We start from the raw sequence: 48,035 nt of genomic DNA, 5'->3' as shown, positions 1-48,035 counted from the left end.
CACCCGCGCCGTGCGCGACCCGGTGTTGTCGCGCCACGCTCAAGGGTTGCGCGCTGCCATTAAAGCACGCTCCCCGACATGGTTCGTCCATCGATCGATGAACGAACGCGTCTATAACCGGATCATGGAGGCCGGCGCCAGGGCGCTGGAGCGGGAACGCCATGCCGAACTCGCAGCGCAGCTCGGGCGGCTCCCGGAACGGGATGAACGTGGGCTGTCGGTCGCCGATATCGCGCGTGGGTATGCGCTGGAGGCTCCGACTGCGGGGATCGAGCAAGTTCGGCTGATGAATCGCGATCTGCGGGAGCTCGCCCATACTCAGGCGGTCGCGGAGCGAGACATCGCCGCGGAGGACCGCAAGGCGCTAGGACTGAGGTTCCAGGCCGCGAGCGATCTGGAGAAGGAGCACAACACCCAGCTCAGCAAGCTGGATCATGAACGGCACACGGCTATCGACCAGATCACCCACACGCTTACCCAACGAGAGCGGGAGCTGATTGATAAGGGGGCCGAGCAGGCAGCCCGAGAGCTACAGCAGCAGATCGACACAGGCCGAATCAATCTGGAAACCGGGCGCGAGCACTTTCAAGGACTGGCGTACTCCCTTGGGAAGAACCAGGAGTTGGAACGCCGAACGGAGCGGGAAGCCGCTGCCCGCTCCCCTGAGCCAGCCGAGAAGCTGGCCGAGCAGTTGCGTGAGAAGGAAGCTATCCGCCAGGAGAAAGACGGCCCGGTTATGCGGCAGATCGGGGCTATCGGCGCAGTTGTCGAGCACGAGACCGGGCGCAGGCAACGTGCAGAACTCAACCAGCTCGCCCTCGACGTCAATCGGGAACGGTTCATCGCCCAGGGCCTCGATCCGAACGAGGCGCGCCTGCGAGCGGCAACGATACCGACCCCGGTGCTGCGCGACAGCGACCGCGGTCGTGACCCGAAAGAACTCGCCCGTGAACTGCCCGAACGAGAGCGCGAAGAACATGCTGCACACCGGCGGGCAATGAACGACCGCATCGCATCGCTGGTCGAGAAAGGAGTCCCTGCCGACGCGGCACAGGCAGTCGTATATGCCCAACTGTCGTCGCCGGGAAGCGATCTCCGGTCCAACCGCGAACGCGAAGTGGACCGGGTCCAAAAGGAGTTGATGGCTCGTGGGATACCGCCGGAGATCGCCCGCGCTGCCGCCGAGGGACGGATAGAGGAGCCACCACACGTGACACGGGCGCGCGCCGATGAAGCCCGCGGTCGTGAGCGTGGCCGGGACCTCGGGGGCCGAGAGCGTTAGAGGTTCAATGCCGAAGTCGCCCCCACCGATCCCGATGTCAGGACCAGCGAGGGCGTCGAATGCGGGGCACTTAGGTGTGGACCACGGGCGCGGGTCAGGTGACCGGGACCAGGCGCACAGTCCCCCCTGATACCAGGGAGATGTCGTTGTTGACATTGGAATCCGCCTCGAGCGTGACGATATCGCCGACGCTGTAAGCGCGTGAGGCGACCGACAGCGGATACGCCTGTGTCGCACTCGCGGCGACGCTGGGTGTAGAGCCTGTCGCCAGGGTCGTCGAGGTGTTCACCTGCAGCCGCAGCGTCACCTGCCGAGCACTGAATGTATTCCCATTGGTCACGGTCAGGGCCGTTGCGATCGTGTAGTTCCCTGCTGTCGTCACCAGGATTCCGTTCCCCGACAGGGTAGTTCCGGACTCCGCTGTCCAGCTCGGCACGACAGCATACGTGCTCTGGATGGCGTAATTGCCGTTCTTCGCCATCCCGAGCTGAGTGATGTGGATCGCGGTCACTGCCGGAAGAGGCGCCGCGGTAGACACCACAGCGACTGGCGCGGCCACAGACGAGGACCCGGTAACCACGGGTAGCCGAGCCAGGCTGGTTGCTGTCACCGTCGGCGCAGCGAATGTACTGCTGCCGGAGACAGCAGGAAGGTTCATCGTGGCACTGGATTGCATGGCCGGTGGAGCGACAGCTACACCCACAACTGGCAGCGGAACCGTCACAGTGACAGTCGCAGGAGTGGGAGACACCGAGGAGTCCGCCGAAACAGCGGGCGTCGGCATCCCGAAGCCGACCCCGCTCGGTGGGGGCACTGTCGCGATCGCATATCCAGGCGTCACCATCGCCAGATCCGCGGCAGCCGATGGCGCAACGAACGATGACGTAGCCGACAACGCAGGCACTGGCATCGATAGCGACACCCCCGCGGCGGACGGTGCTACCGCGATACCCACAATCGGAGGCGGCATCATCACCGCCACCAAGATCGCCGGCGGGGACACGACCTCGGCATCCACGTATGTCGGGGCAAGCATCTGCAATGACAGCATCGCCTTCGGAGCGGCCGCGACCTTGGGGATATCAGGGGCGCGCATCGACAACGTAGTGGTCGCGCGCGGCACCTGCACTGAGACGTGGGTCTGCACAGCCGGCGCCCGCATCTGCAGCGTCAACACCGCGGTAGGCGCACCAAACCCCGGGACGACCAGTGGTGCGTGCATAGACACCGTCACTGCCGCGGCGGTGACACCGACGACACCCAGAGATGCGTCGGACCACACCATCCGCTCGCCGAGGTACACGCGCGCACCTCGGCGCCCGTCCGGCAGGTAGACGCGTTGCATACCGCGGCCGCGGGCGAATATCCCCACCCTGATCTCCGGTTACGCCGCTGTCGCGGTGATGATCCCGGCCGCGTCCCAAACGATGCTGAAGGTGCCCGCGGTCGTGGAAATGTTCTGATCGAAATCGACATAGCCGATCAGCGGCCGGGTGGCGTCGGTCGCTGGGGTGGAGTCGTAGATCACCGCATACCGGGCGGTGATGGTGCTGTTCGGCCAGGACACGTCAGCAGCGTCAAGGGTGAGAGTGTTGGTGCCAGCGTTATAGGTGGCGGTGCAGGAAGTCAGCGTCGCCCCGCCCGCGGTATACCCGGTGCCGGTCACCTCATTGGTGATTGAGGACTTGTACTGATGCGTGTCCTGATCTGGGGTATACGAGCTGGTGCACAGCATCACCTTGATTGTGTCGGTGTCCCAGTCGATTTCCTTGTTGAAGAACGACTTCTGGGCGAGTCCATACAGTTTCGCGCTGGCGGCCATGGCCTGCTCCTATCTGTGGGCATGAGAAAGGCCCCCGCGTTGCGAGGGCCTCGGATCGGTGGGAGTGGGGTTTATTCGGGGACGATGTAGACGGTTTCGGGGTCCGGGGTGGGCATCGCGAGGTAGTCGTCGAGTTCCGCTACCGCGATGCGCCTTACTCCCCCGCCATTGCGGACCGCGGTGGCTTCCTCGGCGGGAGGGACCGGCAGACCGGCCTCGACGAGTGGCCACAACCGGATCGGGGTGGGGCTGTCGGGGATCTCGATGTGGTAGGTGTGCTGGCCGATACGAACTGTCGCCGGCCCGGGGTCTAGGTCAGGCGTGGTCAGGACTCCGTCGATCGCGGTGACGACGAGGGGGTGCACGGTGATAAGGCGGGTGCCGTCGTCGCTCTCCCGGATTGCGGGTGCCGAGAAGTAGAACCCTGTGCCGTTGTCGGCGCCAGCGATGTTCTCGATGGGCTCACTGATTACCGTCATCGGTTACCTCCCTAGGGTGGAGCTGTGCGGCCAGGCATCGCTGGGGCGATATCAGCCGAGACCTGTGAAGATCGTGACGTCATTCCACGACGCCGAGTACGTCGAGCTGGCGCGCGAAACCCGAAGGCCCGCGTAGGTGTTCGCGGTGTACGTGTCGCTGACCGCATAGAGTCGGGGCGTCCCGTTGACTTCGATCCAGATGAGTGACCCGTAGCTGGAGAACGCGATCTTGTCTCCTGCGGAGACCGTCACCCCGGTCGTCAGGGTTCGGTAGTAGGTGAAGGTCGGCGGGTTTCCCGACAAGGAGTCCGAGAAGTAGCCGATGCCTAGTTGCCCTGCTATGACGTTCGCGATCAGCCCTGAAGTGCCGGCAGCGTTGGAACACAGGACCAGCCCCGAGGATGCGGTGTTGTTCGGTCCGACCGCGCCCCCCACTGTTGCTTCGATCCGGACGCGACCGGTACTGATGCCGGTGTTCCGGAGGAGGCCGCGTGATCCATCGGTGGTGCCGGTATTCGCCCATGAGCCGCCGACGAGCCCGGCGTTGGTGCCGATCTGTGTCCATCCGTTATCGACCGGGCCGTCTTCGCGATTGAAGTTGTCGGTGAGCTGTGGGACCCATACGTTCTTGTTGGGCACCGAGGAGGGCTTGTCGTAGTGCTGGATCCAGCGCATCCAGCAGTCGCACAGCGCCGCATTGAGGAAGCGCACACATCGGCGATCAGGGCCCGGCTTGAAGGTCGGGTTGGTCAGCATCTGGCTTCCCATGTACTGGCCGTCCACCCAGAGCCGCAGGAACTCGTCGTTCTCGCACCAAATCCTGACGGTTGTGTACTTTCCGAAGTACGGAGCAGGTGGGGTGAACTGACCCTCGTGATCGTTGAACCCGATGATGGTCGGGTATCCGTTGATTCCGATCGTGTCCCCGCTGCTGGTGTGGCGGAGCTGGATACCCAGCAGGTTCTGAAAAAGCGCGCCGACCCGGGCCCAGGAGTCGGTGATGAAGCATGTGAAGCTCTGGGCCGCCAGACCTTCTACCGGCCACCAGACCTCCCATTCCAGGCCCCAGTGCGGCGTGAAAGGTTGAAATTCGTACGAGGGGCCGCCGCCGTTGTTCGTGAAGTAGTTCGCCGGGAGGTGGAACTCGCCCAAGGCGTTATAGTCTCCGCGGGTACCGTCCCCCAGCCACACCCACGGCCGTCGCATCGGGCCCACGCCATAGGTGTCGAAGCTGTCATACCAGCCCGCCCAAGCCAGGGGGAGGTTCCTGCGGATCAGGAAACTCACGGCGTCGAGTCGCCCCCGTCGGGTGCGTCCAGCTCGGACTGGTCGATCGCTCCGGTGATGTGGCCGCCGTTGGCGTTCAGGAACTTGCGCATCCCCTGGAAGATCCGCTTGTTGCCGTACAGGCCAGCGAAGTCCTCGGCAGCCACGAGTGGTCGCAGCTCCTCGGTGTGCGTATCGAACCGGTCGATCGCCGCGGTGAGTATTCCGGCAGCCGACGCGGCTGGAGCCATGTCGAAGTATCCGTCCAGGCTTTCGACCTGGAGCGCAGCGCGCCACAGCGCTTCCCGGTAGGGCTGGATCGACCAAGACGATTCGTAGTTCGTCGCCTCGGCGACGGCATGGAATACCTTCACGATGCCTCTCAGGGTTCGGGGAAGTAGACGCCGGAGACGTTGATCTGGAGCACGGTCGGCGCGACGGAACCGACAACGTTGGTCACGTCGTAGAAGAACCGCTCCTTGTCGAACACCGGAATGTCGAGCGCCGGGGCGTTATAGCGGGTTACGTTCGCACCCAACACCTGCGTATGGATGACGTCCGCGATAGTTCCCGCGGCGTTCCACCGCTTGATGTCGATCGTGCAGCCGGCCGGCTGGCTAATGCAGGCGAAATGGGCGTCGGTCAGCCGGGCTTCCAGTCCGTCCGGGACGTTCAGCACCGGGCCCAGCAATAGCTCGTTCACACCCAGCACCACAGCGGCGCTCGCTACCACGCACTCGACCGACCAGTAGTGGGCGTTCTCGTAGGCGATGTCGGCTTTCTCGCCGGCGGCCGCGGCGGCGTTGGCTGCAGCCTGTGCGGTGGTGACCGCTTCGTCCGCAGACCCCTGCGCATTGGCCGCAAGGTAGGCGGCGTCCGCGATCGGAGTGCGCAGCTGGGACCCGACCGCGCCCTGCACCCCGGTGAAGCTGCCTTTCGCTCCGCCGGTGGCGATAGCCAGGATCGACGTCTCGTTGAGATTCGACCCGTAGTCAGATCCGACGACGAAGGCATCACCCGGGGCTTCGGGTAGATGCGGAGTGGTCATGTCACCGACCACACTTCGGGTCAGCGAGCGGGTTGTCGGCCCGCCGCTGATCTGCCTCCACCGACCATGCCTGATAGTCGAGGATCGCCTGCCGAATTCGCTCACCACCCCCCGGCCGTGGGTTCGCCGAGGCATCAGCGATCACGGAGATCATGTCGTCGAGGTGACGCTGATTCTCAGCGGTGATGGCGCTGCGGGCGATCAGCGTGGTACGGAACTCGGTGTTGCATTCCTGCTGTTGAGTCGACTGGATCGCAGCGAATGCTGTGCTCGCCAGCGTCACCAGCGCCACCACGAGCAGCGAGTACGCCTGTTGGCGGTCGGTGCGCGGCAGTGCAGGCACGGTGATGCTCTTTCCGCCCCGCTTGTATTCGCGCCAGCTCAGTGACAGTCCGGCCAGAAATCCCGCTGCGATGCACGCCGCACCGAATGCCAGTTGCAGGAGAACGTTACTCATTGTTATCACCCTGTTCCCGGTCCCGATTGCGGGATGCTTGGAACCGCGCGGCGCCCAAAAGGCCGATGATGGCGCCCATAATCCCGTTTACACCGGTGTTCCCCTGATAGGTGGTTATCACCAGGGGTGCGACGATATTTCCGGCCCAGACGACCGTCACGACCCACACCAGCGCGGTCAGTGTCCGCGTCGACACCCCGTAATCTTGGCTGGACATCTACACCCTCCTCATCCACCAAACCCCGACTTCCAGCCGGAGATCCGGCAACGAGCAGCGCCTCACTCCTCCACACGAGGCTGGGCCACAGGCGTCACCTTCGACCGGACGCCAGCAGCGATCGGCACGCCCAGTACGACAGTGAGCACCGCGGCGGTGAAGTCCGCAGAGTCGGCGGTCATCGCCCCACTCGTCACCAAGTAGGCGAAGACGGCGGTCACGATGGCGCCGACCGCAGCGGCCACAGGCTCGTTCTTCAGCAGGTTCTTCAGCCTTGTCACTGCGATCCCTCCTCTTTGCCGAGCAGTTGGTCGAGCTTGGTTTCAAGCCGTTCCAGGCGAGCGTTCTGCTCGGCCTGCGAGTCGACCAGGGTCAGCGGCTCTCCTTTGTCGTTGGTGCCGAGCTGCTTCCAGCCGCGCACCACCTGCTCCCACATCTCGTTGACCTTCTGGTCGATGTAGTAGATGGCCGTGCCGTAGCTGACCTCGGTTTTCTTGAAGTTGGTGAACAGATCTCCCCACACGGTGCCCTCACCTCTTACTGATGCCGGGTCGCCGATGGCCTTCTGCACATCGGCTCGGAAGTCATTCATGTTCATGCCGCCCGGATCCCACTTCCCCTGCGCGGCGCCGGCCCATTCCTTGTGGCCGATGACGTTCCCCGCCCCCTTGCCAAGCTTTCGCAAGATCGCGGCGCAGCAGCGCACATAGGCGTCGTATTGGGCGGGCGACCACCCCTCGGTGCCGTTGTTTGCTGCCTCGATGCCAATCGTTCGGAAGTTCGCGTTATTCATCGGGAGCCCCGGGTATGCGCCCAGCCCTGCGTGCCATGCGACACCGACTGCTACGACGGTGACCGTTCCATTGCGGGCGAGATGAATCTGCGACAGCGGACCGGGCAGGTGGGAGAACCCGTAGGCGATCTCCGACGGCGGAGTGTTCGACCCGCCGGTGTGGTGGGCAACGATGCCCCAGATGTCGCCGAAGTCGCCGTGGCCGCGCTCTTTCCAGTCGGGCATTTCGACGACGTTGAGCCCTTCGGCCCGCAGCACATCAGCGAGCCAGGTCGGATCTCCAGACCAGCCCATATTCCGCTCCTCTATTCGTCGTTGAGATAGCCGGACCGCACCCGCTCCGCGAAGAACACGAGCAGTGGATCCTCCTGCAATCGGGCGATCCAGAAATGCGCCTCATCAGCGCGGACCTTGTCCCCGCCCCACGCGATCGAGCCCTCGAACAGCTGCACGCCCCGCCGGATCTCCGCTATCTGCTCGGCTGGGATGGTCCGCTTCCACCTCGGGTGACGGTCGCGGTTGATCTCCAGCTTCGACACCGACGGATGCGCCAGCTGGCCGACCGGTTCGACGTGGCGGCCGTACCAGCCCAACCATGCGGTGAGCACGGTGTCGACGTCGTCGAGGTAACTCATCAGGACCAGCGCTTCAGAATGCCGTTGCGGGCCTGGCCGTGGCGCTCGGTGTACAGGACCCTCCGCTTCTCAACCTCGTCGGTCTCGGCGAGTTCGCGCAGGTAGGCGTTGGTTTCGGTGACCGTATGCGTGGAGGGGTCGAACCGCGGCGGGCCGTCGATCGTGTCGACCACCTTCGCAACCGGCTGCTCCGGCTCGGGTTCGTTGATTCGATACCGGAGAAACCGCAGCCGCTCAACCACTGCCTGCCGTTCCCGCTTCGTCATCGTCGCCGGATCCTGGATGACAACCGGTTCCGGGTCTTCCTCGTCGAGCGGAACCCAGCCACCCATACCGTTGAGCGGATGCTGTTCCCCGCGATACGGCGCTCGCAGTTTCTTCGTCGCCAGAGCAGGATCGATCGGTGGGCACCCGGCCTCGGTGAGGTGTTTGGAGATCGCTCGAGCGATAGCCTCCGGCCACACGATCCGCTGCCGGCTGTTCGAATCACCACCCCAACCGATCGGGATGAACTGCAGCACAGGAAGGAACCGCTCCTCGGGGTTCTCGGGGTCGATGTCTTCCAGCCGCCAGATCTTCCCCACTCGTCCTCCTAGGCGACGCCCAGGTCACGGGCGATAGATGAGATTTCCTGCAGCATTTCCAGGGCTTCCTGCACTGGGTCTTCCGGTTCGCGGTGGCCGACCGTGATCGTCCAGGCGGGAGTGGTCTCCCGATCCCAGGCCAGGACTAGTTCGGTGATGCGCTCGACATAGACCCGACCGGGCTTGCCCCAGTCCTTGACTGTGGTGCCGATGCGGGTGCCGAGCCAGGCATTGCCGTAGCCGTTCTGCCCGATGAGCAGGCCCTCGACCCCGTCAGCGACAGTGACCGAGTGGGTGGTTTGCTCCCGGGTCCGCCACATGCCCGTGCGGAGGGCGATGAGGGCGGAAAGGGTATAGGCCCTATCCGATCCCTCGCACCAGGTTTCGAAGTAGTGCTGCCAGCCCAAACGCTGAGCTCGACCTATGTCTTGCCACTTCATGAACGCCAAGAACACGTCGGTGTACAGAGGTTTCAGCAGGGCGTCTGCCATGCCGCCGACCGGCGGGATGAACAAGGCCGCGGCGATCAGGTCACCGACCATGTTGATCGTCGCGGAGATGAGCTCGTTGACACCTGGCATCGAGTGGCCGCCGGTCGCGAACTCCGTGTCGGTGGCTGGCTTCCAGTGGAAGCTGTTGGACTGGATGCCGGTTCGGTCGCCGTCGCGGAGGATGATGCCCGGTGCCCGGGGGATGGTGCCCTTCCAACCGGGGATCGAGTACTCAGCCGGGAAGGTGGGGTCGTCGATGACGTCGATACCCTCGGCCATGCCGTCCGACCCGATCGAGGTGAACGCTCGCACCAGGCCGGTGAACAGGTTGCCACCGAACGAGGTTTCGGTGTCCCAGCCGCTGTTGTCGACAAGGTCCCACACGATCGTTCCCGGGCGGAGGTTCGCTCCCGGCCACGGCGGAGGATCGCCTTCGAGGAACCTCCGGGGTTCCCACGTCAACTGTGCGTCGGCGGTGATCCGCTTCTGCACGTCGAAGAAGTACTTCCAGCGAGAGTGCACGATCGCGAACTGGGAGTTGTCGTCCGTGATGGACAGTGGCGCGACAACGTGTCCCCAATTCGACTGATCCAGATCGAACCAGCCCTCGGGGTCTACCGGATCATCGGGGAGAGTCCATAGCCCGTCGAGGCCCTGCAGGCGCAGCAGGTTCACGAACAGCGTGGTCTTCAGTGCCCACTTCGCTGGCCCGAACAGGATCCACAGCCGCGGGAACTGGATCTCCGGCGGCAGGAACGGATTGCTGTAGGTCAGGATGTGCTTGAGGTGTTCGAAGTCGGACTTGAACGTCGCCTTGACGATCCGTTGTCCGTCTTCGCCCTTGTACTGCTCGAGGTCGTCGAGCATCCCCGACCAGCGGGCGCCGTCCTTGTCGACAGTGATGATGACGTTGTCGGTGTTGCGGTCGTCGTGGTTGGTCAGCCACTTCGACAGGTAGTAGCGGGCCGGGAGTTCGATGGTGCCGATGCCGGTCTCGTTCTCCGGCAGGGTGAACTTCGCGGAGATCTCGTTGTGGACCTCGCCGATGAACACGCCATCCGCGTCGAAGATCCGTGTGAGTGGTGGTTTGATCCGGCGGTCTTGGTCCTTGCGGAGCCGCTCGGCGATCTCGCCGAATACCTGATCGAAGTCGATCGTTTCGACGGATGTCACCGGCTACTCCAATCCCCAGGGCCGCGGCCAAGGCCGTGGACAGATGACCCGAATTCCGGTACCGATAGGCGCACCCGTCACAGTGACGGGAACCTGGATAGGTGGAGTCTCACCGGGGATCGAATAGACAAGGCGCTTGCCGCCCATCCGCTGCGGATACTCGGTATCCAGGGATGAGTTGAACTGGCCGCCGAACGCCATCTTGTCGGTGTCGATCTTCAGGTTCTCGCCAAGAAGCAGCGGGGCCAACTCCACTTTGCGGAGCGCGTCCTCCTCCGCCCGCTCGTACTCGTCGCTCCCCCATGAGTAGTCCGGGAGCGTGACGACCATGCCCGCAGCACTGGCCTGAATCTCCCACTTCGGGAAGATCTCGAAATCCATGGGCAGCGGATTGGAGACGGTCACATACCCGGTCTCCGAACCGCCGCCGGTGGTGTCGGTGGTGGTGACGAACGTGGAGATGAGGGGGGCGCCGATCCACCGCGGGAACGCGCCCACCAGTGGCAGCAACGCCAGCCCGTACTGCTCACTGTTGGGGTCGTTGACCGCCTTGATCTTCACGTTGCCGGCCAGCCGAATCGGCAGATGCCGCCGGGAGTCGGAGGTGGTCACCCACAGCTTCGCGTCGCGGAAGGCGGACAGCGACTTCCGCAGATCGGAATCGGTGTACCGCCATGGCTGCCCCTTCTCGCCCTTGATGTGCAGAGCGAGGATGAAGTCGTACTTCTCCTCCCGCACCCCGCCGAAGGTCGCGCCAATCTGGAACGCAGTGCTGTTGTAGATCGCCGACATCGGCGTCTCGTACATACTGTCGAAGTCGGTGCCGTCGTCCTCGGACGCCAAGGCCAGGCCGTGATCCCACTGACCCTCTCCGGCGAACGTCCACCACCGGCTGTTGCAACCCTCGAGCTCGATGAGAGTGTCGTCAGGTGGGTCGATCATCGGCGCACCGTCCCGCGGGAGCGGTCACGCTGGCTGATCTGCATCATCTTCCATTCACGCCGGAACTCCCCCTGGGTCATGCCGGTGTGCAGGTTCTCAATCACCATCCGGTTGTCGATGTTCTGCGTCGGCGACGGCCGCGACGCTGCAGCGGCCCGCATCTCCGCACCGGTGAGCACCCACTCCGTCTCGCCGGAGGTATTGATCGCGGCCGTGTTGTTCAGCAAGGGCCCACCCTGGTCGCGGATCACCGCAGGAATCATGAGCGTCTTCATCAACTGCTCCATCCAGTTCGCGGTTCCCGGCACCACCGGCCCCTGCTTCGCAAGCTCATCCGCGCTGGCGTTCGCGGGAGATGGTTTCGAGGCGTCCTCGCGGCGCTTCTTCTCCAGCTCCGCAGCGATCCCGATACCGGCGCCGATCACTCCCTGCACATCCCCACCCAGACCGACCACGTTGAGCGCATCGGAGAGCTGACCGGTGACGAAGGATTTCGCCGCCTCGCCGAACAGGTCGACGACTCCGCCGCTGCCGGTACCCAGTGAGCCAGTCGAGGATTCGCATTGCTTCTTCTGCTCGGCAGCCAGCGCGTTCATCGCCGCATACACCTCGCGGTCCGCGGCTTTACGCTCCGCGTCCGTCGAATTGGGGTCCGCATAGACGTCATCGCGATCGAACTTCGCGTTCTCGATCGAGTCCTGCAGATCGGCCAGGCGAATCTCGTCGTCGGTCATCGACCCCGTCAGCTCAGGCGCTTCAGAGGCAGGGCCACCGGTGGCATTCGCTTCTGCCTTCTCCTGCTCCATCTTCTGGACGCGCAGCTCCGCCTGTCGGACGCGGATCTCAGCCTCGCGTTTGTCGTCCGGGGTCTTCTTCGGGTCGGCAAAGTCCCGGTCGCGGGCCTCTTGAGCCTGCCGCACGGATATGCGAGCCGATTCGAGCTCGAGGTCATTGCTCTCGTCCCAGGTCTTCTCCGATTCCCGGCTCCGCTGCTGGCGACCACCCGCGTCAGGGGGGTTGAACGAACTCGCTGGCAGGTAGAACTTCAGTGGGAGCTGGCCACCGGCCGCCGACTGCGCACCCGATCCGACCCGGACACCGTTTGCGCCGGACTCCAACGCGACACCGGCCAGCGCGCCGGCCATGTGCGAGTACTGGCCGCCTCCACCGCGATACACGCCGATTGACAGGCCGCGGCCGGTCGGATCCAGGCCCGGAAGGAACCCCAGCGAAGAGAAATCCGATTCCGTAGTGAACCAGCGAGTGAACGGATCCAGGCCCTTCAGCAAGGCGTACGCAGCGGAGATGAACCCGGAGCAGTCCCACGACGGGTTACCGACACCGCCGTACTGGTAAGCCTTACCGGACTGTCCACGCAGGAAGTCCATCGCCCGGGTGGTGGCGATACCGCCGTCGGCCATCGGCGTCAGGCTCATCCCGAACATTCCCGCTACCCGGCCGAGGATCTCCGTGGACCGGCTGCGCTTGGAAGGTGCCAAGGGTATGAAGGCTTCGCCGAGAGTTTCCGGTTCGGCCCACTGATACAGCCGCGACTGCGGGGACTGGATCGTGGCCTGACTCGGCAGGGGACCATCCACACCACCATCAGCGCGCGGGGCAGCATTCGGCAGCACCATCGGCGCCCGCCACTCACCGGAAGCCGTGGCCTCCTGGTACTCGACGTTGACCTTCTGCGTCTTGTCCGGAAGGTTGGTGTTGACCAACCTCTGCAGCTCGGCCAGGACAGCTGCAAGGTTCGGGGCCGAGACCTTGACGATTCCCGGCTTGCCGTTTACCTGCTCGATCAGCCCACCGGCCTCGGTCAGCTTGGCTTTGGCTTCCTCGGTCAGCGCCTCCACGGGAATCTCGACGCCGTTGGCGTTCACCCGCAGCAGTCCCTGAATCACGGTGAGCTGCTGCTCGACGCTGTCCGCGCCGCGGAGTTGGGCGAGGATCTCGATGTCCTTGGGCAGGTAGCCGAGCTGGGCGGCCATGTTCGCGACCTGGTCCACGGTCAACCCGGTGGCGCGGGCGAGGTCGGCGAACGACGCCTGGTTCTGGGCGAGGACCGGGCCCATCTCCACGCCGGCCTCGGCCGCGGTAATGGTGGCGTCACGGATCTTCAGCAGCTCGTCGTAGAGCCGGCCACCGTTCTCGGTGGTTGTGTTGACCTGGCCGTTCTGCTGGACGAGTGCATCGCCCCAGCCCTTGGTCGCATCCCACACTTCGGTGGTGGCCTCGGTAGTGGCACGGACCTGCTCGTTGTACTGAGCCAGCGCATCCTGGGCCGCGATCGGCTTCCCGGACAGCACGTCCAGGGCGGTCTTCATCGCATCGATACGGTCGGCCGCCGAGGAGGACTCGTCCGACAGAACCTTCACGGCCTGGCCGAGAGTCGCGAACCCGGGGGTCGTGTTCTTCGCGGTCTCCTGAGCTTTGACGATCTCGTCGCGCATCGACTGCAGCTCTGACAGTGCGAACCGGCCGTCCTGACCCAACCCCTGCAACTTCGCGGAGAGGTCGTTGAACTTCGAGGTGTCACCGAGAGTCGCGGCAAGCTGCTCGTCCGACATCTTTAGGTCGTCAATGATCTTCTTGGCGCCCTCCCACCGGTCGGCGTACCACTCCTTGTCCCGAGCGGTATCCATCCATGGCGGGGTGAAATTGCGTTCCAAGAACCCGGGCCGGAAGTTTGCCGCGTCGTCGAGCGACTTCTTCATGATCCCGATCTGGCGGGTCACGTTCTGGATCGCCTGATCGTTGAATGCGCCGTCACTGACGGAGAAGATCTCGGAGAGTTCGCTACGAACCTGTCCGATCTCGCGGAGAGCGTTCCGCACGGCTTTCGCGTGCTCCTCGCCCTTCTTCATCTCCGACCACAGCTGGAACAGCGCGGCACCGGCGGCGACCACGGCGACGACCCAGGGGCCGCCGAGCATGCTCACCAAACCGCCAGCAGCCGCTCGCGCACCGGTCGCAGCGGCAGCGATCGTGCCCTGAGTGAGGGCGAGAGTGTTGGCGCCAGCCGCGGCATTGAGGAAGCTGGTCTGCATCCGGTTCACCACCGGAGCCGATGTGCCCAACTGGTTGATCGCGGACCCGAATCGGCCGAGCGTTGTGGCGCCTATACCGGCGACTTGGACCACTCGGTTGCTGGCAGTAGCGACCGCGACGGACGCGGCGCCGAACCGCTGCATGCCGCCGACCGCCGAGGTCAGCCACGCTCCGGCGACGGTGGTTCGGAAGACAACGAACGCGGCTGCGGCTGCCAATACCGGGGCTGGCAGATCGGCAATTGTCCCGATTACAGGGCCGATCGCTTGGCTCACAGAGATCGCGGCGTCTGCCGTGTTGTGTAGTCCTTCGACGATCACCGGTGTCGCGGAGGTGATCTGGTTCGCAGCTCCTTTCGCGAATCCCTCCAGTGGGCCCTTGATGAGGTCGTACACCTCGAGCGCGAGGTTCTCGGCGGCGTTGGTAGCCATCTGCATGGCCCCGGGCAGGCCCTGCATCTTCGCTGCGGCTACCTCGGCTGCTGAGCCCTGGCGGCTCATCGCGCGATGCATATTGTCGAACCCGAGTGCGCCTTTGTCCGCGGCGATCGCAGCCAGCCGCATCGCGTCCGACCCGAACAGTGTGGCGGTGGCAGCCTGATACATCTCCGGGGTCATCCGCCCGGCCGCCACGTCCAATTGTTCGATCAGCGACCGCAGCCCGATGAACTGGCCTTGCGAGTCGTAGACGGTGAGCCCGAGTTCCCGGATCGCTTCCTGCGCCGGCTTGCCTTGGTCGGTGAGCGCGAGCAGCGCGGACTTCAGCAGGGTGCCTGCATCGGATCCACGGATACCGCTGTTCGCGAGCATTCCGACGGCTGCCGCGGTGTCCTCGACGGTCAGCCCGAACTGATGGGCGACCGCACCGCCGGACTGCAGGGCGTAGGCGACCTCGGTGATCTCGGCTGCCGATGCGTTGGAGGTGTTCGCCAGCACATCTGCGACCCGTCCGGCTTCGCTCGCCTGCAACCCGAATGCCTGCAAGGCCGACGATTGGATCCGCGCAGCCTCCGCGGCATCTACCTGGGCGGCGGCCGCCAGCTGCAGCGAGCCTTTCGCGGCGTCCATCGATTGACGCACCGAAAACCCGCCCTTGGCGAGCTCGGTCATAGCCGCGGCCGCGTCGTTGGCGGAAGTGCCCGGGAGAGTGATGTCGTTGCCGAGCTGCTTCGCGCGCTCGGATACCGCCTGCATTTCGGTCGCGGTTGCCGAGGCCACGGCCTTCATCGTGTTCAGCGAGGTGGTGAACTCGTTGCCGATCTCGATGACTTTGCTGAACGCCATCGCCCCACCGAGGGCGAGGCCCATGCTGGCACCGATTGCGCCCGCCGCGGCGATGGCCGGGGCCAGGCCACGACGCATTTGCGGCACGAAATCCCGCACATCCGGGGAGACGAGAATGTCGATGCGGCCGCCGGCCATGGATCACCTCCCCGCTTCTGCACGTGACCTGTTGAGCAGGTCGAGCTTGGATTTCGGCTGTGGCTTCTCCGGGATTTGGTAGGGCTTCTGCGCTTCCCGGTAGCGCTCGACCATCTCCGCAGTGACTTCCGGTGGCCGGAGGGCGACCGGCGCGATGATCGGCATGGGCGGGGGCTTGATGCCGTGCCTTTCCCGCTCGGCCCGCTCCCGCTTCACCTCGGGGTCTTCCGGGTCTGTGATGCCGGAGATGTATCCGAAGTTGTTCAGGAATTCGAGGCGGTCCAGAATCCTGGCCAGGTTCTCGGAGTCCATGGCCTGTTGTGCCGTCCGGGCGTCGGCGTCCTCGATGAGCGCGGCGACGTCCGGGTACGGCATCGTCCGGAGCGCGAGCCGGAGGTTTACTCCGTGGTGGTGCTGGACTCTTCCGAAGGCTGCGCCCCAGCGGGATTCGTCATGTATCCCAACAAGGGCGCGGTAGCTTCCCCCTCGTAGATCTCACTCACCTTCACGATCTTGTTGATCGCCTTGGAAGCAAGCTCTGGCAGCAGGGGCGAGATCTCGGCCCATATCCCCGCGCCGTTGGTGGTGATGAGGTCGAACACGGCCTCGAACTCGTTGGCGTTGAGCAAAGCATGGAACCGGGTGACCTCGTCACCAGTGAATCCGCGCCGCACATCGGCATCGACCTTGCCGACCCGAATCGGCACCGGAGGCTTCTCTTCGGTGCTGAACTCGGCGAAGATGTCGATCGGCTCCGGAGCGGCCGCGGTGGAGAGCTTCGGCCGTCGGGCAGCCGCGGACGCGGTACGCCGCGCGGCTGCCTTCTGGGGAGTGGTCGCTGCCATCAGCCGATCGTCACCGTTCCGGACGGGGTCAGGCTGGCGCCGCTACCGGTCAGGGTTCCCGCAGCGCTGATGGTCACGCTGTAGGGGCCGCCGGCCGATCCACTGACAGTGGCGTTTCCGCTGCCGATCGAGGACAGGGCCACGAGCGCCGACTGCACGGCGGAAGGCGCAGCGTTGTAGGCGATGCCCGAGGTGGTCTGGCCACCGAACGTCAGCGTGAACGTGCCACCCGACGGGGTGCCGCCGATGGTGACGGTGGCCTCGGTCTGCAGCGGGTTGAATGAGGTGAGCGGCGTGAACGGCTCCAGGGCCAGCAGCTCGAGCTCGAACCCGTCCAGATCCTCACCGCCGAAGGTGCGCGGCGGTGGCGTGGTCAGCGTGACCCGAGACGAATGGAAAGCCTGGCTCGCGGTCTCATCCCGCAGGCACAACAGCAAGGCGAACTCTTCGTCGTCGCCCGGGTTCCACCGGTGAACGCCAGGAGAGAGCACGGAAATCGATCCACCCTGCAGTGCAGTGAGGACGGTGGCGACCGAGTAGTCGACCGGCCGCAGCTTCACGCGCTCTTCGGTGGGGGACTTGATCACCTTGTACGGAGCGAGCCGGCGGTTCCATACCCGCTTCGGTGTGACATCGCGGGTGGGGGTCACCTCAAATCCGGCTTCGATGCCGCCGTAGGCATCCCAGGTCACACCACCGGTGACCGGGTTGATGGCGAACGGGTCGGTGGGGATGCCGGTGCCGGCCGGGGCGCGGTATCCGTCGCCATCCAGCCACACATAGGCCTTTTCGGGTGCAGCGTGATCGCTCACGATTCCTCCAAACGGGTTTCGCTCACTGCGGTGAGCGTGAGAATTGAGTCAGGTGCGCGAGGCGCGGAATTTCAGCTCGACACGGACAACCGCCCGGAACAAGGGCATGTCAGGGCCGCGTTCCTTGTCGATGAAGTTGATCGGGCCGTCGATCCACGTCGCATTCCATGCCGCTCCGCGGAATGCCTGCGGTTTGGCGCGGCCCAGTAGTTGCCCGGCCCATCCGGCGATATCCCAGACCAGCTCCTCGGGATCTTTCGAGCCGCCGAGGATCTCGATCTTCGGCGCCCACGCGTCGACCTGGACCAGCGGTCGCCGCAGGAACGGGTCGACACCGACATTGCCCGGCGCCCGCAAGGTCACGAACGCACCGGTGATGGGGTCGGGCAGGTCCCGGGTCGTGATCGCCTCGACCGGGACCAAATCGGTGAATCGGGATTGCGCCGTCAGGAACGCCCGAACAGCGCCAGGTGCGAACGGGATCGGTGCCGTCACCGCGGCCGCCAACCGCGGTACCGGCCTCGACGACGCGCGGCATCGGTCAAAGCTGCATGCGCCGGAGCCTTGGAGGTGCCGTACTCCTTGTAGATGGCGTCCTCGTCTTCATCGACGACACGCACCACCGTCCGGCGGAACTCGGTGCCGATACCGTCGCGGTAGGCACCGGTCAGAACCGCAGCGTTACCGCGTGCTTCCGCCGCGATCTCCCGGGCTATCTGCTGACGGCGCGGAGTGGACATGCCGGCAGCGAACCGCTCGACAAGGCTTCCAACGATCGTCAGCCGCGCGCTCACTTGCGCTTGGCCTCTTCGACGTCCGGAGTGACGACTACAGCCTTGGCCAGGGCCGGCTTCTCGGACTTCTCGGCCGGCTTGTTCTCCAAGTGCTGCTTGTACGCCTTGGACTTGTCGTCACCGAAGTAAGTGACGCCTTCCTCGTCTTTCCAGGACACGATCATGGGTCATCCTTCTTTCATGTCGGATGCGTGCCGCACGATGGCGGCGATATAGGCAGGGCGCCGGGAGCCGATGGCAGGCCGGCGAACCCGGGGGGTTCCCTGCACGGTGACGGTGTCGCCGACTTTCACCAGATCCGACACCTCGGCGGGGCCGTCGAATCGCCAGACGTCACGGCGGTCGGTGCCACCGGGGAGGCCGGGCTCCAAGAGCAGAGTCAATCGCTGACTCACGCGCCCGTCGTCGAACTCCTCGATCTGCGGGTCGGTGATGATCCGCTGTTGCAGCAAGCCCCGCCAGATAATCGGGTCCGGTTCGCTCGGCATGCGGTTTCCGGTCGATGGGTCGATCAGCGGCTCACCGGGACGGAGAAGCGTCCACTGCTCTGGCAGCCTCATAAGAGACCAGTCCGGATCGTGAAGGCGTCACCGGTGGAGTCGTTGTCGATGAGGTCGGCGACGTCATCGTCGGTGACATACACCAGACGGCCGCTGCCGCCACCCGTCTCGTACTCGGTGGACCACTCGGGGTATTCGACGCGTCGCACGCCGACACCACGCTCCAGCCCGGCCAAAGCACGAAGCACGATCTCCGCACCGACACCCTTGACCAATACAGGATCGAGGGCGCCGGCGGAGATCCGCTCGTCCAGCTTGGACACCCTGTTCCGGAGCTTCGCCGACGCGATCGCGATGAACCGGTTCACCTGGGTGAGTTGCGGTTCCTCGTATGTCCTGCCAGAGATCTCCTGAACGTCGGCGACCGTGAACAGCGGGTCAGGCGTTGCCATCGCCCGCCGCCAGGACCGCCAGAATGTCGGCCTTCTTCGTCGCTTCGCCGAGCTCCACGCCGTACTGGTCGGCGTAGGCACGCAACTGCGCCACCGTCCACGACTCCGACGGCTCACCGTCGAGGTCGACTTCGGGCTCCGGTTCGGCAGCCCAAGCGGCCGGGTTCGTGATGAGTTTCGCGAACCGTTCCGGAACCAGGTCATCCGGGCCGAACACATGCGAATTGCCCTCTGCGTCGTGGACATGCACGAACGCGGCGAGCTTCCGGCCGGCCATCAGGACAGCACCGTCGCGACCATGGTCGCGTTCGCGTTGAGTAGGGTCGGCAGGGCGATTCCGCTCCCCTTGGTCCATCGCTGGAGGGCGTCCGGGGTGATGTAGGAACCGACCACGATGCCGGGGGCCTCGTTGGCGTCGATACCGTACAGCGGCTCCAGGGCTTCTGCGGTGGTTCCCCACTGGGTCTCGCCCAGTTTGGCGGCGCCGACGTACAGGATCTTGTTGTCCGGGAACAGCCTGGATGCGGCGCCCGAGAAATCCTCGACCTGAGCATCGAACACTTCGAACGGCGGATGGCCGAAGGCTGTGAACAATGCGTTCACAGCATCCTTGGTGACAATGCCCGGGACGGTTCCGACGGGAACGGCGGCCGCGCGGATCTTGTCGTTGCGCATCAGCGCCGACATCACCCGCTGCGAGGTGATCGCCCGAACCGGGTTGCCCGACTGGGTCGCCCGGAATGTGGTGAACCAGGATTCCTGATCGACGATCGGGTCCGCAGCACCGGAACCAGTGACGCTCCACAGGGTTCCAGCGGTGACGGAGTGGCCGGAGAGCCGCTGGAAATCGGCCTCCAGTTCGAGGCCGTTCTCCGCCAGGGTGACCTTGCCGGTCATCAGGGCCTGAGCCTTGGCCATGACGATCCGGGTGCGGATCGCCTGTGCGAGTTCGACGGCATCGTTGAGGATGACGTCGCGGATCGCGGCGTCGGCCTTGCGGAGCCGCAGGCGGTCGTACTCGCCGAGGAGTCGCTTCTCCGACAGCGGAGGCAGATCGCCGGAGATCCGCGCGACACCCTTCCGGCCGGAGATCGGAGCCTCGGTGTCCCACGCCCGGAACTGCGCCGCGCGACGCAGGCCGCCCTGGGTGATGTTCGCCCGGAACTCGACGTCGTCGATCATGACATCGGGCAGCAGGCTGTCGACCAGGGTCAGGTCGTTGATGGGATTGTCCGCCAGCGCCTCCCGGACGTAGCCGGTCAGCTCGGGCGGAGTGATGTAATCCGAATTGACTACGAGTGCCATGGGTTACGCCTCCTCTCAGACGTAGCGGATGAACTTGGCCGTGGCCTGGCCAGCGGCATTCACGGAGTGCGGCAGCTTCGCGATCTTGACCGCTCCGTGCCACAGCAGGGCGCCGGAGACCTTCGTCGCGCCGGTCTTGATCTTCAGCGCGGTGAAAGAGTGTCCGGCGATGACCGCGGCGGATTCGTCGCCGTTGGTCCAGAGCCCGTACTTACCGCCACTGAGCTTCTTCAGCGCGAAACCCGAAGGCAGATAGCCGTTCGGGTAGTGGGTACCGGCGGTGAACGTGGTCAGATCGATGGTGATCGACTGGCACCGATCGGTGCCCTCACCACTCGCCAACCAATCCTGGTTGTCGACACCGAAGGTTTCGGTAGTCAGCGAGATGTCCATGTCTCCCCTCCTCTACTGGGGGTTTGTCATTTATGCGCGGGTTTGCGCGAGGCGTACAGGGCCTTGCCTGCGGCCAAGGATCCACCCGCATCTGCCTGTCCTCCGCCTTGCCGGGGGTCGGGCTTCGGGGTGGATGGGGCCGCGGGTGCGGCCGGAGCGGCACTGCCGACGAGTTGCTTCAGTTCCTCGGCGTCCGCGATCAGCTCGTCCAGGGTGGATCCACTTAGGCGACTGGCCAGAGACAGCGGGAGACCGGATTTCTCGGCGGCCTCGTACCGGATCGCCTTCGCGGCGTCCTTTTCGAGGTCCGCGATCCGGTCCGCGGTTTTCTGGGATTCTGTCTTCTGGGCATCCTCGAACGCTTTGACCTGTGCAGCCAGCGCGTTCCGTTCCTTGGTGAGCTCTCTGTTCGTGGCGCGCTCAGCGTCCAGCGCCTTCTTTCCACCTTCGCCGAGCGCCTCGTCGCTGGAGGACGCCGGAGCGTTGTCCATGACTACGGCGGAGTTCGTCGCGGTCGGATCGGCGGCGGGAGGGTCGCCCTCCTGCGAAGCGCCGCGCACCGGCCAGATCGGTGCACCGTTACGGCGCAGTCCGATCGCAGGACCGAAGACGGGGTGGATCGGCAACTGCACGTGCATGTGTTCCTCCATCGCGGGGGATAGACCCGATCCGGCCTCGCGCCGGCGGGAAGTCAGAGGATGTAGCCGTTGAGCCGCAGCATCCGCAGGATCTCGTCGCGGTCGTCGCTGAGCTCGTAGATGGCCTCGGGCATAAGCCGGGGCGTGGTTCGTGGGTCGCGGCCGCGGGCCCGGATACGGCGGCCGGCGAAACCGCGGCGGGTGACGCCTTCGGTGGTGGTCAGCAGTTCGCGGCCGTAGACGTTGCGGCGCCGCACCACACCACCGGCCACGTCCATGCCTCGGCGGGCGTTCACTACCTGCCCCATGTCCGCGCCTTCACGGATCGCCCAGGCGTCGACCGTCGTGAAGGTGCGGTTCTGCTGCTCCTCGGTCAGGCTGTTGAAGTACCCGCGAGGGTCAGTGGTCAGATCACCGGCCCGGTCCTCCCGGGCCGGGATATGGCGGCAGTCGCAGTTCGGATGCCGAGCGAACCCAGCCTTGCGGTAGTAACGACCGGCCAGCAGAACGCAGCGGGCACATGCGGGCTGGCTGACCATCCGCACATAACCGACGTTGCGACGAGCAGTGATGCCCAACCCGGTTGCCGCCCGCGAGGCGTCGGCCAGTTGGGTGTGGACCATCATCAGCGCCTGAGCACCCGCAGACGCCCACGCTTCGGATGGTGCCGCCCCCTCGGCAACCGCGTGCTTCGCAGTGAGCACCGTGCCGTACAGCAGGCCGTCCATCGACCGTCCATCCGAGGCCACGCCGATCAGCCCCTCCGGGGCGATCTGCACCTCCGCTGCGACCGGCGTGCCGAGCTCCTCCAGCACCGCGGCGACATAGTCGTCGGCGCGGGCCACCATGCGAGTCTGCGCGAGCTCGATCAACCCGATCAGCAGCGCGATGTTCCGGTCGAACCAGGCATCGAACTCAAGGGGTGTCCCTCGATTCCACAACTGTCGGACTTCGGACAGGGTCAGCAACGTCATGCGCTGCTGCTCGGCGTAGTGGTCAGCCGACGTTTGCGGCAGCATCACCGTTCAGGCTCTGCTCGGGCTGATTCCGTGTGTCGATCAGGTTCGCAGCCAACCTATCCAAAGCGGGATCCTGGGCTTCGTCAGCGAAGTACGCACGCTCCCGGGCCTTGCGTGACTCATTCCAGCCCATCTCATTCCAGGAACCCTCACGGGACAGCACCGCGGTACCGCCGTTCAGCTTCTGAATGGCGTCGGCTTCTTCGGCACGCGTCGGGGTAGCGGGATTGCGCCACTCCACCGCGAACGGCTCTCCCGCTTCGGGCCATTCGCCGGTGCGGAACCGCTCATAGAGAGCCAGCGTCCAACCGAGCCCGACACCGAGGTGTGCGTTCTTCTCCTCGGCGTTGGAGACGATGCGGGATTCATCAGCCCGGATCGCGCCCTCCGCAGCGGGATTGGCAGTGTTGGCGCCGAAGTACCGGAACGGAAGACCGGTGACGCTAGAGGCCAGCTCGGCATACAGCTTGACCGTGCCGTGGACACCCGATAGATCCGCGCCCGGCAACTGGCCGATCTGCACATCCTTGGGAGATTTCGCCGTAGCCCACATGGCATCCAGGAATGACTGCCATGCAGGGAGCGGATTTCCTTCCGCATCGACGAAATCACTCTTCGCTACACCGATCGCGAACCGCTTCTGAATGGCCACCGTCTCGACGCCGTACTGCAAGTTCGTCAATGCACGGGCGCACGAATCGGTCAGGGGGATGATGTCGGCCATCTCCGTCGTCCCATGCCACTTACCCAGGCGACGGCGATTCAGGAACAGCACCACCGGCACCCGGTCGAGGCCGTGATTATCGATCCCGGTGTCATCGCCAACGATGTCGATGTCCCATCCGTTGCTCGACTGCACCAACTGGATGGTCTTGTTCGGCAACAGCAGGGTCGCCACCTGGGTGCCGTCCTGCTCTTGGTACTTCCGCATCGCGGCGTCCATCCGCCGACGGCGCTGGTTCACCAGGCATGACATCTGCCGCGGCGACTCCACAGTGATCAGCGGGTGCTCTGTGTCGTCCCCGTTGGATCCCACCACAGCGAACATCCGGCCGAAGATCATGTTCTCCTTGGCCAGGATCGGGATCTCTGCATCCAGGTTGTTGGCGGTGAACGCCTCCTGAAGATCAGGGTCGGCCTTCCCCTGCCCCGGACGGTAGATGCCCTTCACCTTCTGCCTGCGCGCCACCTCGTCCAAGTACATGCGCGGCCAGTTCGCCACCAGCTCGAAGATCCGGAACTCCTCCGGCACCGCCAAGCCCATGTGCCTGAGCCGCTGCGCGCCCTCATAATAGGCGTTGTGCAGCCGATCCTTGTGTGAGAGGTTGCCCAGTTGGCCGGTCAATTTGTTGACCATGTCTCGCTCGTCGTCGGTGAGCTTCGTGCGTAGTGCGACCACGCTCACCTCCTCAGCTGAAGCAGAACATCCGCCCGTCCACGTCCTCCCAGCCCGCGGCGCGCGCGTCAGCGGCGGCCTCGTGGGCGAGGATGGACGCCATCGCGGCGTCGATCTTCTGATGGTCGTTGGGTTTCCCGAGGACGTAAGAGTCGCCGGGCTTGGGTACCTTGCGGCAGTTGTCCATGTGCGCCTGGGTGATCGGGCAACCGTCATGGGTGATGCGGGATTTCAGGTCGTTCTCGAACCGGCGGATCGACTCGTACATCTGGCGGGGTCGGTTGGTCGCCCACTCGAAGACGTGCTCGTCGCCGTGTTCCAGCGCCCACTCGCCGATCTCTGTGCGCCAGTCGTGCGGGTCGGCGTACAGCCGGGCCACCTCGTATGTCGCGAAGATGTGGTCTACGGCCGCGCGCACCTCGCCGCGGGGAATCTGGCCACCCCACAGCGCAGGATTCCAGATCGTGGGCCTATCGTCCGGCCCGTACCGTGGCGTGAACTGGAACCCGTCCCGCGTTTCGCACCGCAGGGCGGTGTGGTCGTTGTTGTCCGACCCGTCGAAGCCCGCGCAGATCGGCGTACCCGCCGGCGGGTTAGGCAGCCACAGTGTCGGCATGCCGACCCTCCCACAACCCCATCGGCAACCAAGTGCCGGCTCGAGCGACAAGTCTGTTACCGAAGAACCGTTCCGCCTGAGCGGGGTCGAGCTCGTTCAGCTCCACCGCTTCCGCCTCGATCGAGTCCAGGTTGACCCACGGCGAGCCGTCGTAGACGTAACGCAGGATCTTGCGGCGGTCGCGCTTGTTGCCCCACGACAATCCAGCCGGCGGAATCCGGTAGAACTTGAAGATGTCCGGCGCCTGCGACTGGTATGTGCGTTGCGCGGTCGAGTTCTCCGACGGATCCCACGCGTTCGTGGTTTCCATCGTCCGGCCGCTCATGCCTGCGGCGCCGCGGCGCTGAGTCTCAGCGATCCCGACCATCTTGTTCGCCTGCGTGTACAGGCCGGACTCGTCCTGCAGCACCCAGGACACCGGGTTGCCGACTCGACCACGGGCGCTCGAGGTCACCGCGTCGATGCGGTCGAAGTCCTCCCCGCCCACCGACCCGAGAATCCGGATGAAGCCCTCGCGCACCGCCATCAGATCCGACAGTGGCCCGAGTTTGATCATCGCGGTCAGTGGACGGTAGACGTTGCCGACCTGCTCCTCGTTGTTCGCGGTCAGCTGGATCACCGGTGACGGATGGCGCATCGCCATCGGCTCACCCGGAAGGTACTCGTACTCCCAGCCGCAGCCGCAACCCCAGTCCGAACACGCCCAGCCGTCGCTCTTGCCGGCCCAGCCGAGGAACTGGCTCGGGCCGACCGCCTCGATGCACGTCTCGGACGCCGACCAGGGCCCTTTCCCGGTCTTCTGCGGGGCGACTACCTGCGCGCGACGGTAGACGAACGCCTGATTCAGTAGGGGTTCATCGTCGGACACCCACTCGATTCCCGGGCGAACACGGTAGTAGTTTGCCGAGCACCAGAACTGCCAGTCGCTCCACACAAACTCCGCACCACGGCGGAACCCGTCCGGAATCCGGCAGTGCTGACGAACCCACGCCTCACCGATATCCCCGAGCGTAGGGAAGTCGACGACGAAACCGTCAGTCGGCGCCACCGGAAACCGCCCTCATGCGCCGCACCGGCGCCGCGGTCGGCTCCTTGGTCTTCTTCTCGGTCCGGGCCTTCGCCATCTCGTCCTCGGCGATCTCCCAGCCGTTCTCGCGCAGTCCGGCCGGCGTCATGCCGATCTGGTCGGCGAACCGGTGCAGCGAGCCACGATCCGAGGCCATCGCCTCATCGGACTCGCAAATCACTGACGTCCGCACCCAGTGGGCGATCGCCTGCCAGCGCCAGGTTTCCTTGGCCCACGCTGCAGCCTGCGGTGTCCGCCAAGCCCATTCCCACAGCTCGGTCTCCCGGTCGCGCACCAGGTCTGTCGACTCCTCGTCGAACACCTGATGTCGGGACGCCTTCTCGCCTTCCCAGCGATAGATCCTGCGCGGCATCAGCGGAAACTCCGGCGCTTCGCCCTCGTAGCCTTGAGCCGGTAACGAAACCCAGGTCAGACCACGACGATCAGACCGACCGGACTTCGGATCCACCTGAGGGCCGGAACGATTCCGTGCACCACCACGCGGCATTCGAATCACCTCCTGACGGCATCGCGCCGCCCTGGACGGAAACCCCGGAAGGCATCGCGCCGACCAGGGACAATCACCCCTCGCAAAGGGGACTCCGAGACCGTTTGAACCCTTCGCACGGTTTTGCGCCCTCTGTCGGGGCGGAGGCGGTCGGGGGGTCAGGGGCATCCCCCCTGGGGTAGGGGCGGTCAGGCGCCTTGGCGGGCGCCCTTGGCCCCGTTGCATGCCCGGCACATCACCTGGAGGGGTCCGTCGGGGGCTCCCCCAGCTGCGATGGCTTGGCTGTGGTCTGCGGTGAGGTCGGAGGCTGTGTGTGGTGGGCACTGCCAGCCGGGGCACCAGTCACCGTGGGTGGCTCGGTGAGCTCTCACGGCTGCTGCTCTGCGTTGTCGCTCGGCATGGGTGCGTGTGGCCTTGGTGGGTGTGGTGGCTCGCCTGCACCGCTCGTGCTCTGCCCTGTGCTCATCGCATCGGGACTCAGGCTGGGCGTTGGGGCAACCAGGTTCGGAGCAGATACGGAGCTTGGTTCGGGCCATCAGACCTGACGCCACTCAGCCTGATGCTGCTCGTACATCCGCTCCACCGCATCGTCGGGGCGGGCGATCTCGTGGACGTCCTCGGCATCAGCCTCGTAGCACGCGCCGTCAGGCCGGCGGATGCGGTAGCGGCCGGTGGCGTTCCACTGCCCCTGCTTGGCATGGAACCAGGCAGACAGCGAGACGATGGCCGCCACGTCAGCTTCGTCCCACACGAGGTAGCGGAGACTGTCGTCGTACAGCCCTTCGCGACCCGGACAGAGATCAACTGGGTACTCGGCGCCGTGCTCGTCCATCTCCAGCTCACGGTCGAACATCTCGACCGTGCCGGATGCTTCAGGGCTGCCGATGCCTGTGCAGTTGAAATCGCTGATGTAGTCGATGTCGCGGAGGAAGATGTCGGTCGGCCCCTGCGGCCAGGCCCGGCCTTCGACGTACTCGGCGTACAGGGTGCCGGGTGGCATCTTGCGGAGCTCGGCCTTGGAAACGATCTTCATGCGGTCGTCCTAAACCAGCAGCGGGAGGACGAGGACGGCGATCTTCGCGAGGGTGAGCAGAAGGTCGAGACTCACGGATCCCACGTTGTTCTCCTGTCGGTCAGAGGTGTGTGCCGGCGATCCGCAGCAGTACGCGGACAGCCCACAGATGCAGGGAGTCGAGTAGGGCCGTCACAGCGAGCTCATCTCGTGCGCCGCCCGAGCCAGGACGTAGTCAAGGCCCAGCCCATCGAAGGCGGACCAGTCAACCAGCCAATCGGCTTCAATCGCCGGGATGCCGAGCAAGGCGCCCAGTTGATCCCACACCTGATTCAAGTCCTGGACGAGCCATCGATCGGCCGTGAAAGCGGCATTCAGGTCGTCAGCCCGGCTGGCCATCAGTCTCCCCAGCCTCGGCGGCGACGCTCGGAGTAGCGCGGCCACAACAGATCCGCCACACGAGGCCACCAGATGGAGATCCAGCCAGCAGCCCAGCGGCGGAAGTCATTCATCGGTCCTGCTGGATCAGCTGCCACCACTCGGCGTTCGCCTGGCCGGCCTTCACCGGGTCGGGATCGGTCATGGCGGTCAGGATCAGCTGGCGGCCTTTTTCACGGCGGGCGTCTTCCTCGGCGCTGTCGGCTTCGGTGTGCGCCTTCTCGTACTCGGCGTTACCGAGGTACCAGAGTTTGCAGCCGCGGCCATCCTCACGGATCCGCGGAACGCTTTCGTCGGTCTCGATGGTGACCGAGTAGCCCAGATACCGCGGTGCGCCCTTGTAGTCGATGCGGTCGGCCAGGAAGCGCAGGCGCTTGCCGATCCAGGCGCGGGCGCTCACCACTGCACCGACCACAGGATGGTGGGCTCCGTGTACACCAGAGGCTTCGGAGTGGGGTGGTACAGGGAGTGCAGAATGGCGGCCAGACAGGGCATCAGGACTCCTTGCTGTGCCGGTAGGCGAGCGCGATATCCGGGTACAGGGGCGCCAGGATGCGATCTACAGCGGACAACGGGACTCCGAATCAAGGTTGAGGCACCAGACTTGATCCGGGCGCCGCGGACTCAACTCCGCTTGAACCATCCGGAAATCCCGGACTGTTGAGTTGCCCTCGGCGGGATTTGAACCCGCGTTTGCGTGCCGGGGCTATTCGCCCGCCCCAACCCATGGACGGACCGGACTCGCACCGAACGGAACACGCCGTCTTAGGCCGCTGGACTACGAGGGACGAGGGGCCGCAGTGCCTGCGCTGGCAGCCATCGAAACGATGGTGACGACACTGCGGAGATTGGGGGGTCAGGATCGGCCGGCGGCGCGCCGGGTCTCCTTCTCATAGCGGGCCAGGTCGATCAGCCGATACAGCTTCCTGCCTCGGGGATCGATACCCACTGCGTGGATCTTGCCGAGCGAAGCCCACTTCCGGATCAGATCCGATGTCACATTGAAAACGGAGGAGGCTTCGACCGCGGTCATTTTCTGCTCTAAGCCGTCGGTGACGATCAATCCAGGCACCTCCCTGGAGACGACGAAACCCCCTCAACACTGGGTGTCAGGGAGTTTCTGGGCACGACGAAACAGCCGCTCAGGTGTGAAATCTACATGATCGGCTGCTCGTTGTCATGCCGCCACACCCTGTTCCAGGAGTGTGTCCAGCACCACCCGCGTGTAGAACGGGTAGTGCTCCTCCCGGATCACATGCCCGCAGTTACCGCAGTCGATGCTGTCCGAATGCGCGTCCAACGTCCGGAACAGCGTGCGGAGTTCGCAGGACGGGCACGGGGTCGGCAGGAGCTTCCGCGGGCGGGTGAGGCCCAGAGAGGACCGGATCTTGCCGTGCAAGTCTTTCATCTCGACGGCCATGTCCCCACCGAAGTCGGCGGCAGCCAGCTGTGGGATACGGCATTCGAGGTAGTACCAGGCGGCCCGGACGCGCAGCCGCTCTGCGATACCAGGATGTGGTGGCGGGGTGTCGCCGAGCAGATCCGCGAGCGTGTCGTGAGTTCCGTTCAGGACCGTGGCAATCTCGGCCGCGGTATCGGAAGCCCACTCCGCCGGATGCCCGTACACGCGGGTCGGGTCCGCGAGGATCTCCCTTGCCCGCCGGGCCGGGGTGGGCATCTCGGTGGCGATGTTCACCCAGTCCATGACCAGCCAGCCGAGGAGGCGTGTGAATCGGCGCTGGCAGGGTTCGCACATGCCGAGGCTGGTGAGGTAGGGCTCGCCGTTGCTGTCGCGGCAGCCCGGGTATTTGCAGGGACTAATGCCCATGGCCTGCCCTCTCGCTGTTGACTCGACGGTGACGGACAATCTGCGGGGTGTGCTGGCGGCGCTGGTAGTCCTCCGGTTCGAGATGGTCCTCGATGTCCAATCCATTGACCTCGGAGACCAGTTGCAGCACACGCTCGTTGGCTTGGAACCATTCGCGGCCGTGGTTGAGGTGTTCGCTGAACCGGATGTGCTCCTGATGTTCGAGAGCACGGCTGCCGTACCGGATCTTCAGGATCTCCATACCGGGCGGGTAGGTCGCCAAGCGGCGGTCCAGGTTCTTCGTGTGCCCGATTTTCACGAGATCGGCGATCCGGATGTAGTAGACGTAGCCCTCGAAGTTGTCCCAGTTCGGTACCGGCTTCGGTTTCGGCTCTTCCCTGATCGGAGGCCCGGAGGCGTTCATCTGCTCGACGGTCGCCCAAGTCTGGAGAGCGTGTTCCTGGCAGATCATGATGCCGGCCCGGTGGAACCGATTGCTGATCATCGCGGTGCACATGAACCAGCTGCACTGATGTCCAGAAAAGTCGTCCGGGTGCGGTCTGTGCTTACGACCCATGTAGCCGCAGCCTACGCCGACGGACTCGCAATCTCGAGCCACCATACAGGGCGGTCAGAGGTGATATCGGCCATGCCCGAATGGGGTCAGCCGCTGGTCTTGCCTCGGCGGATGCGGTCGAGGTGGGGTCGGGAGTAGATGCCGTTGTCGACAAGCGACTTCTGCGTGCCGCGCGGTCCTGTGCTGAGTAATTCCCGGATGCGTCGCTCTTTGGCGAGGGCGTGGGAACGACGGGGTTTCAGCAATCTCACAGCCGTGGACGACGGCGAGGTACGGATTGGACTCGTTGATGATCCACACCTGATCGCCGAAGACACGCTCTTCCCGACGTCGGCCGCGGGTGTTTCGCTCGATCTTTGGGGTTTGAGGCTCATCCTGCTGACAGAGGGTGGCCCGCACTGCAAACTGGTGCCATGGACCACCACAGTCAGGAAAGCAGTCAAGACAACACTTCTGACGCGGAATCCGAAGCCGATCCCAACCAGCCCACAGTGCTGGACTGGGTGAAAGTCTATGTCGCCGGTGGGTTCGTGTTCGCAGCGATAATGGGGTTCTTATATCTGACTGTCACGGGTGTGATTTCGATTCCAGGATGGGTTATCCCGACGGTGGTCGCCGGTCTGATACTTCTGCGCGTGATCTTAGCTTGACCTACGGCGCCGTGCTCCTGGCCGTTTTCAGTGGATGCAGTGCACCCTGCTTGCCCGGCCTGTTCGAGGGGTGCCGCCATCCGAACTTCCCCTGCTTCCGGACACATCTACGGCCCCTCACGAAGGGGATGTGAGGGGCCGTAGGGTCTGCCGCAGCGTGTGCGACGAGGTTGGTTGCACTGTAGGAGGGTGCGGTGTTGATGCTACCCCAAGTCACCTGGAGTGCAGCGTGAACACCACGCTGTACTCCACGCTTCTCGGCGACGTCGTGTCCATTGGCAGCCGTGAAAGCACACTGTGCGACCAGCCGATACTGGGTTTCCAACTGCACACCACCCGGCCACTGCTCATCCCATACCAGCTACTCGAGTGAAGGTTGCTGTAGTAGCCATTGCCGGTAGGTTTCGTGCCGGAACTGGTAGGCAGTGCCGTTCACACGTAGCAATCCATTGCGGCGAGCCCAGTCCAGGAACACTGTGGGCCGATTCGGAAACACCTTGGTGAACCGGAAGATAAGCGTCGCAGTGAAGAATCGTCCAGTCGCACGGCCGGACATGAACACGACCGCGAGCACGAACCCGAATGCCGACAGAAGCTCAAGCATAAACATAGTTCGGTCGACAGCAAACATGAATATATGTATAGATGGAATTGTAAGCCCAAACGCGAGGAAGGTCACCCCGCCGGTAAGGACTGCGAATTGGATATCGCCCCGAATCAGTTGCCTTTCATCGACCACGTTGCGTAACTGGTCCTTGGCGTCAACGCCGACCGCGACCACGAGCACGGCCATGACCGCGAGCACGACTACGACCCCGATCCTGCCAGACATCGACATCCCGCCCTCAAGCTCTATCATGGCCACGAATGCGACCACGAATGCGACCACGAGCACGACCACGAATGCGACCACGAGCACGACCATGAGCACGACCACGAGCACGAGCCCTCTGCGCCATCCTGACAGCTGCGGCGCCCGCCACGCCGCTACTCGCTTCGCCGTAGGTTCGACGAGCCCAACCGCGACCACAACTATCACCACGTTCGCGGCCAAGTACGACCACGACCAGGGGGCTGAGCCGCCACGGAGCACGACTCCGAGGTCGAGGACGAGCGTGCACCCGAGCAGGACCCCGAACGTGAGCCCTCTGCGCCATCGCGACCATCCGGGCGCCCGCCACACCGCTCGCATGGATTCGGCAACCCCGAACATGGCCCCGAACAAGACACCGACCAAGCCTCCAAGGTAGCCCCCGGCCACGAGCTCAGCCAACAAGTCCATGTCCCGTCCCCCTATCTCGTCCTCGGCAATTAACTTGATCCCGAGCTCGGTACCGCCTCCGGCCACAAGCAAAATCACGAGCCCGACCGAGAGCGCTTTGCGCCATCTCGACTGTTCGGTCGCCCGCCACGCCACTCGCTTTGCCGTAGGTTCGGTGAGGCCCGCCCCGCCTCCGACCAAGAGTACGACCACGCCTCCGACCACGCCCCCGACAGTGAGCCCGGCCGCGGTTCTGGGCCAGATCGGAGCGAAGCCGAGCCCGAACGTGATCGTGACGATGATGCCGACGGTGAGTCCGTGCAGGATGCGGCATCGGGTACTCCCTGCGACTTCCCAGATCTCGTCGAGCCGGACGGCGGTACCGTCGCGCCCGGTGTTACGGCGGTCTTCGAGGAGCTGAGCTAGTGACTGCATCCAGGCGTGGACATTGTCGCGAGTGTACTTGCGATATCGCTTTTTCTGTTTGAGACCTTTGACCGCTGCAGGGATCTGGGCGGCGAACAGGAGGTCCTCGACGGCGTCTACGGTGGCGCAACTGGTGAGCTGGTCAGCGATGCCGGGCGCAGGAGTGATGCCAGGGGCAGGGTGCAGGGCGTTGATGGCGAGGCTGAGCAGCCAAGGGCTGTGTAGCGCAGTTGCCAGGGCTCCGTCCGGCTCGGAGGTGATGTGGGTGGTGACCTCGGACCAGTCTTCACTGGTTGGGCCGATACCCTTCCGATAGTTGGTGAGGTAGCCGTTGATCCGGTCGGTGGACAGTGGTTGCAGGGTGACGGTTTCGGCGCCGTGCAGACCGTTGTCTTTACGGAGGTCTGCCAGTTCCTGAAATTCGGTGGTACGGCACACGACGACAACGGGTTCGTTGCGCCAGGCAGTGTTGAGCTGGTCCAGCAACGCGCGGCCCCGCGCTCCTCGACTTTCGGGAGTGTCCATTTCGTCGAGGCCGTCGATGATAGGCAGGATCAACCCGTCCTCGACCAACTTTCGTGCCAGTACCGGCCGCAACTGGGGGTAGTCGTAGCCGAGCCGGGTCGTCAACCAGCCCGAGAAATCCTGTGTGCCATCCCACCCCGAGGCATTGACTCGCACCGGGACCGGGTGCTCAGCGCGCACCGCGTCGGCCAAGCCCCGGCGTGTGTCCAGAAGTCCCAGCACCAGGTGGATCGCGGCGACGGTTTTGCCGCTACCGGGCTCACCGAGTACGACCAGACGTGGGAGCGGTCGATCGAGCAGCTCGTAATAGGCCGTGATGTCGGAGACATCAGCCGACTGGATCACTTCATCAGGCTGTGATGGCGAGGTGGTGGTGAAACTGACGCGCATGTAGTTCCCCCTGCCGACCCGTAGATCCTCACCCAACCGTCGTTCCCTGTTACGCACTTCCACAGCCAATTCATCGGCCCACGCCGCGACCGATGCCCTGTCCGTGGGTGGCCTCCACCAGCGCCACAACGACATAGACGGTTGGACCAATGCCTTACCCACCCCGCCCACGACTGCTGTCTCCACACCTGACATGCGAAATAATCTTCCACCCCATACGTGTCGGCGCATGTGATAGACCCGAACTACGGCTAATTTACGATGAAAAACCCAGGCGTCGAATATTATTCGTTTCGCTATGCAGCCGTGGCCGTTGATCCACGGGACTCCGGGCAGTCACGGCCGTCACACCCAGCGCGCACTGACACCGATCACACCGAGAGATGCACGATTGAATCCCTTCACGATTCGGTCGATGGCCGGGTAGTGTGCAACCCCCGGCCACCATCAATTTTACCAGGTCAGAACATATTTCAGCGTGCGACGGACAGGCCGCGCTGCTCCCACCAACCCTGATAGGTATCGGTCAACCACTGGTCGACCACGCCCCGGTCCGGGCGCTCCGGCAGATCTGCCGACACCGCCAGCCGATCCAGCTGCGCGAGCAAATCCTCCGCCCGATCCAACGACTCCTCCCGGGTGTGCTCACCACGACGCAACTCCTGCAACCAGGTGCGGTCCTCCTGCGGCATCGGCAGCGTGATCCGACCCGTGGTCAGGAGCTCCACGCCCTGCAATCCCAGCCGCACCATGTGGTAGGCGAACTTCGTATCGAACCCGTACACCTCCACCAGCTCCGGGCGGTTGGTGTGCTTCTTCGACGTCACCCCGAGCATCTGGTCTCGCTGCGACACGAGGTAGCCGGCGAACCGCTGGGCCACCTGCCGGGACAGGAACCGCTCCGGGTGAGCTTGCAGATCCCGGCCGATGTCGGTGTTCAACACCAGCTCATGGTCAGGGATGAACATCAGCAGCAGGATCGTCGGATTGCCCGCCGCGGCGAGACGCGCCCACTTCCGGAGCGAGTACACCACCAGATCCAGATCCCCCGCGCCGGAGCGGACGCCCTCGGGCTGAGTGCGGTACAGATACTGCTCGAACCGAGAGTTGCCGATCACGTAGGCGGGCGGCTCGATGCACACACCCATCTCGTCGCGGTCATCATCGCCGGTGGTGACACCGTGGAGACCGGAGCCGACCTGCCCACGGAGGATGGTGTTCTCGTCGGCGATGGCCTCGAACTCGGGGCGGGCGTGCGGGTTCGCGAACACGGTTTCGATGGTCATGCGGGCTCCTCGGTAATGTCGTATACAGCTATCCAGACTCCCGGCTGGCCCGACGGTGAGGCCAGTCGTTTATTCGCTGACAACTCCACCACCTGAGCGTCATCCACGAACGCGATCCCTGTGAGCGCGTCCAAAATCGCGCGCTCCAGCTTGTCCAGATCGGGGCGTTTGATCGCCGGGGGTGTACGGCGTTTCGGGGTGGACTTCGGGCGTGGCATCACGAACGACAGGTCCACCGCCACCGGGCCGGTGAGCAACGGCCAGCGTTCGGCATGGACGGCGAGGGCTACCCGTTCCCGCCATAGGCCCACCACAGTGGAGGATTCGATCATCCGACCGCGACCGACATGGCGTTTCGATCCCTGAGGCGCAGGGACGCCGGGGACGAAGATGCATCTGGCCTGTAGGACGGCATCCAACGGGACGCGGGACCGGCGCTCGTCGAGATTGACGATGTTTTCACTCACGGCTGCACCTGCTCGACCATCACCGTTACAACCGGCTTACCGACCCGGGTGGCGTATTCGATCTCGCCTCGCGTCGACTCCCCGATGCGCCCGGACCGGTCGGTCACGACGATGACCCGGTCGGCCATGTCGATCTTGCGGCGGTGCAGTTCATCCAACCGCTTCAAGGCTTCGCTGTCCGTGACGCCGGTCTTGAACGGTGACAGGACCATCCGGCCGGCCGCTGTCTCGTCTGCGGCGACTTGCAGGATCAGGGGGAAGATCCGCAGAGAACCGCACAGGGTGACGATCTCGGGCCGGGTCACGACTGCACCTCCCGCAGCTCGGCGATGACATACTCCGCAGGCCTCGACTGCTGGCGCTTTTTCGGATCCTCAACGAACGTCATTTGGCAATACGCTTGGTGGTTCTCGACGGGATCCCGCTCGGGCCAGATCGCTCCGGCTGCCGCGTACTCGAACACCGCAGGATCGGTTCGGCTCTCACGCTTGGCGAGGACGACATACCCGAGTGGGGGACGCTGCGCCGCCTCCAACGCATCCAACATGGCAGGCAGGTTGAGCCCCGCCCACTCCGCGAGATCGAACGCCTGACCGCTGGTCAGATACTCGCCCGGAGCGGGAAGCAGAGCGCGGCCCTTGGCGATCAGTTCACTGATGTCGGTCATCGGTTGCCTCCTTCGTTCAGTGCGGCATCGGAGAGCCATCGGCGCCCGTTCCGTTCGACATGAGCCACAGCACCGGTGATGAAGTCCCGCCACCGCCGAGGCTCCGGTCCGGTCTTGCCATGCAGGGCGCGGAGTTGGCTGATCAGTTCGTCGTCGCCGGGGTTGTCGTCCAGGCCGAGGATTTCGGTCACCACATCCCGGAATCGGTCGGCGGCTTCCCCTGCCACGCGGCGACCGGCCTTCTCGTCATCGAGGGCGGCGCGCAGCAACTCTTCGTGAGTCAGGTCGGTCACGGGGTTTCTCCGTTCTCGGGTGTGTGCAGGACAGTGACGGACCCGTACGTGGTGAGCAGTTCGGTACTGCTATGCCCGGCAGGGTCGCCGGTCCGGAACCACCGGCGGCCGCTGTTGCACTGCCACGCCCGCCCGTTGCGGTCCCGCTTCGTGCCAGCGACCACGATCGATCCGCCGCCCAACGCGTCCAGTTCGGTGGGGTCGGTGATGACGCGGGCGGGTGGACGCCAGCCCGCAGTGATCACAGCGTCGATCACCTTCGCCGTGTCGATACCTCGACGGAGGCGCAGAGCGGTGGCGAGCTGTTCGCGTGGTGTCTGGTCACTCATGACCTGCCTCTTTCCCGTCGTTGGTGATATCCCCACTCGTGGCGTCACTCCCGGCGATGGGGAACGACGTCAGCTTGGACAGGTCCGCCACCACCCCCTCCGCCCAACGACGCACCGCCGCCAAATCCGCGGCCACCTTCTGCATCTGGGCGTCCTGCTCGGCATGCCACCGCTCATGTCCCGGCCGATCTGCCATCAGGACTCCGCAGCGGGGGCAGCCGGTGAAACCTGGACGGGGCGTAGTGGGTCCTGTGGGCCCCGTGGGCGGGCGAACGGGGGCCGTCTGGGGTATCCGGGCTATCCCAATACGTCTGGGGGAACTCTGGCTCATCGACGGTTCTCGCTTCCGTGAATGCGGACCACACACGGGACCGCTCGAAACTGCTGGTTGATCGGGCCGGGGATCACGTCACCTCGTCCACTGGGCGGGCGACATGGGAGATGTCCAGCTCCCGCCGGGTCAGCTTCGGAATCTCCTTGCGCTGCTGCATCCGCCGCTGGAACTCCGCATGCTGGGCATCGGTCAACCGGAAGTGCGGGCGCCGACCCAACGCCACCCGGCGAGCAGCACGATGCGCATCAGGCGGCGGGACCCCGATGTCCTGGAGGATCTCCACCGTCGCCTCCAACTCCTCCCGCTGCTCGTCGGGCAGAGCGTTCAGCTGCTCGAAGTAGGCGGCGCGGGCGTGCTTCACGATCGACCCAGCCAGCGGGCGGAAGCCTTCCTCCGAGATCCGGTAGGCACGGGCCACGCCGGCGAGCAGATCCTCACGGGACAGGTGCGACTCGTAGAACACCTCCGCCCACGCCAGGACGGTGGACTCACCGCCGGACGGGAACCAGGGATCGTTCGCGGCGCACTTGGCCAGGACCAGGGCCGCGGTCTGGCGATCGTCGTCGGTGATCATCCGAGTTCCATCTGTCGCTGCCCCTGCGGCTGGCCGTAGCTGAGGTAGTTCGCGACCTTCTGGTCTGTGCGTGAGATGCCGTTGACGGGACGGCCCGGAGTCGGGCGAGCATTGCGGATCCAGTTCCGCCAGGTGCGGCGCCAGTCCTTCTTCGTCGCGCCGGCCGCTTTGCCACACCAGTGATCGACGAACTTCTTCGTCTCGAAGATGGGGTCGACATCCGGGCGCTCGACGCGCATTTCTTCGACGAGATCCGGATCCGGCCACCAGTCCTCGGGAAGCCGCGTGCCTCGGGATGTGTTTCGCGCAGAGGACGGTTTACGGACGGTTTCTCCCGTAAGGGAGAAGGACGGTTTGTCTGCCACAGCTGTCACCCCAGAATTACCTGGCGTGACATCCCAAACTCCCGAATCTGTCTGGGCAGACAAATTGTCTGGGCAGACACCTGTGTCATGCCAAACGGTTTCAGCGGGTCGGTAATCGAAGTCGATGTCCCACACCACCGGTCGCCGGTTCGCCGGGAAGTGCGACACCAGACTCTGGTCGCCGCGGCGAATCAATCCGGACTGCTCCATCTCCTTCAGATGCCGGGCCACAGTGCGCTGAGAGCAGCGCGCGCGCTCCGCAATCCACACCTGTGACGGGTACGCGGAGCGCCCCTTGCTGTCCGCGCGATCGGACAGAGCGAACAGGATGAGCAGCTTCACCGGATCGGAGACCGGTGCATCTTCGAGAACCCAAGTCATGGCTTTCAAGCTCACTCCGAGACCTCTTCACCCTCTTCGGATTCCTCAACCTCGGAAACCGGAGCTGACACAATCCGAAATACGTATTCCGGCCCCATCAGGACACCGTGCGCGAGCGTGACAACCTCTCTCATGCACGCAGGAGAACCGCAGTACTGGTGCCGACCACTTACGTAGCTGCACAGGCACCATGCGAGGTCGACGCCGTAGTGCTTCTGCCACTGCATCTCGACGGACGCACGTTGATTCATCACGTACGCCTCGCTGTTGCGGTCCTCCTCGGGCTCTTCGTCGTCGAGACCGACGATCTCCGCAGCTCGGTCGTTGGCCTGCCGGGCGCGGGTCCAGCAGCAGCCGCAGAAGTACTTCCACTTCGCCGCCGCACCACGAACCTGACTCGCGGTCATGGCAACCTCGATGAGTTCCTCAAAATCGACCACCGTCAGGCCGGCGGCCAATAGCTGGTGAACTGACACCCCGTAGTCGCCAGGGAGATCGACCGTCCGGCCGCCGACCGTCCATGCTTCCCAGAGCTCCCGGAACTCATGCACTCGGGCACGCTTCCCCGCGTACTTGCTCTCACGCTCTGCGGCAGCCTGCTTGAGAGCATCGGCCCACCGAAGTGCGTCGGCCGATACCTCCTCGACTATCCGAGAATCCGGCGCGGTCGACGTCTTGCCTGAGTTGCAGTCCTTGCAGGCGGTGACGAGATTGGACGGATCGTCGCTGCCACCGAGTGCAACCGGTACGACGTGATCGATGGTCAGCGGCGCGTCGGGCGCCGCGGCACCGCAGTACCGGCACTGATGGTTGTCGCGCCGCAGCACTTCGAAGCGGACACGTTTGCTCACTGCCATGACGGCACCTCCTCCATCTCGATCACGTACTGGTCCCCGCACTCCGTCGGTACGGCCAGCGGCTCCGGCTCATTCCCCCGCCCATGCACCGCATCCAGGTAGGCCCGCGCCTCCCGCCCCACCGCATCCGGACGCCCAGCCGAGAACTCAGCGCTCTCATACGCCGAGTTCCAGCGGGACACATCTCCCGGCCGGATCACCCGCCCGCACAGGCACCACGTCTTGTCCTGGACGGGGTTGTAGGTGCGGCCCTCATGCCGGGCGTCGATGCACCGATACCGCTGCTCGATCTCGTGGGCGGTGGCCGGTGGGTAGCAGGTGATCGGGATCTGCTTCGTCTGGATTGCGCGGTCGGCCCGCGCCTCCTCCTGAACCGTCACGACACCTCCCCGAAATTCAGCGTCGGGTGACCGATCTCCCGGTTCGACCACACGACTTCCGTGCGCGCCCCCTCGCGGCCGTTGCCGTTGAACGCCGCGATCTCCACCCGCGACCACCCCGCCAGCGCTGTGTCGTACAGCTCGGATGCATACCCGGACAGCACCACCGACGCCTTACACCGGAGCAGCTGCTCCAACAGGGCGGCATGGTCGGTGTCGGAACGCATCTCGTGGACGTAGCTGGACCCAGAGCGCACCGATCCGAGGTAGGGCGGGTCCACGTACAGGCACACCTCGGGCGACTTGCCGTATGCCTCGATCACCTCGGCGGCGGGCCGACACTCCAGGCTCACCGAGTGCAGCCGTTCCGCTGCGGTGCCGAGGCGATTCACATACCCGGCGAGGTAGTCCGGCATCGACGAGGACGAGCCCGCGGGGTCGATGTACTGCCGCCACCCCGTTCGTCGGCCGAGCAGCCCACTACGAGACTGCGACAGCCGCACCCATACCCGGCGGGCCACCTCGAGTTCATCACCGTCGAGATCGTGAGCAGTCGCATACTCAGCTCGTGAATGCGGAGTGAGTGCGCACACCCGGGCGAGCTCAATGGGACGATCGCGCAGCGCCCGCCGGAAGGTCACCAGCTCGGAGTACAGATCATTCACGGTCTCGAACGCCACGGCAGGTTTCGCGAGCAGCACCGACAGCGATCCCGCGAACGGCTCGACGTAGTGCCGGTGCTCAGGCAGTAGATCCACGATCTCCGTCGCAGTCGACATCTTCCCGCCGTAGTACGGGAACGGAGGCCTCACCGCACACCCCGATTCACGGCGTCGGCCAGACGGACCAGGAGTCCCTGCTCTACGTAGGCGAGGGCGTGCAGACCCGCACCCGCAGGCCGGGGCAAGTAGTTCCGCGCCGCTTGCGCCGCGCCGCCCCAGGTGCGCCAGTGCTCGATCGACCACCAGCGCTGGTAGTTCCGGTTCAGTGCGCGGGTGTAGAGGTCCAAACCCCAGCGGAGCGCGTCCTGCGGAGAGGACAGGGAGAAGTAGTCTGCGGTGTCGGCGATAGTGCGTAGCGGGGAGCCGGCCGGAAGGCTGGTGATCGGGTCGCCCTCCACCGCGGCCCACCAGGCTGTGATGCCGGTGATGGGGCGGGACTTGACGATCCCGTATCCCGATGCTGCAGGGACACTGGGCATTGTTCCGCCGGCCGGGCGGCCCGGGTCGGCGATCAATGCGCACCCGACCACCTCGAGATCGCGGTACTTCCCGGCGCCGTACTCCGCGGCAGCATCCCCTGCTATGCCGGCACCCTGCGAAAACCCGCACCAGACTGCCGGATACGGAGTCGCGCGCGTGGCGTCGAGGAGAGCCTGCTTCCCAGCGGTACGAGACTGCGCCCAGCTGATACCACCGGTACCGAAACCGGCCGCCGGATAGCGGACGATCTGCGGGAAGAACCGCTCATCGAGGTTGGCCAGGAAGCGCTCGCAGATCCCGTCTCCGCCTTCAGGGAATCCGGTGCCCGGAAGTATCAAGGCCGTGTACTTGGTCATCAGTCCTCGCTCGGGTACGGCACAGAGGCCGGATCGATACGGATGTAGATCCCCGCGGAGGTGGCTTCGCCGCAGGAGCAGCAGATGCGGGAGTGGTCGTTGGGTATGCGACGGAAGACGCCGCGCTCGTCGCGGGTGCGGCAGGGCTGGCAGAGGGGCTGAGTCCAGGTCATGCCGCACCCCCTTCGATCACCGGAGCGCCGGAGCGGCATCCATACGGCGAGCAGCCGTCAGGGTCACCGTGCTCGGCCAGCTCGTCGAAGATGTCGATCTGCCGGTCCGCCCACTCGGCCGCCGTCACTCGGTCGATCGGGGCGATATCCAGAGGTACTCGTGACCGATGGAGGAACGCCTCCCCGTCGAGTTGGCCGGCGCTGGCCCGTGCACCGCCCTTGCGGATCTGGCGGTCGAAGTCCAAGGCGTCGGCCCATTCGTCGGGGCGATGGTCGCGCATCTCCCGCCACTGCAGGTTGCCGTGGAACGGGCAGCCGATGCATGCCGACTTCGCGGTATCCCCCCAGCCGGCCGCGGTGAGCCAGCGCTCGCAATCCTTGCGGGACATGCCCAGCTCCAGTAGCGGATACCGTTTGGCGGTGTAGAGGTTTTCCTGGTGGTCGGTGACGCGGTGGATCTCGTCGGTGGAGAACCCGATCCACTGCACCGCGACGCGGCCCCGAGGAACCGATCGGAATTCGGGGGGCTTCGCGCCCAGCAGCTCCCGCACCTTGCGGTTAATCGGACCGAGCTTGTACTCGCTCGTGCACTGCCTACGGCCCATCCCGTCGCTGCCGTCGGTATTGCGGGTGAAATACGGCACCGACACAAACCGTGCAGCAGGATCCAAGGTGTCGGCTCGCAGGTTCCCCTTACTCACTCGATATAGCGGGAAATCGGCGTGCTCGAACTCGACGGCGAGCCGGTCAAGATGTCGATAAACGTGCGCTGGCTCCCATCCCGTGTCCGCAAAGATCGCTCCGTCGAGGTGGCCCAGTTCTCCGCGGCAGGCCATCAGCGCGAGTGTCGTCGACTGCACACCCGCGCCCAGACTGAGAAGCTGCAGCCTCATGCCGCACGATCCCCGGCTGGCCGGATCGAACCGGTATCCGTCAGTAGCACGTGCCCGTGCAGCCCGGACACGATCAGCGTCTCCGAAGGGACCTGCCCCGGGCGGAGGTGGAAGCCCTCCGCCGCGGCGGCATTCGGCGAGCCCTCCGCCCACCCATGGCAGCCGCCGGTTCCATCCCCACAGGCGTCGACGCAGTTCGATGCAGACCACGGACCACCCTGGGAACGCTTCCGCCGGTGATGCACCGACTCCGCCCGGGCCACCCCGCAGACTTCGCACCAGCCACCGGAGCGGGCGGAGACGAGCTTGCGGGTCTTGGCTTCGCCGGGGTTCTTCGGGCGGGGCCGGCGGGGCTGGGTCTTCGGGTGCACCCGGCGTTCCTGGATGCTCACGCGCCATGCACCCCCGATCCGGCCAGGGAGATGTCCGAACGCACTGCGGCGCCCGTCGAGCGGCCGACCTCGATCCGAGCCATCAGCGTCTTCTGCGAACGCGTCAGCCCGCGGACCTTCTGCTCCGCCAGCTCCGCAGCGAACCTCAGTTCATGTGTCTCGACGATCGCCTTGTGCTTACGCAGATCCATCGCGCCTTCCGCGCGCAGGAATGCCTCCGAGTTCGCCACGGTGGCGTAGCCGCGGAGTTCGGTGGCTTCCTCGTCCGCGCGGTTCAGCTCCTCGGTGACCTCGTCCAGCCGCAGGGACAGCGCTGCCAGGTGGCTCACTACCTGGTTCGGAGTCAGCTGACCACTCATGACTCACCGCCCGCCGTGACCTCACGGCCGCGGGCCTTGATGTAGTCGCCCAGGATCGTCGGGCGGCCCTCGTCGTCGAGCATCGGCGCACCGTCGATCTGGTGCTCGCAGACCTCCTTGTACAGCGCCAGCAGCTCTTCCCGGGTGGACAACTCCGCGGCCTGCTGCCGGTACTCGGCCAGCGTCGGGAGCTGCTTGCCGTCGGCCAGGAAAGCCGCGACCTCGGCCGCGAGTTCCATTCCCGGCTTCTTGTAGGTGATTCCGGTCTGCACGCCTTCGATACGGGACTTCGACACCGTGAGGGTGTTGGTCAGATCCAGGTCGCCGATGAGGTCGAACTCGTACTCGATGCCCTCGCGCTGGATCGGTTTCGTTCCGACTCGGGTGGGTTCCTGCTTGCCGCGGTCGTTCTTCTCCAGCACGTATTCCTGCTTCGTGCGGAGGGTGATGATCACGTGACCGGCATAGGCGAGGATCGCGTCGATCATCCGCTGCTCCTCTGGGCGGACGACCTTCCAGCCGGAGGTGAATTTGTTGGCGCCCGATCGTTTGTCGACCTGCTCCAACATCCCGTCCTTGCCCTCCCAGTAATGCGATAGGGAGTCGATGACGACGACATCGAAGCCAGCACCCTCGGCCTTCGCGAGGTGGTCGACTAGCGACAGCGGGGCATAGGAGGTGGGCTTGATCGTCTTGAACCGCCACCCGTTGCGGCCGACGTACAGGCCCGCCTTACCTCGTTCGGTGTCGATGACCGCGACGTTCTCGCCGAGCCCGAACGCCAGCATCAGCGCGGTGTACGTCTTGCCGCTGCCCGCTGGTCCAGTGAGGGCGATGCGAGCCTTGGCGGCTTCCTTCGTTGCCTCTTCGAAATCCATGCCTATGCCTCCAATTCACGGAGCAGGGGAACCCGGGCACCGGAAAGCAGGCGGCGAACCTCCTGCTGCGCGGCGACCTCGGAGCGGGCGGACACCACACCCGGCGGGGACTTCACCTCGACACCCGGAACGGCCATGCCCTTCACGGCCGCGGCTCTCGCCAGCCCGTACAGGTAGTCCGGGATCACCTCGACCTCGGTGAACAGATCGGCGCGGTCGGCGTCCAGCAGGATCGGGATGATCTGCGCGATATCCCCCAGCTCGACGCGGGACTCCAGCTTGTCCGCGTACTCCGTGCGGATGTAGTCCTCCACCGCGGCCCGGTCCACGACCTCCGCGACGGGTTTCGGGTCGGACTTGGAGACCTTGCCCAGCTTCACGTCGTCGCCGGTGCGCGCCGGGATGGCCGCGCCTTTCGGGAACTGGTCGCCGGCGATCTGCTTGGCGGCCTTGAACTCGTCGATCACCAGGTCGCACAGCGTCTTCAACAGCACGATCCGGTACGCCAGGTCGGCGTCTGTGTAAGCCTCGATGATGTCACTCATCGGATTCCTTCCCGGGAGAGCAGCATCGAAGTCAGCTCGTTCAGCTGCTCGATGTGTTCGCGTCCATGGGTGGTTTGGTGGATGAACTCGTGCTCAGCGGGGGTGGCGCCCTGGAATCCCTGGACAGCCAGCCGCGGGCGGCCGGTGAAGCCGTCGAAGATCGGAATGAACTTCGTGTGCGCGAAGCCGTCGGCGAAGAGGAGGAAGTCGGTCACGACGCAACCTCCGTCCGGACATTCCGGAATCCCCACCGCAGCATCTGCCGCTCCGACGCCGGCGCCTGAGCCATCACCCACGCACACGCCTGGATATGGCAGTAGTCCAGAACCTCCCGGGCGAAGTAGTACTCGTCCCACGCCCACAACTCCGACAGCGTCGCCTTACCCCGCTCCACAGCGGAGGCGGGTACATCGAACGGGTGCGAGGGGGCGCCCGACAGCGACATCTCCAGCGTGTAACCGTCATCCAGAGACCGAGTCGCGGGGACCGTTGTGCCGGCCGCGATCTCACCGACATCGGTCTTCACCGACCGGCGCAACGTCACCATCACGATCTCTTTCACGGCATCACCGCCAGCGGCGGAATCGACATGAGAGCGTCGGCGGTTTCCCGGGACATGTACTCGCGGGGATGGTTCATCAACGACTGCACCGTGTTCAGTGACAGCCCAGACATGGCAGCGATCTGCCGCCAGGGCAGCCACTCGTGCAGCTGACCTACGTAGTCCCGGACCGGGGCCGCGGGCACCAAACCCCGCACACATGGCCTACACCTGCCGGTGTCGGAGGCGTTCGGTACGTAATCCCGTCCGCATTCACTGCACACACCATGCGGGGCGCGAGCCACTACACCAGGCAAAGCACGTTCCAGCGCTTCACGCTCACGCTTGTGTTTCAGCCAATACCCGGCCCAGATGCCCTCGGACTCTCCGGCTTCCAAGGCGACGGTTCCGCAATCCCAGCGGACCGGGCAGCCCAGGCACAGCTGCCGCGCGAAGCTGGTGTCGACGTCGCTCCCTGCTGGGAACCACATCTCACCGTCGAACCGCTGACATGTAGCGGCGTTACGCCAATAGATCGCGGCCATCAGGCGTCACCCCGCAGCCCGAGCATGTCCAGCAGCTCCCCCGCCACGCCGGCGGGATAGTCCTGGGTGGAGGCGTACCGGGCTATCGCCAACGAGGCGGCGCGGCGCTGTTCATCGGTGTTCTCGGTGTTCTCGATCTCGGTGAGGAGGTAGTGCGGTCCGCTCATGCCGCACGCTCCAGGTCCAGCTCGATCGGCTCCACAACCTGGGCAACAGCCAGGGCTTCAGCATCTCGACCGGTCCACCACTGCCATGCGATCGACGCGGCCACGTACAGCAGCCACAGCAGGCCCGCGATGACGAAAATGCGGGCGCCGATATCCAGCAGCATCACTGCTCCTTTCCGATCAGGGGTACGAGAAGATCCGGATGCGGCGGAAGGTCCATGAACAGCGCGTCATAGAGGCGCTGCCCTGGGTCCTCAGGCCCGGTGTATCGAGCGCCGCGCGAATCGGCTTCCTCATAGGGCAGCCACCAGTTACGCGCCATCGGTCACCCCCTGGATGCGCTGCTGGGCCCGAAGGAGATCCAGCTCTGTCGGGCCCCACCCGGGCGCGATCCGGTAACCCGCCCACCGCAGGGCAGCCTCGTAATCGCAGGCCGGGAAGGTTTCGAGCGGCTCCCAACCCAACTGCAGACCGGTCTCATCGCACGCGTAGATGCGGGTCTCCCCCGACTTGTGAGCGTCGACGATCACCAGGTCCGTGACGCCGGCCGTGTTGATCCACGCCGGTTCCAGCACGTACACCTGCGGTGCGGAGTAGACCGGGTACGGGCCCTGGTCGGTGAACGGGAAGATGTAGGGAGTGCGGTACGCCGATCCGGTCACAGGGCACCCCCGTCCGGCATAGGCACGAACCGCCAGCCGTCACCATCACGCTCGACGAGCTCAGCCGTGGCCGCTGCTCCGTTGCGGCCCTGTTGGTGGCGACGTTCTTTCACCTTGTCGACCGCATCGGTGAAACCGAGCCCGTGAAGCGGGAGCACCGCGCCGGCGGGCTTGTAGCGGTAGCCGTAGAGGGTGCTCACTGGACACCACCGACATAGCGGATGTAGACCTGCCCGTTGATGTGCAAAGCATCGAACTGCCCGCCCCGGTACGCGCGATTGCCGTATCCCTTCCGGATTGCGCACGCCACGGTTGCTTTCTCGCCGCCGAGATCCACGGGCAGCTTCGCCCACACCCCGGGGCGGCGCTTGAGTGCCTCAGCGAAGGCCATGTGCAGCTGCCCGGCGTCAATGTTGCGACGCGGACGTTGGATCGGCAGGTTGTCTACGAACTCGATATGGAGGCTCACCGGGAACCGCCGTTCAGCTGGGTCTCCAGCTCGGCGATTCGGACGGCTTGCTGCTCGGCGACCACCCGCCACTTCCGCCGCGAGATCCACAGGGCACGGACAGCGGCGAGGCCAGCGTTGTGCCGCATGATCAGCTTGTGCATTGGCAGCGGCATTACTTTCGCGGCGTCGAGGATCGCCAGCTCGGCCCGCTCACGTCGTGACTCCAGGCTCATCGCGCACCGCCCGATACCTGGGCCTGCATGGACGCCAGCAGCTCTCGCGGGTTCAACTCCGCGTACTGCGCCAAAGCCAGCCACGCCGACGCCAGGGCGAGGACGGTCGTGCCCAGGTCTTCGTCGGCGTTCACCACGTCGACTACGCGGTCCATGTCGTTGTCGATGAGCGCCGCCAGCAGGTCGACGGTGACGCGGGCGCCGGCGTCTCGACGGATCTTGTTGGTCACCGGGTTTCCTCCTTGCGGCCGTGCTCGGCCATCCATCGGTCGGGATCCCACTGAGCCCACGACTCCTGGGCAGCGGGGGTGGTCAGGTCATCGGTGGTCAGCCGGGCGCACCAGCCATCGAGGCAGGCCGCGGCGAAGGCTTCCGCGATGTGCGGGCGAGAGAGATGCAGGCGGGTCATGACTTCACCGCCTGCCGGTAGCGGTTGATCCCCCAGACGATCGCGTGACAAGCGCGCAGGTAGTGGACCGACAGGTCGGTGAGGTTCCACTCCCAGCTGTCACGGAAGATGAAGTCGCGCCCCCCGTTCTTCGGGGTGTAGCGGAACGTCTCCAGGCCGTTGCGAGCGGCGGCCTCGTCCTCGTCGTAATCCAGGACGTCCAAGCGGATCTCCCGGAACAGGTCCCGCATCTCGCCCTGGTACTGGTCGCGCCGAGACCAGAAGTACTCCACGGCATTGCTGATGAACAGGTCCGCGGAGAACTCTTCGGTCGGTCCGCCGGCGACGATCTTCTCCGCCCAATAATGCGGGTTGATGGCTCCGTCCTGGCGGGCGAAGAAGTCGAACAGGTCATCTCCGACGCGGCCGAACACCCAGCCGCCGATATCGCCGGTGATGGCCAGGCGCCCCGGCCAGGTGGCCAGCTCGAACCAGCCGACCGCACCCCGGACACCGAACTGGATGTGCCGGTACAGGCCGTCGTCGTGCAGCACGTTCATCTCGTGCTTCTCGACGTAGGGCAGGAAGCGGCGGTAGGACTCCTCGTACGGGTATTTGGTGCTCACTGCTTCACCTCCGGGGTGAGCAGCTCCGGGCTGTAGTCGCGGATCTTCGCGGCGTACTCCCGGGCGTCCTGCAACTCCTTGGCCACGTGCTCCGCGAACGTGGCAGCGGACTTGAACTCCAGCCCCGCATAGAAGAGGTTGTGTTCGCCGAACTCCGGCTTCTCGTGCGGGAACCGGTTCCAGCTTTCCGACCAAGGCTCCAGGGACCGGTATTTCGCGGACAGCGCCTCGATCCGCATCCGGAGGCTGTCGGTTTCGCGGGCCAGCTCGTCCAGCTCGTCGAGCAGATCGGCCGGCTCATGCAACGGATCACTGAGCAGCAGCAGCGGCCACAGCTTCCGGGCCGCCGCCACGGCGGCGCATTCCGGCGGGTCCTCATCGAAGATCGTGATCAGCTCGTCGCGGATCTCAATGTCGGTGTGGTCGAATATGTATCCAGCCAGGCGGTATTCGACGGAATCGTGCGGCTCGCCGAACCACTGGCGCATCAGCTTGTCGCACGCGGGGGAATGGATGGTCTTCATCAGGTAAACTCGTCTCTCGTTGTGGTATTGGCGGGCGCCGGGTTGTTGTGGACTCCGGCCCCCGCGCCATGTC

General features: G+C 65.0%; 74 protein-coding genes and 1 tRNA gene. 3 read left to right on the top strand and 72 right to left on the bottom strand.

Features of this window, described 5'->3' with window-relative positions:
• A partial coding sequence (locus AB0D28_RS24980) for a hypothetical protein (protein WP_357389504.1) occupies positions 1–1,282 on the top strand: 1,282 nt, incomplete at its 5' end.
• Positions 1,283–1,376: 94 nt separating this feature from the next.
• Here the strand turns inward: AB0D28_RS24980 and AB0D28_RS24975 are convergent.
• The 39 genes from AB0D28_RS24975 to AB0D28_RS24785 all read right to left on the bottom strand — a co-directional run bounded on the left by AB0D28_RS24975 (position 1,377) and on the right by AB0D28_RS24785 (position 29,842).
• On the bottom strand, positions 1,377–2,585 hold the full coding sequence (locus tag AB0D28_RS24975; RefSeq protein WP_357389503.1) for a hypothetical protein: 1,209 nt from the start codon (positions 2,583–2,585) through the stop codon (positions 1,377–1,379).
• A gap of 81 nt (positions 2,586–2,666) precedes the next feature.
• A complete protein-coding gene (locus tag AB0D28_RS24970) occupies positions 2,667–3,104 on the bottom strand; it encodes a hypothetical protein (RefSeq protein ID WP_357389501.1) in 438 nt (145 codons plus the stop codon).
• 71 nt (positions 3,105–3,175) lie between these two features.
• The gene (locus AB0D28_RS24965) at positions 3,176–3,583 is read right to left on the bottom strand and encodes a hypothetical protein (protein ID WP_357389499.1); all 408 of its coding nucleotides are present in this window, start codon (positions 3,581–3,583) and stop codon (positions 3,176–3,178) included.
• A gap of 51 nt (positions 3,584–3,634) precedes the next feature.
• The gene (locus tag AB0D28_RS24960) at positions 3,635–4,870 is read right to left on the bottom strand and encodes a hypothetical protein (protein WP_357389497.1); all 1,236 of its coding nucleotides are present in this window, start codon (positions 4,868–4,870) and stop codon (positions 3,635–3,637) included.
• Positions 4,867–5,223 carry a hypothetical protein gene (locus AB0D28_RS24955; protein ID WP_357389495.1) on the bottom strand — a complete coding sequence of 119 codons (357 nt, stop codon included), beginning with the start codon at positions 5,221–5,223 and terminating at the stop codon, positions 4,867–4,869. Before AB0D28_RS24955 ends, AB0D28_RS24960 begins: the two co-directional genes overlap by 4 nt.
• 8 nt (positions 5,224–5,231) lie before the next feature.
• Positions 5,232–5,897 carry a hypothetical protein gene (locus AB0D28_RS24950; protein ID WP_357389493.1) on the bottom strand — a complete coding sequence of 222 codons (666 nt, stop codon included), beginning with the start codon at positions 5,895–5,897 and terminating at the stop codon, positions 5,232–5,234.
• Between the two features lies 1 nt (position 5,898).
• Positions 5,899–6,354 carry a hypothetical protein gene (locus AB0D28_RS24945; protein WP_357389491.1) on the bottom strand — a complete coding sequence of 152 codons (456 nt, stop codon included), beginning with the start codon at positions 6,352–6,354 and terminating at the stop codon, positions 5,899–5,901.
• Positions 6,347–6,571 carry a hypothetical protein gene (locus AB0D28_RS24940; protein WP_357389489.1) on the bottom strand — a complete coding sequence of 75 codons (225 nt, stop codon included), beginning with the start codon at positions 6,569–6,571 and terminating at the stop codon, positions 6,347–6,349. Before AB0D28_RS24940 ends, AB0D28_RS24945 begins: the two co-directional genes overlap by 8 nt.
• Positions 6,572–6,633: 62 nt before the next feature.
• On the bottom strand, positions 6,634–6,852 hold the full coding sequence (locus tag AB0D28_RS24935; RefSeq protein WP_357389487.1) for a hypothetical protein: 219 nt from the start codon (positions 6,850–6,852) through the stop codon (positions 6,634–6,636).
• Positions 6,849–7,658, bottom strand: a complete 810-nt coding sequence (locus AB0D28_RS24930) for an N-acetylmuramoyl-L-alanine amidase (protein ID WP_357389485.1) — start codon at positions 7,656–7,658, stop codon at positions 6,849–6,851. The genes AB0D28_RS24935 and AB0D28_RS24930 overlap by 4 nt, the downstream gene beginning before the upstream one ends.
• A gap of 11 nt (positions 7,659–7,669) precedes the next feature.
• Entirely contained in the window at positions 7,670–7,999 is a 330-nt protein-coding gene (locus tag AB0D28_RS24925) for a hypothetical protein (RefSeq protein ID WP_357389483.1), read from the bottom strand.
• Positions 7,999–8,583: a DUF2744 domain-containing protein gene (locus AB0D28_RS24920; RefSeq protein WP_357389481.1), complete on the bottom strand. Its 585-nt coding sequence runs from the start codon at positions 8,581–8,583 to the stop codon at positions 7,999–8,001. The genes AB0D28_RS24925 and AB0D28_RS24920 overlap by 1 nt, the downstream gene beginning before the upstream one ends.
• Before the next feature lie 8 nt (positions 8,584–8,591).
• Positions 8,592–10,247, bottom strand: a complete 1,656-nt coding sequence (locus AB0D28_RS24915; protein WP_357389479.1) for a hypothetical protein — start codon at positions 10,245–10,247, stop codon at positions 8,592–8,594.
• A 3-nt stretch (positions 10,248–10,250) separates the two neighbouring features.
• Positions 10,251–11,189, bottom strand: a complete 939-nt coding sequence (locus AB0D28_RS24910) for a hypothetical protein (RefSeq protein ID WP_357389477.1) — start codon at positions 11,187–11,189, stop codon at positions 10,251–10,253.
• A complete protein-coding gene (locus AB0D28_RS24905; protein WP_357389475.1) occupies positions 11,186–15,664 on the bottom strand; it encodes a phage tail tape measure protein in 4,479 nt (1,492 codons plus the stop codon). The genes AB0D28_RS24910 and AB0D28_RS24905 overlap by 4 nt, the downstream gene beginning before the upstream one ends.
• A gap of 3 nt (positions 15,665–15,667) precedes the next feature.
• Positions 15,668–16,039, bottom strand: coding sequence for a hypothetical protein (locus AB0D28_RS24900; RefSeq protein ID WP_357389473.1), 372 nt, complete (start codon positions 16,037–16,039; stop codon positions 15,668–15,670).
• Between the two features lie 23 nt (positions 16,040–16,062).
• Positions 16,063–16,509, bottom strand: a complete 447-nt coding sequence (locus AB0D28_RS24895; RefSeq protein WP_357389471.1) for a hypothetical protein — start codon at positions 16,507–16,509, stop codon at positions 16,063–16,065.
• Positions 16,509–17,321 (bottom strand): hypothetical protein, encoded by an 813-nt coding sequence (locus AB0D28_RS24890; RefSeq protein WP_357389469.1) that lies wholly within the window; start codon positions 17,319–17,321, stop codon positions 16,509–16,511. Before AB0D28_RS24890 ends, AB0D28_RS24895 begins: the two co-directional genes overlap by 1 nt.
• A 48-nt stretch (positions 17,322–17,369) precedes the next feature.
• Entirely contained in the window at positions 17,370–17,816 is a 447-nt protein-coding gene (locus AB0D28_RS24885; RefSeq protein WP_357389467.1) for a hypothetical protein, read from the bottom strand.
• Complete coding sequence (locus AB0D28_RS24880) at positions 17,813–18,115, bottom strand: hypothetical protein (RefSeq protein ID WP_357389465.1); 303 nt, start codon at positions 18,113–18,115, stop codon at positions 17,813–17,815. The genes AB0D28_RS24885 and AB0D28_RS24880 overlap by 4 nt, the downstream gene beginning before the upstream one ends.
• Positions 18,112–18,279: a hypothetical protein gene (locus AB0D28_RS24875; protein ID WP_357389463.1), complete on the bottom strand. Its 168-nt coding sequence runs from the start codon at positions 18,277–18,279 to the stop codon at positions 18,112–18,114. The genes AB0D28_RS24880 and AB0D28_RS24875 overlap by 4 nt, the downstream gene beginning before the upstream one ends.
• Before the next feature lie 3 nt (positions 18,280–18,282).
• The gene (locus AB0D28_RS24870; protein WP_357389461.1) at positions 18,283–18,603 is read right to left on the bottom strand and encodes a hypothetical protein; all 321 of its coding nucleotides are present in this window, start codon (positions 18,601–18,603) and stop codon (positions 18,283–18,285) included.
• Between the two features lie 68 nt (positions 18,604–18,671).
• Positions 18,672–19,067, bottom strand: a complete 396-nt coding sequence (locus AB0D28_RS24865; RefSeq protein WP_357389459.1) for a hypothetical protein — start codon at positions 19,065–19,067, stop codon at positions 18,672–18,674.
• Positions 19,054–19,344: a hypothetical protein gene (locus AB0D28_RS24860; RefSeq protein WP_357389457.1), complete on the bottom strand. Its 291-nt coding sequence runs from the start codon at positions 19,342–19,344 to the stop codon at positions 19,054–19,056. The genes AB0D28_RS24865 and AB0D28_RS24860 overlap by 14 nt, the downstream gene beginning before the upstream one ends.
• Positions 19,344–20,372 carry a major capsid protein gene (locus tag AB0D28_RS24855; protein WP_357389455.1) on the bottom strand — a complete coding sequence of 343 codons (1,029 nt, stop codon included), beginning with the start codon at positions 20,370–20,372 and terminating at the stop codon, positions 19,344–19,346. The genes AB0D28_RS24860 and AB0D28_RS24855 overlap by 1 nt, the downstream gene beginning before the upstream one ends.
• A gap of 15 nt (positions 20,373–20,387) precedes the next feature.
• Positions 20,388–20,765 carry a hypothetical protein gene (locus AB0D28_RS24850; RefSeq protein WP_357389453.1) on the bottom strand — a complete coding sequence of 126 codons (378 nt, stop codon included), beginning with the start codon at positions 20,763–20,765 and terminating at the stop codon, positions 20,388–20,390.
• 26 nt (positions 20,766–20,791) lie between these two features.
• Positions 20,792–21,403, bottom strand: a complete 612-nt coding sequence (locus AB0D28_RS24845; RefSeq protein ID WP_357389452.1) for a hypothetical protein — start codon at positions 21,401–21,403, stop codon at positions 20,792–20,794.
• Between the two features lie 53 nt (positions 21,404–21,456).
• A complete protein-coding gene (locus AB0D28_RS24840; protein ID WP_357389450.1) occupies positions 21,457–22,425 on the bottom strand; it encodes a hypothetical protein in 969 nt (322 codons plus the stop codon).
• Complete coding sequence (locus AB0D28_RS24835; RefSeq protein ID WP_357389448.1) at positions 22,400–23,821, bottom strand: phage portal protein; 1,422 nt, start codon at positions 23,819–23,821, stop codon at positions 22,400–22,402. Before AB0D28_RS24835 ends, AB0D28_RS24840 begins: the two co-directional genes overlap by 26 nt.
• A gap of 10 nt (positions 23,822–23,831) precedes the next feature.
• Positions 23,832–24,434 carry a hypothetical protein gene (locus tag AB0D28_RS24830; RefSeq protein WP_357389446.1) on the bottom strand — a complete coding sequence of 201 codons (603 nt, stop codon included), beginning with the start codon at positions 24,432–24,434 and terminating at the stop codon, positions 23,832–23,834.
• Positions 24,412–25,482 carry a hypothetical protein gene (locus AB0D28_RS24825; protein ID WP_357389444.1) on the bottom strand — a complete coding sequence of 357 codons (1,071 nt, stop codon included), beginning with the start codon at positions 25,480–25,482 and terminating at the stop codon, positions 24,412–24,414. The genes AB0D28_RS24830 and AB0D28_RS24825 overlap by 23 nt, the downstream gene beginning before the upstream one ends.
• Positions 25,469–25,969, bottom strand: a complete 501-nt coding sequence (locus tag AB0D28_RS24820) for a hypothetical protein (RefSeq protein ID WP_357389442.1) — start codon at positions 25,967–25,969, stop codon at positions 25,469–25,471. Before AB0D28_RS24820 ends, AB0D28_RS24825 begins: the two co-directional genes overlap by 14 nt.
• 574 nt (positions 25,970–26,543) lie before the next feature.
• On the bottom strand, positions 26,544–27,041 hold the full coding sequence (locus AB0D28_RS24815; RefSeq protein WP_357389440.1) for a hypothetical protein: 498 nt from the start codon (positions 27,039–27,041) through the stop codon (positions 26,544–26,546).
• A 171-nt stretch (positions 27,042–27,212) separates the two neighbouring features.
• A complete protein-coding gene (locus tag AB0D28_RS24810; protein ID WP_357389438.1) occupies positions 27,213–27,419 on the bottom strand; it encodes a hypothetical protein in 207 nt (68 codons plus the stop codon).
• A gap of 109 nt (positions 27,420–27,528) precedes the next feature.
• The gene (locus AB0D28_RS24805) at positions 27,529–27,858 is read right to left on the bottom strand and encodes a hypothetical protein (RefSeq protein ID WP_357389436.1); all 330 of its coding nucleotides are present in this window, start codon (positions 27,856–27,858) and stop codon (positions 27,529–27,531) included.
• A gap of 266 nt (positions 27,859–28,124) precedes the next feature.
• A tRNA-OTHER gene (locus tag AB0D28_RS24800) sits at positions 28,125–28,245 on the bottom strand.
• A gap of 69 nt (positions 28,246–28,314) precedes the next feature.
• A complete protein-coding gene (locus AB0D28_RS24795; RefSeq protein WP_357389434.1) occupies positions 28,315–28,521 on the bottom strand; it encodes a hypothetical protein in 207 nt (68 codons plus the stop codon).
• A 114-nt stretch (positions 28,522–28,635) separates the two neighbouring features.
• The gene (locus AB0D28_RS24790; RefSeq protein WP_357389432.1) at positions 28,636–29,286 is read right to left on the bottom strand and encodes a hypothetical protein; all 651 of its coding nucleotides are present in this window, start codon (positions 29,284–29,286) and stop codon (positions 28,636–28,638) included.
• Entirely contained in the window at positions 29,276–29,842 is a 567-nt protein-coding gene (locus AB0D28_RS24785) for a GIY-YIG nuclease family protein (RefSeq protein ID WP_357389431.1), read from the bottom strand. The genes AB0D28_RS24790 and AB0D28_RS24785 overlap by 11 nt, the downstream gene beginning before the upstream one ends.
• A gap of 413 nt (positions 29,843–30,255) precedes the next feature.
• Between AB0D28_RS24785 and AB0D28_RS24780 the strand changes: the two genes are divergently transcribed.
• Positions 30,256–30,492, top strand: a complete 237-nt coding sequence (locus AB0D28_RS24780) for a hypothetical protein (RefSeq protein ID WP_357389429.1) — start codon at positions 30,256–30,258, stop codon at positions 30,490–30,492.
• Positions 30,493–30,721: 229 nt separating this feature from the next.
• Positions 30,722–30,865, top strand: a complete 144-nt coding sequence (locus AB0D28_RS24775; protein WP_357389427.1) for a hypothetical protein — start codon at positions 30,722–30,724, stop codon at positions 30,863–30,865.
• On the opposite strand, the gene AB0D28_RS24770 is transcribed toward AB0D28_RS24775, so the two are convergent.
• The 33 genes from AB0D28_RS24770 to AB0D28_RS24610 form a co-directional block, all read right to left on the bottom strand.
• On the bottom strand, positions 30,854–33,094 hold the full coding sequence (locus AB0D28_RS24770) for an NACHT domain-containing protein (RefSeq protein ID WP_357389425.1): 2,241 nt from the start codon (positions 33,092–33,094) through the stop codon (positions 30,854–30,856). The two genes, AB0D28_RS24775 and AB0D28_RS24770, sit on opposite strands and share 12 nt — an antisense overlap.
• Positions 33,095–33,567: 473 nt before the next feature.
• On the bottom strand, positions 33,568–34,380 hold the full coding sequence (locus tag AB0D28_RS24765; protein WP_357389423.1) for a nucleotidyltransferase domain-containing protein: 813 nt from the start codon (positions 34,378–34,380) through the stop codon (positions 33,568–33,570).
• Positions 34,377–34,847, bottom strand: coding sequence for a RusA family crossover junction endodeoxyribonuclease (locus AB0D28_RS24760; RefSeq protein ID WP_357389421.1), 471 nt, complete (start codon positions 34,845–34,847; stop codon positions 34,377–34,379). The genes AB0D28_RS24765 and AB0D28_RS24760 overlap by 4 nt, the downstream gene beginning before the upstream one ends.
• Entirely contained in the window at positions 34,844–35,152 is a 309-nt protein-coding gene (locus AB0D28_RS24755; RefSeq protein ID WP_357389419.1) for a hypothetical protein, read from the bottom strand. The genes AB0D28_RS24760 and AB0D28_RS24755 overlap by 4 nt, the downstream gene beginning before the upstream one ends.
• Entirely contained in the window at positions 35,149–35,514 is a 366-nt protein-coding gene (locus AB0D28_RS24750) for a hypothetical protein (RefSeq protein ID WP_357389418.1), read from the bottom strand. The genes AB0D28_RS24755 and AB0D28_RS24750 overlap by 4 nt, the downstream gene beginning before the upstream one ends.
• Positions 35,511–35,807 carry a hypothetical protein gene (locus tag AB0D28_RS24745; protein ID WP_357389416.1) on the bottom strand — a complete coding sequence of 99 codons (297 nt, stop codon included), beginning with the start codon at positions 35,805–35,807 and terminating at the stop codon, positions 35,511–35,513. The genes AB0D28_RS24750 and AB0D28_RS24745 overlap by 4 nt, the downstream gene beginning before the upstream one ends.
• Complete coding sequence (locus AB0D28_RS24740) at positions 35,804–36,136, bottom strand: hypothetical protein (protein ID WP_357389414.1); 333 nt, start codon at positions 36,134–36,136, stop codon at positions 35,804–35,806. The genes AB0D28_RS24745 and AB0D28_RS24740 overlap by 4 nt, the downstream gene beginning before the upstream one ends.
• Entirely contained in the window at positions 36,129–36,332 is a 204-nt protein-coding gene (locus tag AB0D28_RS24735; RefSeq protein ID WP_357389412.1) for a hypothetical protein, read from the bottom strand. Before AB0D28_RS24735 ends, AB0D28_RS24740 begins: the two co-directional genes overlap by 8 nt.
• Before the next feature lie 208 nt (positions 36,333–36,540).
• Positions 36,541–37,044: a hypothetical protein gene (locus AB0D28_RS24730; RefSeq protein ID WP_357389410.1), complete on the bottom strand. Its 504-nt coding sequence runs from the start codon at positions 37,042–37,044 to the stop codon at positions 36,541–36,543.
• The gene (locus AB0D28_RS24725; RefSeq protein ID WP_357389408.1) at positions 37,041–37,805 is read right to left on the bottom strand and encodes a helix-turn-helix domain-containing protein; all 765 of its coding nucleotides are present in this window, start codon (positions 37,803–37,805) and stop codon (positions 37,041–37,043) included. Before AB0D28_RS24725 ends, AB0D28_RS24730 begins: the two co-directional genes overlap by 4 nt.
• A complete protein-coding gene (locus tag AB0D28_RS24720; RefSeq protein WP_357389406.1) occupies positions 37,802–38,647 on the bottom strand; it encodes an HNH endonuclease in 846 nt (281 codons plus the stop codon). The genes AB0D28_RS24725 and AB0D28_RS24720 overlap by 4 nt, the downstream gene beginning before the upstream one ends.
• Positions 38,638–39,027, bottom strand: coding sequence for a hypothetical protein (locus AB0D28_RS24715; protein WP_357389404.1), 390 nt, complete (start codon positions 39,025–39,027; stop codon positions 38,638–38,640). The genes AB0D28_RS24720 and AB0D28_RS24715 overlap by 10 nt, the downstream gene beginning before the upstream one ends.
• A complete protein-coding gene (locus AB0D28_RS24710) occupies positions 39,024–39,839 on the bottom strand; it encodes a DNA adenine methylase (RefSeq protein ID WP_357389402.1) in 816 nt (271 codons plus the stop codon). The genes AB0D28_RS24715 and AB0D28_RS24710 overlap by 4 nt, the downstream gene beginning before the upstream one ends.
• Entirely contained in the window at positions 39,836–40,585 is a 750-nt protein-coding gene (locus AB0D28_RS24705; RefSeq protein ID WP_357389400.1) for a PE-PPE domain-containing protein, read from the bottom strand. The genes AB0D28_RS24710 and AB0D28_RS24705 overlap by 4 nt, the downstream gene beginning before the upstream one ends.
• Positions 40,585–40,758, bottom strand: coding sequence for a hypothetical protein (locus AB0D28_RS24700; RefSeq protein WP_357389398.1), 174 nt, complete (start codon positions 40,756–40,758; stop codon positions 40,585–40,587). The genes AB0D28_RS24705 and AB0D28_RS24700 overlap by 1 nt, the downstream gene beginning before the upstream one ends.
• On the bottom strand, positions 40,755–41,651 hold the full coding sequence (locus AB0D28_RS24695; RefSeq protein WP_357389396.1) for a hypothetical protein: 897 nt from the start codon (positions 41,649–41,651) through the stop codon (positions 40,755–40,757). Before AB0D28_RS24695 ends, AB0D28_RS24700 begins: the two co-directional genes overlap by 4 nt.
• Positions 41,648–42,043, bottom strand: coding sequence for an HNH endonuclease signature motif containing protein (locus tag AB0D28_RS24690; protein WP_357389394.1), 396 nt, complete (start codon positions 42,041–42,043; stop codon positions 41,648–41,650). Before AB0D28_RS24690 ends, AB0D28_RS24695 begins: the two co-directional genes overlap by 4 nt.
• The gene (locus tag AB0D28_RS24685) at positions 42,040–42,402 is read right to left on the bottom strand and encodes a hypothetical protein (protein ID WP_357389392.1); all 363 of its coding nucleotides are present in this window, start codon (positions 42,400–42,402) and stop codon (positions 42,040–42,042) included. Before AB0D28_RS24685 ends, AB0D28_RS24690 begins: the two co-directional genes overlap by 4 nt.
• Entirely contained in the window at positions 42,399–43,280 is an 882-nt protein-coding gene (locus tag AB0D28_RS24680) for an ATP-binding protein (protein WP_357389390.1), read from the bottom strand. The genes AB0D28_RS24685 and AB0D28_RS24680 overlap by 4 nt, the downstream gene beginning before the upstream one ends.
• Positions 43,281–43,282: 2 nt before the next feature.
• Positions 43,283–43,825 carry a hypothetical protein gene (locus AB0D28_RS24675; RefSeq protein WP_357389388.1) on the bottom strand — a complete coding sequence of 181 codons (543 nt, stop codon included), beginning with the start codon at positions 43,823–43,825 and terminating at the stop codon, positions 43,283–43,285.
• Positions 43,822–44,040 carry a hypothetical protein gene (locus AB0D28_RS24670; RefSeq protein ID WP_357389386.1) on the bottom strand — a complete coding sequence of 73 codons (219 nt, stop codon included), beginning with the start codon at positions 44,038–44,040 and terminating at the stop codon, positions 43,822–43,824. Before AB0D28_RS24670 ends, AB0D28_RS24675 begins: the two co-directional genes overlap by 4 nt.
• Positions 44,037–44,387 carry a hypothetical protein gene (locus tag AB0D28_RS24665; RefSeq protein WP_357389384.1) on the bottom strand — a complete coding sequence of 117 codons (351 nt, stop codon included), beginning with the start codon at positions 44,385–44,387 and terminating at the stop codon, positions 44,037–44,039. The genes AB0D28_RS24670 and AB0D28_RS24665 overlap by 4 nt, the downstream gene beginning before the upstream one ends.
• Positions 44,384–44,911, bottom strand: coding sequence for a WhiB family transcriptional regulator (locus AB0D28_RS24660; RefSeq protein WP_357389382.1), 528 nt, complete (start codon positions 44,909–44,911; stop codon positions 44,384–44,386). Before AB0D28_RS24660 ends, AB0D28_RS24665 begins: the two co-directional genes overlap by 4 nt.
• A complete protein-coding gene (locus tag AB0D28_RS24655; RefSeq protein WP_357389380.1) occupies positions 44,911–45,078 on the bottom strand; it encodes a hypothetical protein in 168 nt (55 codons plus the stop codon). The genes AB0D28_RS24660 and AB0D28_RS24655 overlap by 1 nt, the downstream gene beginning before the upstream one ends.
• The gene (locus AB0D28_RS24650) at positions 45,075–45,242 is read right to left on the bottom strand and encodes a hypothetical protein (protein WP_357389378.1); all 168 of its coding nucleotides are present in this window, start codon (positions 45,240–45,242) and stop codon (positions 45,075–45,077) included. Before AB0D28_RS24650 ends, AB0D28_RS24655 begins: the two co-directional genes overlap by 4 nt.
• A 147-nt stretch (positions 45,243–45,389) precedes the next feature.
• On the bottom strand, positions 45,390–45,740 hold the full coding sequence (locus AB0D28_RS24645; RefSeq protein ID WP_357389376.1) for a hypothetical protein: 351 nt from the start codon (positions 45,738–45,740) through the stop codon (positions 45,390–45,392).
• Positions 45,737–45,940, bottom strand: coding sequence for a hypothetical protein (locus AB0D28_RS24640; protein WP_357389374.1), 204 nt, complete (start codon positions 45,938–45,940; stop codon positions 45,737–45,739). Before AB0D28_RS24640 ends, AB0D28_RS24645 begins: the two co-directional genes overlap by 4 nt.
• Positions 45,937–46,131, bottom strand: coding sequence for a hypothetical protein (locus AB0D28_RS24635; RefSeq protein ID WP_357389372.1), 195 nt, complete (start codon positions 46,129–46,131; stop codon positions 45,937–45,939). Before AB0D28_RS24635 ends, AB0D28_RS24640 begins: the two co-directional genes overlap by 4 nt.
• 74 nt (positions 46,132–46,205) lie before the next feature.
• Entirely contained in the window at positions 46,206–46,424 is a 219-nt protein-coding gene (locus AB0D28_RS24630) for a hypothetical protein (RefSeq protein WP_357389371.1), read from the bottom strand.
• On the bottom strand, positions 46,421–46,654 hold the full coding sequence (locus AB0D28_RS24625; RefSeq protein ID WP_357389369.1) for a hypothetical protein: 234 nt from the start codon (positions 46,652–46,654) through the stop codon (positions 46,421–46,423). Before AB0D28_RS24625 ends, AB0D28_RS24630 begins: the two co-directional genes overlap by 4 nt.
• Positions 46,651–46,833 (bottom strand): hypothetical protein, encoded by a 183-nt coding sequence (locus AB0D28_RS24620; protein WP_357389367.1) that lies wholly within the window; start codon positions 46,831–46,833, stop codon positions 46,651–46,653. The genes AB0D28_RS24625 and AB0D28_RS24620 overlap by 4 nt, the downstream gene beginning before the upstream one ends.
• The gene (locus AB0D28_RS24615) at positions 46,830–47,438 is read right to left on the bottom strand and encodes a hypothetical protein (RefSeq protein ID WP_357389365.1); all 609 of its coding nucleotides are present in this window, start codon (positions 47,436–47,438) and stop codon (positions 46,830–46,832) included. Before AB0D28_RS24615 ends, AB0D28_RS24620 begins: the two co-directional genes overlap by 4 nt.
• Positions 47,435–48,035 (bottom strand): hypothetical protein (locus tag AB0D28_RS24610; protein ID WP_357389363.1); only part of this gene is annotated, 601 nt, incomplete at its 5' end. The genes AB0D28_RS24610 and AB0D28_RS24615, both read right to left, overlap by 4 nt.

The organism is Micromonospora sp. NPDC048169, from assembly GCF_040652815.1.
Lineage (GTDB): Bacteria > Actinomycetota > Actinomycetes > Mycobacteriales > Micromonosporaceae > Micromonospora.
This window is presented reverse-complemented; position numbering and strand designations above follow the sequence as displayed.

Bases quoted from the DNA above. Each gene is read 5' to 3' on its own strand.
- AB0D28_RS24950 (WP_357389493.1), bottom strand. From the start codon at position 5,897: ATGACCACTCCGCATCTACCCGAAGCCCCGGGTGATGCCTTCGTCGTC.
- AB0D28_RS24860 (WP_357389457.1), bottom strand. From the start codon at position 19,344: ATGGCCGGCCGGAAGCTCGCCGCGTTCGTGCATGTCCACGACGCAGAG.
- AB0D28_RS24895 (WP_357389471.1), bottom strand. From the start codon at position 16,509: ATGGCAGCGACCACTCCCCAGAAGGCAGCCGCGCGGCGTACCGCGTCC.
- AB0D28_RS24700 (WP_357389398.1), bottom strand. From the start codon at position 40,758: ATGACCTGGACTCAGCCCCTCTGCCAGCCCTGCCGCACCCGCGACGAG.
- AB0D28_RS24635 (WP_357389372.1), bottom strand. From the start codon at position 46,131: ATGGCCTTCGCTGAGGCACTCAAGCGCCGCCCCGGGGTGTGGGCGAAG.
- AB0D28_RS24965 (WP_357389499.1), bottom strand. From the start codon at position 3,583: ATGACGGTAATCAGTGAGCCCATCGAGAACATCGCTGGCGCCGACAAC.
- AB0D28_RS24925 (WP_357389483.1), bottom strand. From the start codon at position 7,999: ATGAGTTACCTCGACGACGTCGACACCGTGCTCACCGCATGGTTGGGC.
- AB0D28_RS24815 (WP_357389440.1), bottom strand. From the start codon at position 27,041: ATGAAGATCGTTTCCAAGGCCGAGCTCCGCAAGATGCCACCCGGCACC.
- AB0D28_RS24875 (WP_357389463.1), bottom strand. From the start codon at position 18,279: ATGATCGTGTCCTGGAAAGACGAGGAAGGCGTCACTTACTTCGGTGAC.
- AB0D28_RS24750 (WP_357389418.1), bottom strand. From the start codon at position 35,514: ATGACCGACATCAGTGAACTGATCGCCAAGGGCCGCGCTCTGCTTCCC.
- AB0D28_RS24720 (WP_357389406.1), bottom strand. From the start codon at position 38,647: ATGGCAGTGAGCAAACGTGTCCGCTTCGAAGTGCTGCGGCGCGACAAC.
- AB0D28_RS24940 (WP_357389489.1), bottom strand. From the start codon at position 6,571: ATGTCCAGCCAAGATTACGGGGTGTCGACGCGGACACTGACCGCGCTG.
- AB0D28_RS24850 (WP_357389453.1), bottom strand. From the start codon at position 20,765: ATGGACATCTCGCTGACTACCGAAACCTTCGGTGTCGACAACCAGGAT.
- AB0D28_RS24930 (WP_357389485.1), bottom strand. From the start codon at position 7,658: ATGGGCTGGTCTGGAGATCCGACCTGGCTCGCTGATGTGCTGCGGGCC.
- AB0D28_RS24655 (WP_357389380.1), bottom strand. From the start codon at position 45,078: ATGAGCGGACCGCACTACCTCCTCACCGAGATCGAGAACACCGAGAAC.
- AB0D28_RS24770 (WP_357389425.1), bottom strand. From the start codon at position 33,094: ATGCGCGTCAGTTTCACCACCACCTCGCCATCACAGCCTGATGAAGTG.
- AB0D28_RS24650 (WP_357389378.1), bottom strand. From the start codon at position 45,242: ATGCTGCTGGATATCGGCGCCCGCATTTTCGTCATCGCGGGCCTGCTG.
- AB0D28_RS24740 (WP_357389414.1), bottom strand. From the start codon at position 36,136: ATGAGTGACCAGACACCACGCGAACAGCTCGCCACCGCTCTGCGCCTC.
- AB0D28_RS24785 (WP_357389431.1), bottom strand. From the start codon at position 29,842: ATGGGTCGTAAGCACAGACCGCACCCGGACGACTTTTCTGGACATCAG.
- AB0D28_RS24870 (WP_357389461.1), bottom strand. From the start codon at position 18,603: ATGCCGAGCGAACCGGACCCGATTATCTGGCGGGGCTTGCTGCAACAG.
- AB0D28_RS24810 (WP_357389438.1), bottom strand. From the start codon at position 27,419: ATGGCCAGCCGGGCTGACGACCTGAATGCCGCTTTCACGGCCGATCGA.
- AB0D28_RS24790 (WP_357389432.1), bottom strand. From the start codon at position 29,286: ATGGGCATTAGTCCCTGCAAATACCCGGGCTGCCGCGACAGCAACGGC.
- AB0D28_RS24910 (WP_357389477.1), bottom strand. From the start codon at position 11,189: ATGATCGACCCACCTGACGACACTCTCATCGAGCTCGAGGGTTGCAAC.
- AB0D28_RS24765 (WP_357389423.1), bottom strand. From the start codon at position 34,380: ATGACCATCGAAACCGTGTTCGCGAACCCGCACGCCCGCCCCGAGTTC.
- AB0D28_RS24945 (WP_357389491.1), bottom strand. From the start codon at position 6,354: ATGAGTAACGTTCTCCTGCAACTGGCATTCGGTGCGGCGTGCATCGCA.
- AB0D28_RS24730 (WP_357389410.1), bottom strand. From the start codon at position 37,044: ATGATCACCGACGACGATCGCCAGACCGCGGCCCTGGTCCTGGCCAAG.
- AB0D28_RS24905 (WP_357389475.1), bottom strand. From the start codon at position 15,664: ATGGCCGGCGGCCGCATCGACATTCTCGTCTCCCCGGATGTGCGGGAT.
- AB0D28_RS24630 (WP_357389371.1), bottom strand. From the start codon at position 46,424: ATGAGCCTGGAGTCACGACGTGAGCGGGCCGAGCTGGCGATCCTCGAC.
- AB0D28_RS24970 (WP_357389501.1), bottom strand. From the start codon at position 3,104: ATGGCCGCCAGCGCGAAACTGTATGGACTCGCCCAGAAGTCGTTCTTC.
- AB0D28_RS24695 (WP_357389396.1), bottom strand. From the start codon at position 41,651: ATGAGGCTGCAGCTTCTCAGTCTGGGCGCGGGTGTGCAGTCGACGACA.
- AB0D28_RS24780 (WP_357389429.1), top strand. From the start codon at position 30,256: ATGGACCACCACAGTCAGGAAAGCAGTCAAGACAACACTTCTGACGCG.
- AB0D28_RS24675 (WP_357389388.1), bottom strand. From the start codon at position 43,825: ATGAGTGACATCATCGAGGCTTACACAGACGCCGACCTGGCGTACCGG.
- AB0D28_RS24685 (WP_357389392.1), bottom strand. From the start codon at position 42,402: ATGAGTGGTCAGCTGACTCCGAACCAGGTAGTGAGCCACCTGGCAGCG.
- AB0D28_RS24855 (WP_357389455.1), bottom strand. From the start codon at position 20,372: ATGGCACTCGTAGTCAATTCGGATTACATCACTCCGCCCGAGCTGACC.
- AB0D28_RS24900 (WP_357389473.1), bottom strand. From the start codon at position 16,039: ATGCCGTACCCGGACGTCGCCGCGCTCATCGAGGACGCCGACGCCCGG.
- AB0D28_RS24830 (WP_357389446.1), bottom strand. From the start codon at position 24,434: ATGCCGACACTGTGGCTGCCTAACCCGCCGGCGGGTACGCCGATCTGC.
- AB0D28_RS24735 (WP_357389412.1), bottom strand. From the start codon at position 36,332: ATGGCAGATCGGCCGGGACATGAGCGGTGGCATGCCGAGCAGGACGCC.
- AB0D28_RS24660 (WP_357389382.1), bottom strand. From the start codon at position 44,911: ATGGCCGCGATCTATTGGCGTAACGCCGCTACATGTCAGCGGTTCGAC.
- AB0D28_RS24865 (WP_357389459.1), bottom strand. From the start codon at position 19,067: ATGGCAACGCCTGACCCGCTGTTCACGGTCGCCGACGTTCAGGAGATC.
- AB0D28_RS24845 (WP_357389452.1), bottom strand. From the start codon at position 21,403: ATGCACGTGCAGTTGCCGATCCACCCCGTCTTCGGTCCTGCGATCGGA.
- AB0D28_RS24680 (WP_357389390.1), bottom strand. From the start codon at position 43,280: ATGGATTTCGAAGAGGCAACGAAGGAAGCCGCCAAGGCTCGCATCGCC.
- AB0D28_RS24620 (WP_357389367.1), bottom strand. From the start codon at position 46,833: ATGACCCGCCTGCATCTCTCTCGCCCGCACATCGCGGAAGCCTTCGCC.
- AB0D28_RS24705 (WP_357389400.1), bottom strand. From the start codon at position 40,585: ATGACCAAGTACACGGCCTTGATACTTCCGGGCACCGGATTCCCTGAA.